The following is a 55,235-nucleotide window of genomic DNA, read 5'->3' on the forward strand; positions in this document are numbered from 1 at the left end:
CGACACCTGCGGGCAACTTAGCAGGCAAACCCGCTTTTTCAATTAAAGCAGACTGGCGGCGATCGCACTCAGCATCCCACATTGAGAGCTCCACAGCCAAGCGGCTAGAAGCAGCCATCCCAATTGCCACACCTTCGCCGTGATTGATGACCTTGTAATTAGTCAAACTTTCTACAGCATGACCGATCGTGTGACCGTAATTCAAAATCGCCCGCAAACCCGACTCCTTCTCATCCTTGCTTACCACCTCAGCCTTAGCTTGACAAGATCGGCTCAAAATTTGGGCCAACAAATCCGCCTTCACGTAGCGCATTTGATCCAAACGCTTGCAATTCTCCAACTTCCCGAACAATTCAGCATCCCAAATCACCCCATACTTGATGACTTCCGCCATCGCCGAACGAAACTCGCGCGCCGGCAGAGTTTTGAGAACATCCGGGTCAATCAAAACCAAACGCGGCTGATGAAAAGCCCCGATCAAATTCTTCCCCGAAGGATGATTTACCCCCGTTTTGCCGCCAATAGAAGCATCAACCATCGCTAGCAGCGAAGTCGGAACCTGCACCACATTAATTCCGCGCAACCAAGTCGCAGCCGCAAAACCCGTCATATCGCCAACCACCCCGCCGCCCAAAGCCACCATTGTCGAGGAACGTTCCAAACGGTTAGCCAAAGCCGCATTGTAAATCTTCTGGATCGAATTTAAAGTTTTGTATTGTTCGCCCGGTGGTAAAATGCAGGTACTGACTTCCAGGCCGGCCGATTCGAGGGCTGCGGTGGCTCTTTCGCCGTAGTGCCGAAAAATCGACTGATTTGAGACCAAAAGAACTTTTTTGCCCAAACTTAGATCGCCCATCAGGGTGCCGAGCTCATCTAAGCCGCCCGATCGCACGCAAATATTGTAAGATTGTGGGCCCAAGTCAACTTTAATTATCGATTGCATATTTATCTAATTTAGATTATGGATTTTAGATTATAGTTCTTATAGGTCTTCTTATTGATTATTTTGGAGAAATTGCAGTCAGAAACCTCAGCCTAAACGCTTGAGGCTTGTAGAGAAATCTAACAGGCCGTTCTGACCAGCCTAAGACTTTCGAGGTCTACGTTTTTTGAGTCACGACACCGGGCGGATGCGAAGCTAGTCCCCTGCACTGTCATTTGTAGTTAAAAAGTCTTAAGGTCACTGAGACAGTGCTACAAGTCTAAAAAGCTTTTAAAACATTGGCGAAGCTAACTTTACCCCGCAAGGGGGCTCGAAACCGAGCAAAACACTATGCGTAAAGGGCTGCAAGATTTTAAACGGTAATTGTCCCGTTGAAAGTGCAACACAAAAGTACACAGAGTCAAGCAGTCCCAAGGCGGTAGTGATTCAAGAACAATGTAAAGCCGTCCTCAAAAGACGGAGTTTCAACCCATTTTTCTGATGACTCTTACGGGAACAATAGCTTATTTTGGAATTTTCGGCGGCATGGTCGGCTTGGCGACAGTGCTGATGTTTGGTTTACGGGCTGTCAAATTAATCTAACGCGGGCAATTCGACGCGGTTGGCAAAGGATTAAACCTGGAAAAAAGTACCGGCTCGGCGATCGCATTTGTGTAAAAAATCTGTAAGTTTACCTGTAGATTTAGGACGCAAATGCGATCGACCACCACCAAATAATCGCAGCTCATCATTAGACAAGATTGCAGAAGTCTTCGACAGATCCAGAAACCGCAGATATCAAGCAGATAAACACAGATAAACGCAGATGATTTCAGGCTAATTTCCGATTTTTGCAATCTTGTCTAGTCTTGCACTCACCATCTGCATTTCCTATAAAAAAAATTTATACTTTGGCAAAATCCCCAATACCAATTATTTAATCTAAAATATAAAATTTCAAATCGCAGATCCTGACTCTCGCGACGAAATCCCCATTTCCCCTAAAATAACTTCTACTCCCCCCAATCTAAAATCCAAAATCCAAAATCCAAAATTGATATGTCCCATTCCACCGATATTGTCACCCTCGCCCGCTGGATGGCGGCCGACTTCAGCAACCAAGCCCAAGCCTTTGAAAACCCGCCATTTTTTGCCCACATCCGCGTCTGCATGAGACCGTTACCTGTGGAACTTCTGGGCGGAATCAGCTTGTATTTAGAGCAAGCTTATGATATAGAACTGCACGTCCCGTACCGAGTCCGAGTTTTAAAATTAGTCCCAGCGGGCGATCGCATCGATATCGAAAATTATGCCATAGAAAACGAAGCAGAATTCTACGGCGCATCCCGCCAGCCCCAACGGCTGCCAGAAATCAAAACCGAACAACTCACACTCCTCCCAGGCTGCACCTTTTTTACGCACTGGACGGGTAACAGCTTCAAAGGGTCTGTCGAACCCGGAAAAGGCTGTGCCGTCGTCAGAAAAGGTAAAAAAACCTATCTAGACAGCGAATTTGAGATTGATGGTAACAAATTTATCAGTCACGATCGCGGGCGCGACCCAGAAACCGATGCCCACGTCTGGGGAGCTCAAGCCGGCCCCTTTGAATTCACCCGCAGGGCCAGTTTCGCCGACGAAATCCAGGTTTGACACAAAAAAACTGACGGCAGATTTAGCAAACAACACCCTAGATTAAAGGTTCACAATGCACCATAACCTGGTACATTAACCCAGTATTGGCAAGCAAGATTCACCGTTGTTGATTTATGAAAGTCCTGGTTATTGGTGGCGATGGCTATTGCGGTTGGGCAACCGCACTCTACCTTTCTAACAAAGGTCACGAAGTTGGCATCCTCGACAGCTTCGTGCGGCGGCACTGGGATCTGGAACTGTGCAGCGACACCCTCACTCCCATTGCACCGATTCAGCAACGACTCCAGCGATGGCAAGATTTAACGGGTAAGTCGATCGACTTGTTCGTCGGTGACATCACCAACTACGATTTTCTCAGCAAAAGCATGAGAAAATTTGCACCAGAGGCGATCGTCCATTTCGGCGAACAGCGTTCGGCACCCTTCTCGATGATCGATCGCGAACACGCAGTCCTTACCCAAGTCAATAACGTCGTCGGGACACTCAACCTGCTGTACGCCATCCGCGAAGACTTCCCCGACTGTCACCTAGTGAAACTCGGGACAATGGGCGAATACGGCACACCGAATATTGACATTGAAGAAGGCTATCTGACGATCGAACACAACGGCCGCAAAGATACACTACCCTATCCCAAACAACCGGGCAGTTTCTACCACCTGTCAAAAGTCCACGACTCCCACAACATCCATTTTGCTTGCAAAATCTGGGGTTTAAGGGCCACCGACTTAAATCAGGGCGTCGTCTACGGCGTACTCACAGAAGAAACCGGCATGGACGAACTGTTAATCAACCGTTTGGACTACGACGGAGTATTCGGTACAGCATTAAACAGATTTTGCATCCAAGCTGCGATCGGTCATCCCCTGACAGTTTACGGCACAGGCGGACAAACCCGCACCTTCCTTGACATTCGGGACACCGTGCGCTGCGTGGAATTAGCGATCGCCAACCCCGCCGCCGCCGGAGAATTCCGCGTCTTCAACCAATTCACCGAACAATTCAGCGTCGGCGACTTAGCCTCATTGGTGCAAAAAGCAGGCACGGCAATGGGATTAAAAGTAGAAATCAACCACCTGGAAAATCCCAGAGTCGAGAAAGAAGAACATTATTTCAATGCCAAAAATACGAGTTTGCTAGACCTCGGTTTGCAGCCGCATTATCTCTCAGATTCCCTGCTCGATTCCTTGTTGAATTTTGCTACAAAATATCAGCACCGCGTCGATAAAAATCAAATTTTGCCTAAGGTTTCTTGGCGTTAACAGTTGACAGTTGACAGCTTGCCCCGAGCGACTTGCCCCGAGCGAAGTCGAGGGGAGTCGAGGGGTTGACAGTTGACAGCGAAGTTTTTAGGCAGGGAATCTCAGTCCTAGCCTAAAAACAATCCACCTAAAGGTGAGAGCTTAAATCCTCTGTGTTTTGGTAAAATTAGGCAATATTTGTGGCAATCAAAGAGATTTGTATCTGCGATTTTTGGCAAACATATCCGTAGGGGCGAAGCATTGCGGTAATTAATACCTGGCGATCACGAATAAATTGTCTGCCGCAATGCTTCGCCCTTATTTGCAAAATTGAAATGCACCAAAGTCCTTACTGCAAAATAGAAAATATTCAATTGAGAAAAATCAAAACTAGAATTTTAATTCTGTTGCTTTTGGTAGTTATGCCGGGATTTTTAGCAAGTGCAGTTTGTGCTTATTATTTAATACCTGAATGGGCAACACTAACGGCGAGTTATCAAGATTACCGCCGTGTTAGCGAATCGCCTTCTGCTACGGAAAAGGAAATCTTAATCGCCAAAACTGCACAGGAAATTCACCGAATTAACTGCTTTGCTGAAGGTGTGGGATTGCTTTTAGGTGGAATAATTGTATCAATTGGCATTCAGGGAATTTGCATTTTACCCCAGAAATATATCGATAGTAATTAGTGCGGCGCAAATCAAAAAAATTGAAGTTGCCCGATTCATTTTGTGGAGTCAATCGAAAATATTCAATCCGACAATCGACTAACATTTGCCAAAGACTAGGATTATCAGTTCCCTAAGTTAACTTATTATGAAAATTGCTCTGTTCACTGAAACATTTTGGCCTAAAATAGACGGGATTGTGACGCGCCTGATTCACACTGTAGATCACTTGCAGCGATCGGGCGAACAAGTTCTGATTTTTTCTCCAGATTACGGAATTACAGAATACAAAGGTGCCCGAGTTTACGGTGTTGAGGGTTTACCTTTGCCGATGTACCCGGAATTGAAAATGGCACTGCCCAGTCCGGCGATCGGCCAACAATTACAGCAGTTTAAACCGGATATTATTCATGTTGTCAATCCCGCTATTTTGGGATTGGGCGGCATATATTACGGCAAAAAGTTCAATATTCCAATTTTGGCTTCTTACCACACGCATTTGCCGAAATACTTGCACCACTACGGTTTTGGAATGCTCGAACCTTTGCTGTGGGAATTGCTCAAAGGGGCGCACAATCAAGCCCAATTAAATCTGTGTACTTCTACAGCCATGGTGGAGGAGCTGAGAACTCACGGCATTGAGCGGGTAGACTTGTGGCAGCGGGGTGTAGATACGGAAATGTTTGTCCCCGAATTGGCGAGTCGAGAAATGCGATCGCGCCTTTCGGAAAATAACCCAGATAGCCCCTTATTGCTCTACGTCGGCCGCCTCGGTGCCGAAAAAGAAATTGAGTCGATCAAACCAGTCCTCGCCGCCATTCCCGGCGCCCGCCTCGCTCTTGTGGGAGACGGGCCGCACCGCCAAACCCTCGAACAATATTTCGCCGGCACTCCCACCAATTTTGTCGGCTACCTCAAGGGGCAAGAATTGGCTTCTGCTTACGCATCTGCTGATGCCTTCATTTTTCCCTCCCGCACCGAAACGCTAGGCTTAGTGCTCCTAGAAGCTATGGCTGCGGGGACGCCCGTAGTGGCGGCGCGCAGTGGCGGAATTCCCGATATTGTTACCGACGGCGTTAACGGCTATTTATTTGACCCAAACGACGAAGCCGGAGCTCTGACTGCCACCTTGCGCCTGTTTGCGAATCCCGAAGAACGGGAAACCCTGCGCCAAAATGCTCGCTCTGAAGCCGAACGTTGGGGGTGGGCTGCGGCCGCCTCGCAATTGCGGCGCTACTATCAATCGGTGGTTTTTGCCGAATCCATGTCTTCTGCTGCCTAAATCCTAAGCTGTCGCACCGGTGCGGGTACTGACAGGTCGATCGATTTTCCATTTTCGCTGGGAGATGGGATCGATGGTGACTGTCGCTTGCAGCCGAGATCGACAGTGGCATTTTTGGGAATGCTGGTATTGGGTTCGATCGCCCCAGCCTCAGGAAAATCCCGGGGACGGATGCCCTCAAACACCGATGAAATTTCTTGCTGCTGAGATTGTCATAGCTATCATGCTGTTGCGTTTACCATTAAACTATGAGTAGTCTTTGTCGTAATGCCTCGCGCGCAACAGCCATAGCGCCATTCACAGACCGGATACGGTCGCCTGGGAGCGCTAAAACAGTCATGCCGCGCAGCAGCCTCGGCACAGAGCGTTACATTCACCTACGGGGCGATCGATCGAAAGCCTGCGAGCTAATGTTCAGGCTGGCAGTTTTCCCAAATCAAGATCAGCTTTAACCGGTGAACCCTCATCAGTATCGAGGTTGTAAAAAATTGATCGAGCATATGTAATCAGAAAACTCAAGTAGCGCGCATCAAACAAAGAACTCGCGATTGACGATCATCGCGACTACCGAGTGCCGACACGCTAGCAAACAACAAACAAGAGTTTGCACCGCCGCAGCATCTAGCACCGATCGACCTGCGGGTCAGTCTAACCCTCTGAGAAAGCAGTTAATCATGACATTCTCCAATACTGGTAGCGTTCTGGCTACACTGACTCAAGTCAATTTTATGGGGGCATTGACCTCCCGTGTTAAGAGCCTGCCAGTTCCTGAATTAGTGTGCCTGCTCGACTTTATCACGGCTGAATTTCAGCAATTTATCCGGGCGATCGACCTGATTAACAATGAAGCACTCGAAACTCTTTTACAGCAACTGTTAGATGCCTTCACTGTCAAAATTGGTCAAATTCTACAAGCAGACCGGACAACAATTTTTTTGGTTGACTCCAGCAAAAATCAACTTTGGCACAAAACAGCCCACGCGCTCACGGGCGAAGATATAGAAGTTCGCTTACCGATGGATGCAGGCATTTTAGGCTACGTTGCAACTACTGGAAAATCGCTCAATATCTCCCAGGGTAGAGAACACGAGTATTTTAATTCCGAAGTAGACGAACCACCGGGCTACCAGATTGAGACCATCCTCTGTATGCCGATTTTTAGCAGCAAAAGCCAAAACGAACCCGTAGCGGTGGTGAGGCTGTTAAATAAAGCTGGCAATGTCCCCTTTACCGAGGAAGACGAACAACAGTTTCAGACTTTTGCCGATTCGATCGGGATTATCCTCGAAAGCTGTCAGTCTTTCTACGTCGTCGCCCGCAACCAGCGAGGGGTTGCCGCGCTGCTGAGAGCGACCACGACTTTGGGTCAAAGTCTTGACTTGGAAACAACTTTGCGCTCTGTCATGGATCAAGCTCGCGACTTGATGCAAGCCGATCGCAGCACGCTATTTTTATTAAATCGGGAAACCAACGAACTCTGGACAAAAGTCGCCAAGGCAGACGACAAAACGATGGTCGAAATCCGCATTCCTGCTAATAAGGGAATTGCCGGCTACGTCGCTTCGACTGGTCAACCCCTAAATATTACTGATGCTTACGACGATCCCCGCTTCGATCCCTCTACCGACAAAAAAACGGGATATCGCACTCGCACTGTCTTGTGTATGCCGGTGCATAACGCTAAAGGTGAGCTGATCGGGGTAACTCAGCTCATTAATAAGAATCAAGGCACTTTCACTGCTTCCGACGAAGAGTTTTTGCGAGCATTTAACTCCCAAGCGGGAATGGCGCTGCAAAATTCTCAACTGTTTCAAAACGTGATGGTGGAAAAGCAGTATCAAAAAGATATGCTGCAAAGTCTGTCAGATGCCGTGATTTCCACGGATTTGCAGGGGCGAATTGTCACAATTAACGAAGCGGCGCTGGAACTGTTGGGCTGTCCGGTAAATCAAGCCAAAAGCAAACACAATCCCGAGATTTGGGAAGCAAAATTGATCGATCGCTATGTTTGGGAAGTTGTGCCGATCGAAAATTTGCAATTTAGACTCGAAGACAGCCTCCACCATGCCGCCCGACATTACGTTCCCGAACAAAGTTTAACATTGGGACTGTTGGTGGAAAAAATGCCGGGTTCGCCAGCAGCAGAAACAAAACAAGAAGAAGAAGAAGAAAGTTATATTTTGGCCGTACCCGATGCCGCAGATGCGAATTTTTATTACGCTTGGGGCGAAAACCATGCCTGGACTGAAGAAGTAGCCTTGGCAGAATTAGCTAATTCTCAATCTCTATTTTCGCTGCGGAATACTGGCAGCTATCACCCTTATTGTCCGCTACCCATCCCCGCCTCTGCAATTAAAGTAATTGAACGCAGTTTGAATTTAACTGTCAACCCGCTGATCAATCCAGAAGGCGGCGTGCGCGGCGGCTTAGTCGTATTAGAAGACATCAGCCGCGAAAAGCGGATGAAAAATACCATGTACCGCTACATGACTCCCGGAGTCGTAGATAAAGTGATGGCCTTGGGCGAAGGCGCGCTGATGGTGGGCGAACGCAAAGAAGTTACTATTTTATTTTCAGATATTCGCGGCTATACCACCCTGACCGAAAATCTGGGGGCGTCGGAGGTGGTATCCCTGTTGAATGAGTATTTCGAGACGATGGTGGAAGCCGTTTTCCACTACGAAGGTATTTTAGACAAATTTATCGGCGATGCTTTAATGGCCGTCTTCGGCGCGCCGCTGCCGCTGAATCCTCCTGAAAGTCACGGTTGGATGGCGGTGCAGTCGGCTTTAGATATGCGGCGGCGCTTGAAAGAGTTTAATGACTCTCGCCCCGGAGAAGATCCGTTTCGCTTTGGCATTGGAATTAGTTCCGGAGAGGTGGTTTCGGGAAATATTGGTTCCCAAAAGCGGATGGATTACACGGTAATCGGCGATGCGGTGAATTTAAGTTCGCGGTTGGAACAGCTTACCAAAGAATATGGCTGCGATATTATTTTGAGCGAATTTACCTACAGTTTGTGCCGCGATCGCATTTGGGTGCGAGAGTTGGACAAAGTGCGAGTTAAGGGCAAAAACCAGCCGGTGGGCATTTATGAGTTGTTGCAAAATAGTTCCGAGCCCATGGACGGGGAAACAGTCAGGTTTTTGGAACTTTACAGCAACGGTCGGAATGCTTATATTGCTAAAAATTTCGAGAAAGCTATTAGTTGTTTTCAGGCGGCGATCGCGATGCGACCGGGCGATCGACCTGTAGAAGTTCACCTACAGCGCTCCCTTACCTATTTAGAAGTGCCTCCACCCGACGATTGGGACGGGGTGCATACTATGACTGCAAAGTAGTAGAATATAGCAGTTCTCAGAAAGATGAGGTATTCACAGGCTCGATCCCTCAATCCCTCAATCCCCCAATCTAAAATCTAAAATCTAAAATCTAAAATCAGAACCTGTACCTCACCTTTTTGAGACTCGGCTATATATCATATCCCTGTGCCAAAACATCAAAAATGGCATAATCTTTGATATATTCCTTATGACAGAGTTAACAAATCGAAAAATGTGAAAACATAAATCGAATGCCAATTTAAAGTTAGTATTTATTTTCAGACCCACAATTAAATGAACTATTTATCTGTTCCGAATGCCACAAAAGCCGATCGCATTCTGGTTGTAGATGACGCACCAGATAATGTTTTGTTGGTGCAGACAATCCTCGAAGAGGAAGGTTACGAAATTAGCACGGCCGAGAACGGCTTTTCGGCCCTGAGCCAAATCGACAAATCAACCCCCGATTTGGTACTGCTAGACGTAATGATGCCGGGAATGGACGGTTATGAAGTCACCCAGCGAATGCGCCAAAATAAGGAATTGCCGTTTATCCCGATTTTGCTGATCACAGCTCACGACAGCGCCAGCGTCGTCCAAGGACTAGACATGGGAGCAGACGATTTCATCCGCAAACCCGTGGAAATGGACGAACTGCTGGCGAGGGTGCGATCGCTCCTGCGCCTAAAACACAGCGTAGACGAGCGCAACTCGATCGCCCTCCAGCGCGAAGATTTTGTCTCCCGACTCGCTCACGACTTGCGGACGCCCCTCGTAGCAGCCGATCGAATGCTAACTTTAATGCAGCAGGGAGCTTTGGGAGAAATCTCGCTCCCCATGCGCGACGCTTTCGGGACGATGGTTCGCAGCAACAAAAATTTGATCGCCATGGTAAATATGCTGCTGGAAGTCTACCGCTACGAAGCAGGCCGCAAATCCCTCAGTTTCGCTCCCGTTGACTTGCGCCAGCTCATTCACGAAGTAGCTGAAGAACTCGCTCCCCTAGCCGATGCTAAACATTTGTCCATAAATTTAGACTTGACAGAAAGCGCAGAAAGTGCTCCGATTGCCAAGTATCCGGGCGATCGTCTGGAGCTGCACCGCTTACTGACAAATTTAATCGGAAATGCGATCAAATTCACCGACAGCGGCTCTATAGATGTCCGCTTAAAAGCTGCCAATTCACCCGCTTATACCAGCTTCAAAAACCAACCGCTGGCATGGGTAATTATTGAAATCCAAGACACCGGCGCCGGCATTTCTCCCACAGAACAAGCCAAGTTATTTGAAAGGTTTAGCTCGGGAACTCACAAGAAATCCAGCACAGGTTTAGGACTGCACCTCTGCCGCCAAATAGTCGAAGCTCACCGCGGCACGATCGAGGCCAAATCCGAGTTGGGTAAAGGCAGTTTGTTTACTATTCGCTTGCCTTGTTAGAATGCTGCCTCATCTCAAATCAGGTCATCAAAGTCAAAAAATAGGTTCGTAGTGAGGACTTTAGTCCTTATGAAAGAGCGGACTAAAGTTCTCACTACAAACCGGTCATCAAAGTCAAAAAATAGGTTCGTAGTGAGGACTTTAGTCCTTATGAAAGAGCGGACTAAAGTCCGCACTACAAACCTGTTTTACAGTGGTGGATAGATCACAGATGGGGATATCGGAATTAGATTTTATGTCGGTCGTCGAAATCAACTTTCCTGATGCGCCCTACCGCTGAATTTGGCTCGTAGGTCTGTAGATATGATAAATTCGTGAGTTCAAATTCGTAAAAAAGTGCTAAGCCAACCGTGTTGCATCATATAATTAGTTGGCAACCGAATTGATGGCAATATGTCAAACTGTCCAGTGTGCGGTGCCCAATACATAGAAGAAAAATTAGATTTTTGCTCGACTTGCGGCTGGGATTTGACGCCATACCCGCAGCGGGCTAAGCCTTCCAAAACTTATTTAAAACAAGAACAAGTTAGATTGCAGTGGGCAAAACAAATGTGGGAATCGGCCCGCCACCAACAAAATTTGTCAGCCAGATTTGACGAATTGCAACAGGAATTGCAGCAAGGCGCGATCGCCCGCACGTACCTGCAATCTCAGTTAGAATGGGTTCTGTACCGCCTCGAACAACTAAACCCGGAATTTATAACCACCACTCTACTGCGGTTGGACGAGAAAATCGCCGCCTTACCCGATACAACTCCGGCTATCTCGGAAGTGGGGATGGATTACCGACAACTGACAAAGCTGTTAGAAACCGGAAAATGGCGCAAAGCAGATGAACACACTTGGGAAATCATGCTGCAAATCGCCGTCAGGGAAGATGAAGGCTGGCTGAGTACCGCCGATATTGACAGCTTTCCTCCTACAGACCTTCGCACGATCGACCAACTTTGGCAACGCTACAGCAGCGGACGCTTCGGGTTGACCGTGCAGCAGCAGATTTGGGAAAGTACCGGCAGGCAATACACTGAATTGTGCGATCGAGTCGGCTGGCGAGTCAAGGAAAATTGGAAATATTACAGCGAGCTCTCATGGGGCGAAAATGCACCTCCAGGACACCTCCCCGTCACCGCATGGAGACAGCGCGCCTGTTATGGCGCCGGTAGACTCACCGCAGCCGAAAACTTTGCCCGCATCGCTGCGAAACTGGCAGGATCAGCGATCGCTGATCCTCCGAAATAAAAAATTCAAAATCGACATTAGCTGCTATAATCGAAACGGTTAAATAACTGGGGCTGTGGCTCAGATGGATAGAGCAAGCGCCTCCTGAAGAATCGGGCACCCTGCGAGGAAACTCTGGGAGTGAATGTGGTCAAACTCAAGGAAGCCTAAGTCTGATGGCAGATACGGTAATCTTGAGCCAAGCTTTATCTAAATTCTGTTTAGGTAAGGAAGGTGCAGAGACTGGCTTTAGGAAGTAAAAATCATCATACCTCCTAAACATACGGCCACCACCTAAAGGCTGCAAGCCCACGGTGAAGGAATAGTCCGGAGAGTGGGGAAACTCACACAAATCTGAAGCGCTAGGTCGCCGGTTCGAACCCGGCCAGTCCCGTTAAAAATCAAGAACAATTAAAAGCAGAAGGGTAAATCCTAAGTTTTGTCCTTCTGCTTTGCATATGCGTTAACCTGTATATTCAATCCAAAATCTAAAATCTAAAATCCGAGACCTTTCTTTAATTTTTAATTTTTAATTCCTGTTAGTGGGTTGTACGTGCGGTATTTTTTGTTATGGTTCCTGTGTCAAGTAAATAAATTTTTTATAGGTTTAGATGTGGTTAAGAATCAGTTTAAACAAGTTCCGTTACAAACGTTTGAAGGCTTCGCGCCCTTTTTGGTTCCTAGTAGGGCTTTTGATTGCCTGTTGGTTTGGCTTTGGGCAGCTTAAGAACGAATTTCAGAGACCCCAAGCTTTGTTGGTTCTGGGTGGGGCTACGGAGCGAGAGGTGTTTGCCGCCAAATTTGCTCGATCGCACCCTCAATTGCCAATTTGGGTGTCTTCTGGGAGCAATCCCGAGTTCGCAAAATGGGTATTTTCAGAAGCTGGAATTAAGTCCGATCGCCTGCACTTAGATTACAAAGCAGTGGATACGGTAACAAATTTTACCACTCTGGTAGATGAACTGAAAGAGCGAGGCATTGAGAGCGTGTATCTGATCACTTCTGACGATCATATGCGACGAGCTCAGATTATCGGTGAAATCGTGCTCGGCAGTCGAGGCATTAGTTTTAAGCCTCTGGCAGTTCCATCTGGGCGAACCCCCGAACCATTGCAAAAAGCTGTTCGCGATGGCGCTAGAGCTATTATGTGGCTGACTACCGGTTATACCGGTGCTGACTTCACCCAAGCCAGGATTGAATAGACAAGACAAAGATCAGACGACAGTTGAAACCACGGCTACAAAAACAAATTCCGCCGACGCGGAATGAAGAAAACAACGTAACCACGGAGGCGCGTGAGTGTTTGTGTAGGCGCGAATTCTATTCGCGCGGTGTTCAACTCCCGTCTTTTTCAAGCAGCAAATCAGCGGCCAAAATCGTGCATCGCATTAATCTCAGTTGCACATCTTTGAGTCAGCGCTTCCAACTCCTCGCGATTCGACGAACCGGGCGGCTCAATTAGCTTGCCGATTCGCACCGTTAGCGGCACGGGACGCGGCACAATCGAACCTTTCGATGCGATCGCATGAGTTCCCCACAAACTAACAGGTAACAGCGGCACTTTTGCCTTAGCAGCTATCAGCGCCGCACCTAATTTCGGGTCAGTAATTCGACCGTCTGGCGTCCTAGTTCCCTGCAAAAATACACCAGTCGCCCATCCATTTTCTAAAGACTGGATAGCCGAGCGAATTGCACTGCGATCGGCACTTTCTCGCTTGACTGGATAAGCGCCGTAAAGTGTAATTGCCTGTTTCAAAATAGGAACTTTAAATAGCTCTTCCTTCGCCATAAATGCCACTGGCCGCCTCATGGAACTAGATAAAATCGGCGGATCAAAATCGCTGGCGTGATTGCTGACTACCACAAATGGGTTTTCCGCTGGAACATTTTCTGCACCGTAGATGCGCCCCCGAAAGTAAAGGTGCAGCATCGGGCTGACAATTGACCACTTGAATAAATAGTAAAGAAGTAAACTTTCGACTGGTTCGCGACTTTTGCTCACGGAAAAACCTTTCATTCAGTTGACAGTTGACAGTTGACAGATGCGCGGGTGCGCGGGTGCGTCGCGATCGCATAACTTCAAATAGTCGCGAAAATTCCCCCACCGACGCACCCGAGTTTAGGGCTAACTCAGTATTGTTAATTTGCGGCCAACATCGCTTTTTTTCCTTCATCAGAAGTCGCGTAGCCCAAGAAATCCTTAACCGCTTGGCTGGGAGGATTTTTGTAGGCGTAGTACAACTGCCGCTGATAGCGATAATTGGGGGCATCCGGCGTCGCACCGTCTACGGGGACAACCCGCACCGTTTTCTGATTGACAACTTGAGCAAAAGTGGCATAGCCGATGCCGTTGTTGGCTAAAGCTTGCAGCAGGGGAGTTGTGGCATCTCGATCGAGCGTGGTAACATTCGGCCCGCTGCCAAAACTACCGCCTCCGAGCACTTGTTCTTTAAACGTTTGGTGAGTACCGCTAATTTCCGGTCTGTTAATGACTTTAATCAAGCCTGCTGGGCCGCCGACTTTCGACCAATCTTGAGCAGTTCCCTTGAAGATATCTTGAACTTGAGCCGAAGTTAAACCTCCTTGAAACGGGTTGCTAGTCCCAACTACGATCGCAATTCTATCTAAAGCAACTGGCACTGCTGCCAAACCCTTAGCTTGGTCTTCAGGCTTCAAAGGTGAGGATATCCCAGCAATATCGGCTGTTCCCGCCACCAAATCCTGAATTCCCTTTGCAGAACCATTTGCTTTTGCCTCGACTGTAGTGGCGGGAAACTTGGCTTGAAAGCCGTTCTTAAGGTTGAGATTGATTGTTACCATGCTGGTAGAACCGTCAATTCTCACCAACGTTCCCGCAGGTACCGAAGCGGGAAGAGCAAAGGAACTAGCAGCAACAGGCGATGCTGAGCCACCTGCGGGCGCGACGGGAAGCGGGCTGGAACTGCCACCTGCTGAGGGTGTTGGGGAAGTCGGAGAATTATTAGCATCCTGTTCCTGTGTAGCTGGTTTGTTCATAAAAAAGAACCAGCCACCACCCGCGAGCAAGAGAAATAACAGAATAAAAACTATGGGGGGAGGCCCGCTACTCTTAGCCATAAAATTCTCCTTACTTGGGAAGTTCTTTGTTGTTGGAATCGTCTAACATTTGTAGCCTGCGATTAACTTCATCGTCTATGGTCATGTTTTCTAACTCGGCTTGAAGTCTTTCTTGGGGGTTTTCCGAGATTTCTGCTAAGGCTTGCTGTTCGAGGTTGCGGCGCCCGACGGCGTTTTTGGCTTGCTCGAACTGCGATCTGGCTGAATCGATGCTAAGGTCGTTGTTGACTTTGGCTATGGCTCCGAGGGCGTCGTTAATCTCTGCCATATCTTTCATGTTTTGCATATCCGTTTTGTAGGCTTCGAGCTTTGTGCGCTCTCGATTTAGCTTATCTTTGGAAGCGTTGACGTAAAGTTCGGCTTGTTTTACTTGGGCTTCTAACTGCGGCAGAATTTGTTCTGTCTGAATTACCTTAGACATTGCCAAGCGGGCTGCTTCTTCGTTACCGTTGCGCTGGGCTGTGATGGCTTGACGCTCTACGGTTTGCATTTCCCGAACTTTTTCTTCATATTTTGTTTTGGCGCGCTGGTAGGCTGCAACTTGGGTGGAGACTGCTGCGGCCAGTTTTTGCACGGATTCTTGCATCGCTCGCAATGACTCTTCCGCGACGGCGACTGACACTTTGCCTCCCGATTCTACAGGCATTCCCCACAGCCAGTTCCACCCGCCTACAATGGTTCTGCCCGCTTTTTCGCCCATCAGCCAGTAAAGGACTTTTTTCATACAAAATATCTAGATAAGCTTGGTTTTTACGCCTAGTGTACATCAAAAGTTTCGCGATCGACCTTGAGAGCGATCGACACATATAGCGGTTCTCAAAAACATGAGGTATGCCCTATGCCCTATGCCCTATGCCCTATGCCCTATGCCCTATGCCCTATGCCCTATGCCCTATGCCCTATGCCCTATGCCCGACATACCTCACCTTTTTGAGAAAGGCTATACATTATATTTAATCGAGATTTTCTAGCTGTCTGGATTGTCGATCGCCAATTTGCACAACAGGCCGCAGTCAAATTTTCCTGTTGTGCTATTTATTTTTAGGCAATTTTCTGGCAAATTAACTCAATTTTACAGGCTGTGGCTCAATCGCCAGTTAACAATAGATTAAGCAGGCAAATCTGCCAAACTGCTGACATTTACCAGCGCTAAATTTGGACAAGTCCGTTTGATCAAACCTGTGAGAACTTTGCCGGGGCCAATTTCCACTACGCGATCGATTCCTTGTTGCGGCAGTTGCAGCGAAATTTCTCGCCAGCGCACCCCTTTGGTCATCTGTTGGCTCAAACGCTGCTTTAAAGTAGCTGCGCTGGTAGTGGCTGTTGGTTCTGAGTTCGAGAGTACCAACATTTTGGCATCGGAAAATCTTGCCGCTTTTAGGACTTGTTGAAATTCTGACGCCACTGATGCCATCAGCGGAGAGTGAAACGCACCGGAAACATTCAATTTAACGGCGCGTTTGACTTTAATTTTTGCCAGCAAATCTTCCACAGCAGCAGGCGTTCCAGAAATCACGACTTGTGCTTCGCTGTTATCGTTTGCTAGCACCACGTCTCGGCTGTATTGAATTTGCAGTTCTAATTCCTGCCTGTCGAACCCGATCAAAGCGACCATTTGCCCGCCGGAGGAAGTATCCATGAGTTCGGCGCGCCGTTTGACTAAGCGCAATCCCGTTTCAAAGTCAAAGACTCCTGCTGCGTAGAGAGCAACGTATTCTCCTAGACTATGACCGGCAACCACTGCTGGTCGATCGCTCTTTTCTCGCATTAAGTCTGCCAAAATGCTTTCTACTACGAACAAGCAAGGCTGAGTGTAGAGAGTGCGAGATAGTTTTGCTTCTTCTTTTTGGCAAACTTCAGGGACAGACCAACCTAAAATTTCTTTAGCTAGCTCAAATTTGGCTTTGGCTGTTGGCAAGTTTAATAAGTCTGCACCCATCCCGATCGCCTGGGAACCTTGTCCGGGAAATACCCATGCTGTTTTAGTCATTTTTCCGGTAATCTGCTAATTGGTGGTTGCTAAGAAAGTGATTGCAAAAATTATTTGTTTCCCGCTATCTTTGTTCGCTGGCTGGTATCCGCTATCTTTCGGTTAACGAACTATCTACTCGCGACTCACAATCGTAACATATGACTGCGTTTTTTACTAGGTTTATATTTTTTGTTGCTACTTTAATTCAGATGAATAGCAGCAGTACGATTTTCAACCTTCTAGCTGCCGAAAGTCGAGCCAAAAATAGATAATTTTCAATTTGCAAGCCCGCGCTCGTCCAGAATTACTGTCGGAGGATACACGCATTTCTCGACACCTTAGGCTATGTAGCAATCGCCACAGCGGTGAGGACATAAATAACCTCATGAATAGAGCCGATAGCCCATAGCAGAAACGGTTTGATTTCCTTGACGAAGCAACTCTTCGACTTCGCTCAGCGCAAGCTGTCCACTGTCCACTGTCCACTGTCCACTGCTATATATGGCGTGTTAAAGGATGTTTATTTTTCAATGGTGGCAGTCAGGAAAATTACGCTTGGCAAGTTTCAAACCGCCAAATAGTACACCTGTCTCCCGAAATAATCAAACGGCTAGCCCGCAATCTCGATCGCCAGCTTCATCAGTGATTCTCCATCAAAAATCCCCCATCCACAATCAAAAATAATCTTACCTTCCCCATTGAAAAATTGCGGCCCCCCAACTCAAACCTGCACCGAAACCAGCAGCAGCAATAGTTTCGCCCGGTTTAACTTTACCCTGACGCACGGCTTCGTCTAGGGCGAGGGGAATTGAAGCTGCTGAGGTATTGCCGTAATTTGCCAAATTGCTGATTACTTTTTCTGGAGGAATCTTGAGCCTTTGAGCAACTGCATCGAGAATCCGCTGATTGGCTTGGTGCAACAGCAGCCAGTCAATTTCTGAGGCGTTGATATTTGCCCGAAACATTGCTTTTTCAATGACTTCTGGCACTTTTTTCACCGCAAAGCGATAGATTTCTTGACCATTCATGGCGATCGGCTCAAATCCACCTTGTCCGATATTGACGCCCTCAATTATTTGTTTTGGTTGAGGTTTGTAAGCCAAACTCAGAGAAGAATTTTGGGTGCCGTCGCTGCGAATTTCAAATCCCAAAAATCGATCGACTTCTGAGGCTTGCAATACCACCGCACCTGCACCGTCTCCAAATAAAATGCAAGTACCCCGATCTGACCAGTTCACCCAGCGAGATAAAATGTCTGCTCCGATCAGCAACACATTTTGATAAACCCCTGTCCGAATGAACTGCGAGGCTGTAACTAAACCAAACACAAAGCCAGAACAAGCTGCTGTCAGATCGAAAGCCACTGCTTTGGTAGCGCCCAACTGATATTGAATTTTGCCGGCAGTGCCGAACAAATCGTCAGGGCTTGATGTGGCCAAAATAATCAAATCGATATCTACGGGCGAAATTTCTGCCATTTCCATCGCCTTTTGCGATGCCGAGCAGGCTAAATCGCACAAAGAAGTGCGATCGTCCGCCAGCCGGCGTTCGCGAATGCCCGTCCGTGCGCTAATCCACTCGTCAGACGTGTCTACTATCTGACTCAAACCGTTATTATCAAGCGAAACCTGCGGTGTACAAGAGCCGCTACCCGTAACGGCAATGCCGAACCCTGATTGCTGCAACATTCCTCTCCATTTACTCGCTGTTCGGTCGAGAAATTAAAAATTAAAAACTTCAAATCTAAATTATTTTTTAAACTGCTGAAGTTACTCTTTTTTCAAGCAAAACAGTTAGTTTAAACTGACATTTTTCATTTGATTTTTTTAATTTTTAATTCCTACTTACTGCCTTTAATTGACAGCTTCTTGTTCCAGAGCGCTTTCACGATTGGACGATCGAATTCGCTCCAGCACTTGGTTGTCTATAGCCCCTTTTGCCAAACGAATAGCATTAAAAATCGAGGCTGCTTGAGACGAACCGTGGCTGATGATGCAAACTCCTGCAACGCCCAAGAGCAAACCCCCGCCGTGTTCAACGTGGTCTACCCGCTGCTTGAACCCTTTGAGGCTTTCTTGCAGCAGGGGAGCGCTAATTTGATTTTTGAGTCCGGCGGCCAATTCTTCCTTGAGCACTTGCACCACGACTTCGCCCACCGCTTCGGCAAACTTCAACAACACGTTACCGACAAACCCGTCGCAGACAATCACGTCGAAGTTTCCCGACAGCACGTCGCGGCCTTCGGCATTGCCCACAAAAGGAATGTTTGGGTTGTCCACCAATAACTGGTGGGTACGCACCGCTGCGTCGTTGCCTTTAGAAGGTTCTTCGCCAATGTTGAGCAGACCGATTTTTGGTTCGGCGACGCCCAGCACGCACTGGCTGTAAATAGTTCCCATCAGAGCGAACTGCTCCAAAAATTTGGGGCGGCAGTCCACATTAGCGCCGACATCGAGAATGAGCACAGAGGTTCCCGGTACCATTGTCGGCAAAACTGCACCGATCGCGGGGCGATCGATTCCGGGGAGCCGTCCCAACCTCAACAAAGCCGCAGCCATCGCCGCACCGGAGTGACCGGCGGACACCACAGCATCAGCTTGCTGCTGCTTGACCAAGTTCATGGCTACGTTAATCGAAGCCTTGGGTTTGCGTTTGAGGGCACTGAGAGGTTCTTCGTGCATTTCCACCGTTCCTTCAGAAGGAACGATTTCTAGCTGACCTGTAGAGACGCGGCCGATCGCGTCTTGAACACGTAGCGAGTCTTCTATTTGCTGCGGGTCGCCCACCAGCAAAATCTCTACGCCTAATTCTTCTTGTGCCTTAAGCGCTCCAGCTACAACTTCGGCGGGGGCGTGATCCCCACCCATAGCGTCTATTGCAATTCTTGCGCGTGTCGATCCCATTGACCAATGTTTGAGAAACACTAAAAATTCTACCAGGAAGCCAGCCCATTTGAGATTTTAGATTTGAGATTTTAGATTGACTTGCAGCCTTGAATCAGAGAGCAGGAACTAGGCTCTAAAATTTTGGGCTCGTCCACAAATGACCTCCGAGCCTTGTAGCCGTTTGTTGCGGATCAGGAGTCTGAATCCAGAAGTGCGAATAAATAACTAAAATATGCTCGCGCTCGATCGGACGATCGCTATTTCGGACTACTCTGATAGAGTTTGTCCCCACTCTACTATTTTTGACTGCAAATTCAAAAACTCAACGGAATAGTTTACATGACCCACCCAACAACGGGTACTTGCTTTCCGACACTTGTCGGGAGCCTCAAAATTTTAGATCCTAGTTCCTACTGCCAGATTCACGGCGCTGCAAGTTAAATCTAAAATCTAAAATCTAAAATCTAAAATCTAAAATCTAAAATCTAAAATCTAAAATCTAAAATCGACTGACTGACATAGGAGTAAAAAATGCTGGATTTATTGAGCTCAGGAATCATGTCTCTGTGGCTGGACATCGCTGGGGTACGCAGTGCGGCCCCCAATGCCGTGTCGCTACTGGCTTGGCGGGGAGGGATACCCGGGCTAGTGGTGGCCGAAGAGCTGGCTTTTGGGAAAGTAGATGCGGCAAATTCCGACTTACCGACATCCGCGGCGGTGGAGGAATATTTAAAAGATTTGAAGGCGAAGCACCTGATCGAGGGGAATCAGGGAGTTTGGGTGCAAGCCGGAATGGTGCCGCTGGTAAGTCAGCAAGGGACGGTTTTGATGCCGGGGGCTTCGCTGACTAAGATTGCGACTTCCCTAGCGTCGCTGGAAACTTGGGGCGCGGATTATCAGTTTGAAACTCGGTTCCGGGGAACGGGCCCGATTAGGAATGGGGTATTGCAGGGGGATTTGGTGGTCAGCGGCGGCGGCGATCCGCTGTTTGTTTGGGAGGAGGCGATCGCCGTGGGTAATGCTCTCAATCAAATGGGTATCGATCGCGTGGCGGGCAATTTGGTCGTAACCGGCAATTTCCGCATGAATTACCTGTCAGATCCGGCGGCCGCGGGGGAGAGTCTGCGGCAGGCTCTCGATGGTCGCAGTTGGCCGCAAGACGTGCTCTCAATGTATTCTAAGATGGCTCCGGGCACCAAAAAGCCGCAAGTAACGGTGTCCGGGAGCGTGATTGCTGAAAAATTTGTGAATGCAGGGCATTTGCTACTGAAGCGCCGATCGCTCCCTTTACCCGAAATTCTCAAGTACATGAATGTCCATAGCGATAATGACATTGCCCAAATACTGGCGGACAATTTGGGCGGGCATAAAATAGTTCAGCAGCAAGCGACTTGGGCGGCGGGGGTGCCGGCGGCGGAACTTCAATTAACTAACGGTTCGGGATTGGGAGTGTCCAATCGAATGTCTCCGAGGGCTGCTTGCGGGATGATGCAGGCGATCGCGCGCAACCTTCAAACTACGGGGCTGACGGTTGCTGACTTGTTTCCAGTGTCCGGGCGCGATAAAGGAACTGTGGAACACCGGCACATTCCCCCGTCGGCTGTGGTGAAAACTGGTACTTTGGACACGGTGATTGCTTTGGCTGGAGCGATACCGACGCGCGATCGGGGTTTAGTTTGGTTTGCAATTATTAATCGCGGCACCGATTGGGATTCCTTGAGAGCCCAGCAAGATATATTTCTGCAAAAATTGGTACAGCAGTGGGGAACTGCACCGGCCGTGCCCTTAGCAATTACACCGCACATTGATGGCACTAAACCTGCTTTGGGGGCAGCAAATCGCAGCGATATTTTGCTGGGAGGTTAAGAAATAGGGGTTGAGTTGGAGTTGGTATCGAGACGACCGACATAATAGCTTACAATTGATACAGGACTATTCTGCAAGAAGATGATCAAACTGCGATTAAAGAGATACGGGAAAAAACGTGAGACCAGCTACCGGATTGTAGCGATGAACAGCTCCACCCGCCGCGACGGCCGTCCCCTAGAAGAGCTCGGCTTCTACAACCCCAGAAATAACGAAACCAGGCTGGATGTTCCAGCGATTGTCAAGCGCCTCCAAGAAGGCGCTCAGCCAACTGACACCGTGCGTGACATCCTGAGAAAAGCCAATGTATTTGAACAAGTCAGAGCCGGAGCCAACGTTGAATCCAGCACAGCAGCAGTCAGCTAGTCCCAATTACGCTGGACTGGTTAAGTTTTTAATTGGGCCTTTTTTAGAGACCCCAGGCTCTTTGCGGGTCGATTGCGAACTGCACCCGCGCCAATCCCGGGTCTGGGTTCGGCTCGCTTTTGAAGATCCCGACAAAGGGCGGGTTTACGGTAGGGGCGGACGCAATATTCAGGCAATTAGAACTACCCTCGAAGCGGTGGCGCAAACGGCGGGTCAGTCGCTTTACTTAGATATATACGATGGTGAAGCGGGCGATCGCGGCTCCGGTCAACCAAGGGGCGATCGCGATCGCGGTCTCGATCGAGACCGCCAAGACCGCGGTACGCGCGAGCCGCGAGGCGATTTCCGACCCCGGACGCCGCCTCCGTCGCCGAGTCCCTTAGCTAGCAGAACTCCCAGAGAACAACCTCGCCGTACTAACACACCTACGTTTAGAACGAGCAGAAATACTCCTGGTTATTAACTGCTGAACTCAGCAACAATTTTAGATTTTAGATTGCCTGTTGTATACTTTGTATTACAAACCACGTTTGATTTGAGAAAAGTTGATTTTGCGATCGGACACAAATGTAAAATTAAAAAGCTCAAATCTCAGCGGAATGAGGTAAATCTAAAATCTAAAATCTCAAACCTAAAATCTAAAATCTAAAGTTGCCTGACTGCATCAAAGGGAGATTTAATTTGTGCCCCAAGCACCAAATTCATTTGCGATTTAAACATAAAAGACGCCTGAGATACTAGGTAAAAGCTAGTACGAGGCGTCTTTTTGTTCGGAAAACAAAGCTAATTTAAAGAGATTTCTTGCATAAATCTTTGATTAGTATCTAAACCGCAGATTTGAGGCAAATACAACCGACGGTGCAACCCAGATAATTTCCAGAAGGGCGAAGTTGGGAATGCAATGCAAGTCTAGGGTTAAGTGTTAACTTTTAATTGCTTACTTGGAGGAGCTCATGCTGGCATGACTGAAAAACTAACAATAGAGTTACCGAACACTCAAAGCGCCATGTCGCTGGCAGGTAATCAAGAAGAAAACCTGAAAATTATTTCTAAGCAAACCGGCGCTAACCTGGTAATGCGAGGTCAAGAACTGCTAATTTCTGGCACAAAAACTCAAGTAGAATTGTGTCATAAATTAGTGCGATCGCTCTCCGACTATTGGAAATCCGGCAAAACCATCACCGGAGTAGAAATCCAGACAGCGCGCTACGCACTGGATACAAACCGCCAAGGCGATTTGCAAGACTTGCAGCGAGACGTACTCGCCAAAACCCGCCGCGGCGAAGAAATTAGAGCTAAAACCTTCAAACAGCGCCAGTACGTCCAAGCAGTACGCACCCACGACTTGACATTTTGCATCGGCCCCGCTGGTACTGGCAAAACATTTCTAGCAGCTATTTTAGCCGTGCAAGCGCTGCTAAGCAAACAGTACGAACGGCTAATTTTAACCAGGCCAGCCGTAGAAGCTGGTGAAAAATTAGGATTTTTGCCAGGAGATTTGCAGCAAAAAGTCGATCCATATTTGCGCCCGCTTTACGACGCCCTCCAAGAAATCATCGACCCCGAAAAAATGGCTGATTTAATGGAAAGAGGCTTAATCGAAGTAGCTCCTTTAGCTTATATGCGAGGGCGCACTCTCAGCAATGCTTTCGTAATTTTGGACGAAGCTCAAAATACAACGCCTGCTCAGATGAAAATGGTGTTGACTCGTCTGGGCTTTCGATCGAAAATGGTAGTGACGGGCGATATTACTCAAACAGATTTAGCACCAAACCAACAGTCGGGATTGTCAGTCGCCCAAAAAATTCTCGGCAACGTTGAGGGCATTGCTTTCTGCGAATTCAATCAGTCGGATGTTGTCAGACACCCGTTAGTACAGCGGATTGTTGCGGCTTACGAACTACACGAAAAATAGTCATCAGTCAGTTGACAGTTGACAGTTGACATTTGTCATTAGAAGCAATGCCCTGTTTCGCCTGTTTGGCCAATCCGATGCCCGATGCCCGATGCCCGATGCCCGATGCCCGATGCCCGATTCCCAATTACCGATTCCCAAATTATGCCTAATCTGAAAGAATTCTTAGAAGCTTGCGAAAAATTGGGGACGCTGCGTTTAATCGTGACTAGCAGCGCCGCTGTGCTCGAAGTGCGCGGTTCAATTCACAAGCTGTTTTATGCAGAGTTACCCAAGGGGAAATATGCAAATATGCACGCCGAAATATTTGAATTTCACCTGAACATGGACAAAATCAAACAGGTGAAATTCGAGACTGGCGAGGCAAAAAGAGGCAATTTTACTACCTATGCAATTCGTTTTCTGGACGAACAAAACGATCCTGCTTTGAGCGCATTTTTGCAGTGGGGGAAACCGGGAGAATACGAACCGGGACAGGTGGAAAATTGGCACGAATTAAAGGAAAAATACGGGGAGGTTTGGCAACCTGAACCCGTGGAGACGATTTAAAGCTAACCAACAATAAACAAGGTTTGTAGTGAGGACTTTAGTCCGCAAAAAGAAGGAATGGCATTCCTCACTTTCAAGCTAACCAACAATAAAAAAGGTTCGTAGTGAGGACTTCAGTCCGCAAAAAGAAGGAATGGCATTCCTCACTTTCAAGCTAACCAACAATAAAAAAGGTTCGTAGTGAGGACTTTAGTCCGCATCAAGAAGGAATGGCATTCCTCACTTTAAAGCTAACCAACAATAAAAAAGGTTTGTAGTGAGGACTTCAGTCCGCAAAAAGAAGGAATGGCATTCCTCACTTTAAAGCTAACCAACAATAAAAAAGGTTTGTAGTGAGGACTTTAGTCCGCATCAAGAAGGACTAAAGTCCTCACTACGAACCAATTGGAGATAAAGAGCAAGTTAGCTGTTTAAATGTAATTTGATATGAAGGGAATTTGGGGTTTTTGTCTGGTTTTGCTGGTATTGCTGTGGGGTGGCGGTGCGAGAGCCGGGGTTTTGGCCGATCGCATTTCGAGTTTTCCCAATTGGGATAGCAAGCCTGCTATCGCTGTAGCTAAGGGAGATTTGGTGTATCCAGACTGGATGGGCGGCAATTGGAATGTTGCGAGCACTTTGGTGGATTTAGCCGCGCCTTTAGCCCCAAAAATTGTCACGCCTGGGTTTGAAAAAAATCGCCAGTATTTGCAGCAGCCCGTATTATTTCAAGTCAGATTTCAACCGGAAATCAATACTGGTCTTTTTTCTAATTATAGATCTCAGCTAGCTCAGAAGATTGTGGGCGATCGCGCTTTTAACGGTTTGAACATCGCCAAAGCTTATTTGGGCGAGGGTGGCGTACTTTCGGTGAAAGTCGATCCCAGCAATCCCAACCGCCAGATTACCATACTCAAAGGCGATCGGCAACTAATCTCGATTGTTACCAGTCGCGGCACTGAAACCCCGAATCCTCTGGAGTTTATATCTACAGAGATTTCACAGCAGGTGTTTCGGGGAGAGACTGATATTTATTTAAACGAAGTGGAAACAACCACAGCTTATCGAGTCGTTGGAAGCGGGGAAAAGGGATCTTCTGCGAGTAAAAAAATTGAGGCGGATCAGGTGACAGCGATTTATTTGTCGCCGCAAGACCCGGATTATTTTGCTGCGGCGGGGCATCCTGTGGCTTTGTACCGATATCGCTTGGAGTTGTTGCCTGCAGAATAAGCTAATTGGTGGTATGACAATACCCCTGATTTGCAGTATTTGCTCAGCAGTAATCTCATTCATCTCCCGGCAATTATGGCAAATTTATCACTTGCGTGCGGGTGTCCTGAAACCGGGTTTTTGCACGAAAATTATTGGCTGTAGCCCGCAATTCTGGTAAAAAACCCGGTTTCTTCGTCGCAGTGCGGCTTATCCCACATTCACCTAAAAAAAAATAGAAGGTGAAAAATTAATTTTTCACCTCCTAACTTGCTATTTTCAGATTTGCCGTTACCGAACAAACTTCTTGAATGCCAGTGTGACGTTGTGGCCGCCAAATCCAAAGGAATTCGACAGCGCCACATCAACTTTTAGATCGCGACTGGTATGCGGTACATAGTCTAAATCGCACTCAGGATCGGGATTTTCTAGATTGATTGTCGGCGGGACTTTATCGTTGGCGATCGCCATTACCGTCGCCACCGCCTCAATTCCCCCAGAACCACCCAACAGGTGGCCAGTCATTGATTTGGTAGAACTAATTGCTACTTTGTAAGCGCGATCGCCCAAAACCTTTTTAATCGCCTTCGTTTCCGTAGAATCGTTGGGAAGCGTACTCGTGCCGTGAGCGTTGATATAACTCACCATATCCGGCGTTAAACCGCCATCCTTGAGCGCTAAAGCGATCGCCCGTGAGGCACCTTCGCCGCCCGGTACTGGGGATGTCATGTGATACGCATCGCAGGTTAAACCGTAGCCGACGATTTCTGCGTAAATTCTGGCGCCTCGCGCTAAAGCGTGTTCCATTTCTTCTAAAAGCAGAATCCCAGCACCTTCGCCGACGACAAAACCATCGCGATCGCGATCGAACGGACGGCAAGCATGAGTCGGGTCATCGTTGCGAGTCGAAAGCGCCCTCGCCGCAGCAAAACCCGCCACGCACAAAGGAGTTACCGCCGCTTCCGTACCACCGCAAATCATGGCTTGCGCGTAACCGCCCTGAATCATGCGAAACGCATCGCCCACTGCATTCGAGCCAGCCGCGCAGGCCGTGACGGTGCAAGAGTTTGGCCCTTTAGCGCCCGTTTGAATCGCCGTCAGGCCCGCGGCCATATTCGCAATCATCATGGGAATCATAAACGGGGTGCATCGATCGGGGCCGCGAGTCAGATAAATTTCTTGCTGGTCTTCCAAAACCTTCAGGCCGCCAATGCCGGTGCCAAGAATGACACCCACCTGTTCTGCGTTCAGGTCGTTAATCTCAAACTTCGCATCAGCCAGAGCTTGTTTGCTCGCTGATACCCCAAATTGAGCAAAGCGATCCATCCGCTTTGCTTCCTTGCGCTCTAAATACTCGTGAGGGTCGTAACCCTTCACCTCTCCAGCAATCCGGCAGTCGTGCCGCGACGCATCGAACAAGGTGATCGGGCCGATGCCATTCTTCCCGGCCAGCAAACCGTCCCAATATTCAGACAAGGTATTGCCGATCGGTGTAATCGCGCCGAGACCCGTGATAACAACGCGCTTACGCTCTAAATTTGTCATGATTTCAGTTTCAAAAAATTAAACACCCAGAACGCAGAACAAAAGAGGAGTTGTTAGTTTTTTAACTTCTCTCCTCTTAGGGGAAAAGACAGGTATTTTATGCTTTTGGAGCTGCAAGTTTGCTGCTGATGAAATCTACAGAAGCTTGAACCGTGGTAATTGCTTCGGCTGCTTCGTCGGGAATTTCAATATCAAACTCTTCTTCCAAGGCCATGACCAGCTCTACTGTATCTAAGGAGTCTGCTCCTAAATCGCTAGCAAAGTTGGCTTCGGGCTTGACTTCGCTCGGATCGACTTCGAGTTGATCTGCCACGATTTTCTTGACTCTAGTAAAAATGTCGTCTTGACTCATAACATCCTGTCCTCATTGGTTGCTGCGTATCTAATCTTATCCGAAAGGGGGATCTTCGGGAGAAAGGCTTGCCGCTTTTCTGACTGACCCTCTGTGTAGCGAGTGGGCCGTCGGCATTGGTGGCAAATTCAGGACTGTTACGACTCCTCGAAACCGGGTTTTTCACCGAATCTGCGGTCTACAACGAAGTATTTTTCTCCGTCAAACCCGGTTTATGGGCCCAAAATCGTTTTTTTGGTCTTAGGTTCATCCGTCGCAAACAGCCCCTGGAACTCATCCAACCAGTTCTATATGATCGGTGTGCATGGGCCTTATGCCAGCCATGTCAAGGTGCTACCGACATATTTACGCGATCCTAGCTGTTGGCGATCGATAATAAACAAGATTTATTGTTGATCGGGATTGAAAACAATCAGATTGAACGATCGTCTGAAACGAAATTTCAACCGTTTGAAGGCTTTCTTCACCACCTTGACAGGGCTAGCCTTGTTATGAATTCGCTGATTAATGAGTTGCCATTGCAGCATCCAAGCGAAGTGCGATCGTCTCATCTTTTTCTAATCTCATCTTCCAACGCTTGCTTCTTTTTTTCTTTGCTAGCATGGGCTGAAGGTCTTGCCTTTTGGGAACCGACTGATTCTAATTCCTCTTTCTTTACACCAAGCTCGGTTTTCCGTTGTATGCACCAATATCTTTTGTCCATCTGTTCGAGGGCGTTGTTAGATATCGCCGCTATTCACGTGATGTTGATCTACACGCTGGGATTCTAATTTCCCAACCAGTTTCTATGGAATCTGGATTATTGGTCAGAGAAGGATACTTATCACTGTTTACTGACGCAATTTCTTGTGCTGAAGTATTGAAACGAGCAGCAATTTTACTTAGAGTATCACCTCGCTGAATTTTATACAAAGTATCTAGTTTACTAAGTGATTGTCTTACCTTCCAGGCATTGACTAGATCGCCTTGTGAACGATAAATTTTCTCTGCCATATTATAATCTTTGACAGCCTCTACCTGATTGCCAAATAAGTAGCATTGAAGGTCTCCTCGACTATAGTAAGTAGGAGCATACTGCTGATTTAATTCATATGCTTTTTGATATTCTGCCAGCGCAGCTTCTTTATCATTTTTTATTCGATAAACATCACCACGTCCTACATAAGCAGGTGCATATTTAGGCTCTTTCTGACGTGCATTGTTGAATTCCATGAAAGCTTTATCAATATCTCCAATTACAAGATATACCCTACCTTTACCAACATATGCAGGTGTATAAGAACTGTTAAAATCTAAAGCTCTCTTAAAATCTTCAAATGCTAAATTATATTCTTCAATATTAAAAAAAGCATTAGCTCGATTTATCAGGAACTCTACATCTCCTGGTTTTTGATTAATTTTTTCTGTGAGATCAGAGATTATTTGCTTGTTTTGATATTCAATAAACTTAAAACTGTTATCCCAGTGCGATGCTCGATTTGGGTAAGTGCAAGTTAAAGCAGAAGGTTGCCACTGACCAGTCATACTCCAATGTTCAAAGGAACACCAAGTCTCAATACTTTTATCAACTAGAGAGGCTACTCCCGGTGAAAAATCCAGCCAAGGGCGGATAAACCAAAATGGTAAAGTAATTAATGGTGTCAAATATAGGCTTTTTTTACCTAAGATCCATTTCCGTTGAAAGGCAATTTTTTCAAGACTTTGACAGGCTTCTTTTGTTTGCTCAATAACTCTTAGTAGTCCTTGAAGAATTTTCTCTATTTCCTGTAAAGAATCAGCAATACCATCACCAGAATTGTGTAAAAAAGGTTCAATCTTGTAGGAGAACCAAAATAGTCCAGCAACAATTCCATATGCTAGTAAGAATATAAGCTGTAAAGCTCTGGCAATTAGCCAAGGAACCAAGCGTAATAATAAAAGTGGCAAGAAAAACATGAGAAGGGTTATAGTGACAAGTGCTTGCCACGGCATAGGCAAGTAGATTAGCCCCCCCCAAATGCTCCGCAAGATTAGGTGTAACAAGCTCATTACTCTAAAACCTAACTTTCTCTACATTTACAATTCATAGAAACTTATAACAGGTGTTCTAACTCGTCGGCACATCGTCAAAATCATCATCGTCATCGTCATCAGCTCGTGGTTGTGGGTCTTCGTTTGCTGCATGACCTTCCAAAGCAGCTTTTGGCGATTCGGTTAAACCCATTACTCGCCGTAAAACTCTCATGCTAGCTTCACCCAGTTCAGATCCTTCAAGCGCATCTTCTTGCAGCATAATTTTTAATAGTTCCATATTGCTACCAGAAGAAAGCTGCTTTTGCTGATCAAAACGACTGATCAGCTCAGCAATATTTCCAGGATTTTGTGCTAGATAGGCAGCAAGTAGACTGGGTTCACCACCTAGTAGAAGTTTCTCATAATGCTCTTGACTAGCTGAAGCACGCATACGTTTCAATTCATCAAGCTTGAGTTGTGCAATTTCTTCAGCTTGGGCAAGTCTAAATTGAGCCGCTTTGTCAGCTAATAATGCAGCTTCATTCAGTTCGGTTAAGGTTACTTGTTTGATACTTCCGATCGCTGACGAGTCAATTTGCAATGAAGCTACCAGTTGAGGAACTCGCAATCCTAAGTCATCAAAGCAGCGTTCATCAACCACTCTTCGCCTCACACTTCTATTAATATCTTTTTCTGCCATCGCATTTTCTCGCAAATCATAATCACGAGAAATTTGTTTCATCTCATTAATGAGGCGTGCTTTTAAAACTGAAGCGACATCATGTGTCCCTGCCTTTACGATGATTTGTGCATCAGAAACAGAGCAGGTAATTTCTACTGTGGTTGGAAAGTCGAACCCAGAAGTTTTTGAAGGTAAGGAACAATCAATTTTTAGTACATATTCACCAACATCTATTTTGTATAAGAAATTATACCCCCCAAATTTAAATTTACTAAAAGAGATCGGTTTATCTGTGTGACTAATGACTAACAATTCACCGCCACTACGAGACAAGACGAGAACTGTATTGGGCGCAGGCACAGGAATCTCTTTAGTCAAAGACCAGCCTCGAACATCTTCTTGGCTTAAAATTGGATTGAATGTTTCTTGCATAGTTTCTCTCCTTTACTGTGTTAATCCTTTTTGTTGTAAAAATGCCAGCATTGTTAGTGCATATGAATTTCCTCGATCTGCCCACCTCTTGAGATAACCCTTAAGGCGAAGCCGTTCTTTTGAATCTCCATGTTTCATAATCCTGGTGATAATTTTTCCAAGAGGTTGCCTCAGTTGAGGATTTTTTTCTACAAACATAAACCAGGACTCTAGCTCTTTTATCACCAAAGAACGAGTCTGTTTAAGATTTAGAGAAGATCTGATAAGTGACGAAACAGTTTGTGAAATTTTTTCATCTGTCTTGGCTAACCAAAATAGCGTTGGCAATTTTTTGCAAGTGAAATTATTTACTGAAGTCTCTGATGTTTTCATAATACCCCAAGTAACAAAAGCAGCCATTTCATGAGACGATTTTTTTCTGTCATACCTTAGCCATGTCTCAAGATGTTTTAAGATAATCAATCGATTATCAGGAATAGATTCACTCATTTCAAAAAGCATAACTATGCCTTCTAAAATATCTGAAAAAAGACTAACATCATTTGATTTGATAATCTTCTGAAACTTCTCAAAAGCATCATCTGGAAATTTCAAACCAACGTAAAGACTATAAGCTTCTATGGATGTTCGTCTTAAGTTGGGCGAGTTCTTTAATGTACTCCAATGGGATAGTATATTTCGTGCTTGTTGAGGGGAGTTTTCATCATCGCCTAAGGCAGTAACACTCAAAGATAATACTGCTAACGAACGCTGTGAAGGATTATCAGCTTTTGCCCAGGGAATCAAAACCATTTCACGCACTAGGTCAAAGCGATATTTACAAGACTCACTGAGCGCACCAGCAAGATGAACTTTCGTCAGAGAACCCTGTGTTGTACCAAGTTCTACCAAACAATCAAGAATTATCTGCCAGTAATAGTCTTCTTCCTGCCAAATATACCTTAATAAAGCACCTTGAAAATTTGGGTCATTGAACAGGGAAATCTCAAATGAGTTGCGCCCAAATTCTGTATTTTCATGGCTATTTTCAGTATAAGCAAGGACTATCCTCAGTCGTTTTTTAAACCCTAGGATTTTAAATTTGAGGGTTTCATCGTCTAGTTCCTGAGTATCTTTGCCTAATTTTGAACGTATTTTAGACTCTAGTTTCTCGCTCAAAGCGATAATAGATTTGCAATCACTTCCGTTCAAAAACGCCATCGCTATCATTAGAGAACGATGATGAATCGCTGGGTAATTCTCAAACCAACGCTCTACCCTCTCGGGCAAAGGTATTGCAGCATAATCAAAATTATCTAAAGTTGCAGAATCGCTATCGGAAGATCCCTCTGAATTACTCTGACTATGATTATATTGGCTACCACCTACAAACTGCCCACTACTGTTGTAAAAACTTCCACCGATATGTGTACCACCACTTTGGAAGTTAATAGTGCCTACTGAACCACCTTGTTTTATGAACTCGCTGACAAATCTGTTTGCAAAGTTTTGAAACTGCTTTTGAGATTCATCAACTTTATTCTCACCAGATGACTCCTTATTTACAAATGATTGAAAGATTTTTTCACGCTCATCATCAGAAGGTTTTTCTTTTTTCTCAACATTTACAGGTTCCTGTTTGGGCTGCTCAGGGGATAGATTTTCCTTATTGGCATCGCCTGGAGGTGTGGCAATAGACATGGCACTTTAAAGAAATCCTGCAGGTATGAACATAGCAGTTAACTTAGCAGAGTTAGAAATTCTACTTATTACCTGAATTGTGTTGATCGCGACCAACAAAAGTTCCAGTATTGTGTAAATCTCCTCGAATAGAAACTCCACCACTCTGGAGATTAACTGATTGATCTACTGCGCGATCATGTTCTGAATCTTTCTCTTGCATTAGCTTCAGCAACTCTTGAGTCAGTTCTGGATTTCCTTCGAGAATATCTCTGATTTGACTAATTAACGCAAACTGCGAAATCTCATCTGGACGCTGTATTACATTAGTGACTGCCTCCTGGGCGGCTCCTTTCTGCTGAACTTGAGGGCTGAGTTTTGCCCAAACATTCTTAGCTTTGTCCCAACTGGATTTTCCTAGAGCTTTTACAGCGTCGGTACTAACCCCCTCAGCAACTTTCTCACCAATTTTCATGAGGAAGGGTAATGCAGGACATAGTAAGCTAACAAGGAGCTTTGCAAGTTCTGTAGCATCTGGCATATTAAGTTATCCTGGGTAGTTTAATGATTAGCCTTCTGATTAGGCTGGTATATCTACGTAATTTCCGGAAAATTTGACATAAATTCGTGACGAGATCGTCAAGATAGGATATCTTACCCAACCTTGTCAAGCTGTTTGCTGAGCTTGGTTAAAAGTGCCTCAAACCCTTGAAATCTCCAAGGCTGCGATCGTTAAATCTGCTTTTTTTAACAGGTGATTACCGAAGCGGACCACTAGGATGATGTAAATAAATTGATCGCACTAATCATCGTTCGGGCAATACACATCTACAAACTACGGAATTTCAAGCATTTTACATACTAAAAACCAAGCTCGACAGACACCTTGACAGGGCTGCATATCCTACCTAACGATCTAAATAAAATGCAGATGGTATGAGACAGCACAGAAGGTCATGAAAACTTAACTTTGGATGCAAACAAAGAGTTTCCAACTACTGCCCCATTGATAACCCTGAAGTATAACTATGTATGATTCATGGGTAGGGTGTAATTTGTGCCTATGGAAATATTATGCACCTATTTTTATTTTTGTGTCAACAATACTCCGGACAATTTTTGAGACAGAGGCCCAAACCCTCATTCTACCGTTAGCACTTGACCTCACTGAGAAGGTCCAAACCCGCATTCTGCCGTTAGTGATTGAAAACTGTCCGGACTATTGGTCAAGCACTACTTAGTCTTATTGTCCTTCTGAATTTCCATGCAATACTCCGGACAGTTTTTTGAACTATTCTATAAGGCTTTCAGAGCTTGCAGTTTAAGGCTTGAGCCTCAAAACCTGCCCAAATTCTGTCCGGAGTATTGTCAACACGCTCTGGGGTAGATAATGTTGGTCAATAGCTAGCCGCCTCAACGATTGACTCATAATTGTCTAAAACTAGGTAAGGATATGGAGAACGGAAACAAAGCAGGAAGCATCCCAACTTCGTTAGCGCAGCCCTCGAAGAGGATCGCTCTCCTTCTCTTGTCCCTTGCCTTATGTCCCCAGCAGAAACAATTATGCCATCCCCAAATCTCAAATATGCTTACTTTCCCGGTTGCGTTGCCCAAGGGGCTGCCCGCGAACTTTACCTGTCTACCCAGGCGCTGACTCAAGCGTTGGGCATTGAACTGGTGGAACTCAAGAAAGCTTCCTGCTGCGGTTCTGGTACTTTCAAGGAAGATTCGCAGTTGCTCGAAGATACTGTTAACGCCCGCAATATTGCTTTGGCTGAGCAACTAAATCTGCCTCTGCTGACCCATTGCAGCACTTGTCAAGGGGTAATTGGTCATGTGGACGATCGCCTCAAGGAATCCCAAAAGACCGATCGACCTTACTTAGAAAAAGTCAACGGTTTGCTGGAAAAACAAGGTTGTTCACCTTATCAAGGTAGTACCGAGGTGAAACATCTGTTGTGGGCGATAGTCGCAGATTACGGTCTGGAGGAAGTGCAGAAGCGAGTTACCCGCAAGCTTTCGGGTTTGAAGTGCGCGTCTTTTTACGGGTGTTACTTGCTGCGTGCTCAGGATAACTTGGTTTACGATGACCCGCACCAACCGGAATCGATGGAAAATGTGTTTCGGGCGATCGGCGCAACGCCAGTTTACTATCGAGGGCGGACGCAGTGCTGCGGCTGGCCGTTGGCGAGTTATGCCACTAACCAATCTTTTCAGATGGCGGGCAAACATATTCAAGATGCTCTTGACAATGGCGCTGATTGTATGGTAACTCCTTGTCCGCTTTGTCATTTAAATTTGGATTCGCGGCAGCCGGAGGTGGAAAAAGCGATCGGGCGAAAATTGGGTTTGCCAGTGCTGCATCTGCCTCAATTGGTGGCTTTGGCTTTGGGTGTGGAGCCGAAAAAACTAGGACTCGATCGGCATATTGTTTCAACTAAGCCCCTGTTAGAAAAATTAGGGTTTTAGAAGACCGGGCGGTTGAAACCGCGTCTATACAAACACTCACGCGACGGGAGCGGGTTGAAGATCGAGCTGTTGAAATTATGTTATTTTTGCAGTCCGCGGAGGTGGTCGCTGAGCTTGTCGAAGTGCGGACTTCGTATGTGTAGGCGCGGTTTCAACCGCCGTCTGATCTCCGAGAATGAATATCTGATCTGTGAAGTTTTGTCGCTTTTTGGCGAAGTGCTTCCAGGCACTGCGGTAGACTAGCCTTTGATTCTCTGTGCAGGCTATAGCGGTGGCACCTCGCCGTCAAATCTGTTAATTCGCAGAGCCAGCAAATTTTTAGTGACTCGTTGGGAGCCTTTATTCAATGTCTCATTCAGTCAAAATTTACGATACCTGCATCGGCTGCACTCAATGCGTCCGCGCTTGTCCGACTGACGTTTTGGAGATGGTGCCCTGGGATGGCTGCAAAGCAGCTCAGATTGCCTCTTCCCCTCGCACCGAAGACTGCGTAGGTTGCAAACGTTGCGAAACAGCTTGCCCTACCGATTTTCTGAGCATCCGGGTTTACCTGGGAGCAGAAACCACTCGCAGTATGGGTCTAGCCTACTAAATATCGATCGAATTGTCGATCGAATTACAGGCACAGGAGAGGGGGCGATTAAATTGCCCCCTCTCTTTTTGTCGCGGAATCTGCATTTTGCCACCGGAATAAGGTAATACAATTTTAGATTTTGGATTTTGGATTTTGGATTTTGGATGACCGGCAAGAAACGGACACAACATTCCGACACGATCGTCAGAGTCGGGAGTAAAATTTTAGATTCTAGTTCAATCTCCCAGATTCAATGCGAAAATCAAATCTAAAATCGTTCGATGCTCGCGCTAGCCGAAGCATCTAAAATCTAAAATCTAAAATCTAAAATCGACTGAGTATCATGGTTGGGAGCTTCCCTAAAGTTGCATTCTTTTTTGCAACTGGTGTAAAAATGATAAAACTTGGGTTTTATTTCGATCGCTAAGCAGGAGCAGTACCTTAAATGTGCGGAATCGTTGGTTATATCGGCACGCAAGCAGCAAGCGAAATTTTGCTAGCAGGATTGGAGAAACTGGAATACCGGGGTTACGATTCAGCAGGCCTCGCCACCATCTCCGAAGGAGAAATTACCTGCATCCGAGCAAAGGGCAAATTGCACAACCTCCGGGAAAAGCTAGCAGAGATAGACTCTCAGGCTCCCATCGGCATCGGACACACCCGCTGGGCAACTCACGGCAAACCAGAAGAATATAACGCTCACCCTCACCGAGATAATAGCGGGCGAATTGCCGTAGTTCAAAATGGAATTGTCGAAAATTATCGCGAGTTGCGCGAAGAATTGAAAGGGAAGGGACATAAATTTGTCTCTGACACTGATACAGAAGTTATTCCTCATTTAATAGCTGAATTTTTCCAAGAAGGAAGAAGGAAGAAGGAAGAAGGAAGAAGGAAGAAGGAAAAAGGAAAAGATCCAACAGCAGAGGAAATTGCTGATTTGTCGTTTTTGGACGTGGTTTCAAAGGCGGTAAATAGGTTAGAAGGAGCTTTTGCGATCGCAGTTATTTGTGCAGATTTTCCAGACGAACTAATTGTCGCCAGACAGCAAGCTCCTTTGGTAATTGGCTTTGGTGCAGGCGAATTCTTCTGTGCTTCCGACACCCCAGCCTTAATATCTCACACGCGCGCTGTTTTATCCCTCGAAAATGGCGAATTGGCAAGACTAACTCCGATGGGAGTAGAAGTTTACAGCTTTACAGGACAAAGGCTGAAAAAAACTCCGCGCATCCTCGGGTGGAATCCGGTTTCTGTCGAGAAACAGGGCTTTAAGCACTTCATGCACAAGGAAATTTACGAACAGCCCGCCGTAGTCCGAGCTTGTTTGGAGACTTATTTAGACAGCGATTGGCAGCCGGGAAATCCGCACTCTCCTATCAATCTAAACTTACCGAAAGAACTTTGCGCCGATGTCGAACAAATTTCCATTCTCGCCTGCGGAACGAGCTGGCACGCCTCGCTAATTGGCAAATATTTGTTGGAACAGTTAGCAAATATTCCTACTGCGGTGCAGTATGCTTCTGAGTACCGTTACGCGCCCGCACCGCTGACAGCAAATACTTTAATTATTGGGGTAACTCAATCGGGAGAAACGGCGGACACGCTGGCAGCTTTGGGGATGGAACAGCAGCGCCGCGCGGCTTTTACGGATAAATTTCGATCGCGAATGTTGGGTATTACTAACAGGAGTGAAAGTTCGATCGCCCACATGATGCCGCACATTATTCACACCCACGCTGGCATAGAAGTTGGGGTGGCCGCTACTAAAACTTTTGTCACTCAGTTGATGGCTTTCTATTTCTTAGCTTTGGATTTGGCCCACCAGCGACAAACCATCAGCACGGAGAGATTAGCTGAAATTATTGCTGGTTTGCGCCAGTTACCAACCCAAATTGAGAAGTTTTTGGAGATTCAAGAACAGTATGTGGAGGAATTGTCCCACCAGTTTACTGAAACTCAAGACTTTATCTTTTTGGGGCGGGGAATTAACTTTCCGATTGCTTTGGAAGGGGCGCTGAAACTAAAGGAAATTAGCTATATTCACGCTGAAGGATATCCCGCCGGAGAGATGAAACACGGCCCGATCGCCCTTTTGGACGCTAAAGTGCCTGTAGTGGCGATCGCGATGCCGGGAAGCGTCTACGAAAAAGTGCTTTCCAACGCCCAGGAAGCCAAGGCCCGCGACGCCCGTTTAATTGGCGTGACGCCGAAGCAGGGCGCAGCGGAAGCCGATATTTTTGACCATGTTTTGCCGGTACCTTTGGTGGATGAATTGTTGTCACCGATTGTGACAGTGATTCCGCTGCAATTGTTGGCTTATCACATTGCGGCGCGCCGAGGTTTGGATGTGGATCAGCCGCGCAATTTGGCGAAGTCGGTGACGGTGGAATAATGTCAGTTGACAGTTGACAGAAGAGCCCGCCCGCGGAGTCGAGGGGTTGACAGCTTGCGCGCTCGCGACTTGCCCGCCCGCGAAGTCGAGGGGAGTCGAAGAGTTGACAGAAGAGCCCCCCGAGCGACTTGCCCGCCCGCGAAGTCGAGGGGAGTCGAAGAGTTGACAGTTGACGCAAGGAGTGCGAAGTTTTTAGGCAGGGGATTTAAGCCCCAGCCTACAAACAATCCACCTAAAGGTGGGGTATTAAATCCCCTGTGCTTTAGTTATTAGTCATTAGTTATTCGTTGGTTGTTGGGTTCGTAGTGCGGACTTTAGTCCGCAGCTTTTTACGGACTGAAGTCCGCACTACGAACCATTTGTGTTATGGTAATCGACTGGACATGATATCAGTTAATACAATCTTTTTTGTGTGCGATTCTATTCACCGCAATCAGTAAGGTTCGTAGTGCGGACTTTAGTCCGCAGCTTTTTACGGACTGAAGTCCGCACTACGAACCATTTGTGTTATGGTAATCGACTGGACATGATATCAGTTAAGATAATCTTTTTTGCGTGCGATCGCACACGCCCCAAATCGCCGCCAACAACACCCAACTTGTCGTATTGACTCGGAAATCAAACAGAGTCACGTCTACAGTGTTAAATAGCGTACAGGCGGCGAAGCTCAATAAATAGCTGAAGAAAATTAGGCGATCGGCATTTCCGACATCTTGACAAACCACCTGATTTGTGGTAGCAAGTATTGAACTTTGATTGAGCGATAAAGTATTTTCCGCTACTTCATCTCTGGCTATTTCCTCCTCACTGAAATCCGCAGAAAAAACAGGCCAATTCACTAGCAGCAAAACACCCTTAGCCAAGATCCAACCGACTAAACCAAACAAAAAAAGCGTTGTCGGAAATCCCGTTTCCGCAGTCAACATCAACATCAAACTGTGAGGATGACCGAGCCATTGTTGCATCTGAGCTTCATACAGAGGCGTAAAATTTCGCAGTCCCCAACCTGTGAAAGGACGCTGTTGAGCCATTGACCAAGCAAATTCCCATTGAGTAGTTCTCAAAGTAGCAGTCGGTCGATTTGGAAACATTTCATCGGTAAGTCTCGCCCAAAAGAAAGCCGGGATAATTCTCCGTAAAAGTTGCCGCAGCGGTTCCGGCCCAAACGCGGACAAAAACACTACACCAACAGCACTAAAAACCGCAGCTAATATTTTTTTATAACCTGCATAAAATGCAAAAGCTAAGATTGCCAAAACTGTCAATCCCCAGGCATTCCGAGAATTAGTAAAAATCAAACAAACAGCATTTCCCAGCACAGCCAAACTTAGAAATAGGAATTGGGCATTGGGCATCTCGCCCTGAGCGAAGTCGAAGGGTGGGCATTGGGCATCTCGCCCTGAGCGAAGTCGAAGGGTGGGCATTGGTAAGTGGTGACGACTGCCAACTGCCAACTGACAACTGACAACTGACAACTGACAACTGACTTCTTCGATCCACAATCCGAGTGTTAAAATAAAAGCGATTGTTAAATAGCAGGCTAAAATATTAGCGTACATAAATACAGAAGCCATGCGGCCGGGGGGATTGCCTTTTGGTTCTAGCACCCAGCCAAAAATAGGCTGCAATTGATCGATGCCACTCCAACCTAAAAATTGCTGTCCCAAACCCAAAATTATGACGGGAATTGCACTAATTGCTATTATCCAAGACAACTGTCGCAACTGAGCCGGAGTTTGTATTAAACTGCTGAAAGCTGCAAACAATATGAAAAATGGTAAGAAATTAAACAAGCCTAAAGCAGCTTCGATGCGGTTGTTAGCAAAAATCGTCGTGATGACTACCAGCGCGCTGAGAATTGCGAATCCTAGATTCAGCGGGCGACGGCTAATTTGCCGAAACTTTTGCTGACAAGTGCCGGCCAATGCTAGGAATATTCCTAAAGCTCCTAAAATCGGAATTATTGGAAATATCAGCATCCCAATTTGAGCGAAATTCCAAGGAATTTGCAGGCGGTGATCGGGATGTTTTTGCAGGCGAGACTTAAGATTTTTGGCTGTCTGTTTTACAGCTAATTTCCACTGATTTTTGATATTCACCCAAACTCCCAATTCTTCAATCCTTCAATTCTTCAATACAAAATCGCTCAATTCTTCAATGCAAAATCTAAAATCCAAAATCTAAAATCCCTAGGCTAGTTCCCAAGCGCATTCCGATCGCGTTAATCGAATTTGAGCTAAGGCAAAAATGGTCGGGATAATGCGCCCGTAATTCGTAGAAATCGATCGCCAACCCAGATCCGCTAAAAACCAAGTCCACATCACCGGGCCGAGCAATGAAAACACGCTCCGCGTCGCACCGTAACGAGCAGCAGTCACGGCCATACCGCGCCGCGCCGTCTGAATTGCCACATAATTTTGAAACTGAGTTGCTGCGGTTGCAGTCCCTGCGATCGCTACTTGTTTTGCCATTTCATAGGTAGCAAAATGCAGCGCAAATTGATGAGCCATCAATTTGAGCAACATGGGTTTTAAGATGGAACTAACGGCTAAAGCGCTGCCGCCTTTAAACAGCAAACCAAGCGGGTCTTTTTCAGCAGAAATTGGCAGGGGTTCAGAAAGTTTCGCATCGACAATTGCTCGCTGTACGCGCACTGTCAGGGCTTGCTGTTCGTCTTTCGGTAAACGCTTCCACGTGCGGCCCATTAAGTGCAGAAATACTTCTGCTTCTAAGTCGGTGGTTGACAACTTTTTGGCATAAGGGATTTTGAGATAGCCGCAAACTTGAATTAGCGCTTGTCTGTAAGTTACTTGTTCGGTTCGTCCCCTGAGCACGGTCAACCCGTCGGCGGCCAGGTAGCGAAACCGCTGTTCTACGGCGTCTAGCCATGCTTCGCGATCGCGGCTTTGTATGTCTATGGGTGCGGGGGTTTGCACGTAATCTAAAGGGTTAAACTTGCGGCTGAACAGAAGTTCGGTTAGTTGCTGCAATTCTTCTTCTGTTGTCAATTCGAGCGCTGCTCTGAGTTCGTCCAAGATTTTGCCCTCCCCTATACCATTTTAGATTTTAGATTTTAGATTTTAGATTGTCCCTGAGTAGCGCGCTTTAAAACGAGACGCTACATTTTTTAACAGGTCTTACCTGTCGATTCATGCTGTCCCCTATTCTACTACCTGGCGGAGGTCTATGGCTTACGCTCGGCTACGCTAGGGCTTTGGGCTTTTATACTCGTGGCGCAGACACTATCCGATAGGGTGTGCTGGGGATCGGATACGCCGGGCCCATCTATTGTGTCAAAGGATTTTTACGCTGGCATCTCGTGCCTTGTGGATAAAATTTTGGCTCATTCTGGTTGACATAATTGGTTCAGGCTGCTAAGCTACCTTAATTAAGGACATAAAATTAAACAAAAATTTAAGTTTCTTGTGAAGACGACATATTAATATCGGATTCTGTAAGACAAAACGGTTATAGAACAAACCATTTAAATTGTCCCGACATAGGAAATTTTAATGGTATTGATGCAGTGCTATGGAAAGGGAATGACCTGGCAATATCGGAAGGAAATAAATTACTGTCCGTCAAGCCACTACGAAAAAATCAAGCAAAGTTATATCAAATCTGATAGCGTCAGTATTATTTAACTTATTAAGCTGAATGGAATGAAGTCGAACGCCAAAAATAACTCCTGTTAGGTTTCATTATGCTCCTCCATCCAATCTACTAATTCTTTATGTATGCCGATGCCAACAGAATCAATATAAGTTAAGTACAAGGTGAACAGTTATTATGGAAATATTCAAAGCTGATATTTATCAAGGCTTTCAAACAACCAAGGATTTTTTAACTCACACAGTTGAAAAAAATGTTAACTCTGCATCCGAAACAACAGCTCAAGCTCACTCTTCTCTGGCTGAAACTAGCCAAAGAGTTAAAGAGACTCTGACTCAATCTACAAACCATGCTGTCAACACTCTCAATCAATCTGTAAATCAAAGTTTGGGGACAGTAGCAGAGACAAGTGAGAGAGCGAAAAGTTCTCTGTCTGAAGTTGCTACCAAAGCAGCTACGAGCCTAACTGAAACGAAAAATAAAGCAGTTGAAGTGATTTCCCACACTACGGAAACTTTGTCTGAAACGGCGAGCCAAGCTGTTAATACCCTCAATCAAACCACTAGCCAAGCAGTGGGAATTGTGGCTCAAACGGCTGAGAAGGCAAAGGATAGTCTCACTGAAAAAACTAGCCAAGCTGTTAATACTCTCAATCAAGCAACTATGCAAGGGGTAGATAGTGTGAGTCAAGCAACTGCACAAGCTAAGGCATCTTTAGAAACTACGATTCATCAGGCTGAAAAACTCAGCGGTGCTGCAACCGAAACAATGCAAAATGCTATCAGTGGCATAATCGAAGACTGGATTAATGCTCATCCAGTAGTTTTTTGGTTGCTGAGCAACCCGCTGATTGCTTTCGTCTGTGCGCTCGTCTCAATTTTTCTCATGTTTAGCTTGTTCAAAGCTATCAGTACATTATTTGAATCTGCCTGGTTATCTCTACTGAAAAGTCCTTCAGAGTTGATTAAAACAAGTTTTAAGTTAAGCTCTAAATCTATGAATGCAGTGAGTAAATTTTCTGTTTCTAAATACAGTGAAGGAACTCAGAAAAACAATAAACAATTGTCTTTGGGAATGAGCAGCCGTGAATCAATCACTGTAGAGAGTCAGGAGAGACTAGCTGTAATTTTGACGAAACTCGAAGAAATGAGGCAAGAGCAGAGAGAACTTCTGCAAGAGGCGTCTACCATTTTAGGAAAAGAATTGTATGTAGAGTAAGATCACGTAGCTAATAATTTAATCAAAAATACTTGACAATTTATACCTATGTTCGATGTTGTGGCGATCGGTGCGGGGATGGCGGGGCTGATTTGTGCTCGACAGTTGCGTCTGGCTGGCTATTCTGTGGCGGTTGTGGAGAAATCTCGCGGCCCGGGGGGACGAGTCGCTACTCGCCGCGTACAGGGCACGAGGGCCGATCATGGGGCACGCTATCTGGAGCCGCAGGGAGATGCGGTGCAGGCGTTAATTGATGTTTTGGTCGATCGCCAGATCCTGAAACTTTGGACAGATAGCGTGTCCGAATTCCGACAAGGAGAAATATCATCTATTCCTAGTGCTTGTTATGTCGCACCTGCTGGGATGAATGCTGTCGGTAAGTATATCGCAGAGGGTTTAGACATTTGGTACGGCCGCCGCGTCACAGCGATTTCTCGTACCGACAGTCAAATGTGGCGTCTTGCTCTGGAAGTTACCGACGACAATTTAGAGCTACCTCAAGAATTATTTGCTAAGGCTGTGGTGGTGGCAATTCCTGCTCCTCAAGCTTTAATGTTTTTGGATTCAGAAATAGGTTTTTCCTCTGATTTTATTGACAAATTGCGTTCGGTAGAATACGACCCTTGCATTACAGTTATGGCTGGCTATCCTGCGGAACGGAATTCGGATTTGAGCGCTCTCAATCCGCAGTGGAAATCTCTTTCTTTTCCCGATGATTCTGATTTAGCTTGGATTGGCATCGACAGCAGCAAGCGGCTCGATCCGCCACAGCCCCTGTTTGTGGTTCACAGCAGTGCTAATTTTGCCGATCGCTATTTAGAAGCTACCGATCTAAATATTGTCGGTCAAGAATTGCTCGATCGCGCTTCTGAACATTTAATGCCTTGGCTCAAGCAGCCGGAATGGTTGCAAGTTCACCGCTGGCGCTATGCTTTTTGTCGAAATCCTTTGCCTGTTTCTTGTTTGGTGGCGGAAGGAACTCTCCCGTTGGTTTGTGCGGGGGATTTGTGCGGCGAAGGTCAAATTGAAGCTGCTTTGCGATCGGGAGTTGCGGCGGCTGGTTGGGTTAATTCTCAACTGGAGGACTCGCCCCTGTCTCTAGGTTTGTAGTGAGGACTTCAGTCCTTCTTAAGAGCGGACTGAAGTCCTCATTACGAACCCAATTATTAAAAAAAATGGAAAAACTTCGCCCTTCTCAATAGGTTTGTAGTGAGGACTTCAGTCCTTCTATAGATGCGGACTGAAGTCCGAACGATCGAACCCAATTATTAAAAAAAATGGGAAAATTTCGCCCTTCTCAATAGGTTTGTAGTGAGGACTTCAGTCCTTCTATAGATGCGGACTGAAGTCCTCACTACAAACCGAATTATCAAAAAAAATGGGAAAATGACGATTGATTCCATTTTCCCATTTTTTTATTTTTGTGCTGTTTCCTGGTGTTTTAACTCTTGTTCTTGCCTCTGCAATAACTCAGGAACTGTTACGAACTGGTAGCCTTCTTTTTTGAATCGAGCAATTATATCGGGCAAAGCTTGTACGGTTCTCGATCGATTGCCGCCGCCGTCGTGCATCAGCACTATGCCTCCGGAATTTGCCTGCCGCATCACGTTGTCCATCAACGATTGCGTCGCCGCCCGCCAATCTAAAGAATCAGCAGACCACATGATAACTGCATAATTTTTCTTCTGGGCGTAAGCTGCCAATCCATTGTTTAAAATTCCTCCCGGCGGCCGGAACATTGACGTTTTGACTCCGGTCAATTCCTCAATTAAGGCTGAGGTGCGATCGATCTCGCGAGCGGCACCTTCTTCGTTATACTTAATATATTGGTGGTTCCAAGTGTGGTTGCCGAGCGCGTGACCGGCTGACGCAACTTGTTTGCCAAGTTCGGGATAAGTTTGCAGGTATCTTCCTACCCAGAAGAATGTAGCCTTAATATTGTTTTTCTTGAGAATATCTAGGATTTGTGTAGTTGTTGTCGGCCAGGGGCCGTCATCAAATGTCAGGGCGATCGCCTTGTGCTGCTCATCCAGTTTTGCCTGACGCAGCATGGTACCTTTAAACTGGGATGGCAGCCCAGATTGAAAGCGGGTTTCCTGCTGTTGAGCTAGGGCCTTTTGCGAAACTTCAACTCGATGGGCGATCGCCCCTTGGATTCCACTAACATTAGATATCAGTTTTGGTTCTGGCGACGATACGGCCAAGACTTGCGGCTGGATGGGTGCCGCTGGTTGAGTTGCGCGCAAGTTCATCGGCAACATCACACCCAGTAAAAAACTGCCTGCGGCGGCCAGAAAAGCAACGATTAAATTTTTTCGCCGCCTCAAGAGCCGTTTCATTTTGATCACGTCATTCTCTCCGATACTTTTTTGCTAACGTTTGCTAACAGACACATAAATTGAGGTGTTTTTTCAACCAAGGCGTATCAACCAATGCCTCGCCCGTGAAAATCCCGCGAGCACCATTTAGATCCCTGTTCATAGACTGTCCATCCGCGCTTTTGATTACACGGGAGCCACCAATCTGCTTAATTTCTCCAGTCCAGGAAACCGTCTTCGATGTGTAAGCTTCATTAATGTCGGTTAGGGCTACCTTGCCCGATTCCCAAGCTTTCCACTCCAGGTGTTTCTTGAACTGATAATGAGACAAGGTGAGCATTTGACGCACAGTTTTAGACCGAATCTTACGGCGTGATTTACTGACCATTTCCGAAGATTCAAATGATGGTAATAGAATTACATCAAAGTTCTCAACCAAGAATTTGGCGGTCTTATGATGAAGCTCTTTTACCATGTGCTGAATCCGAGATTTCAATCTGTCGCTCGCTTTTTTAAATCTCTTTTTCTGTGCGCTAGGAGCTTTGCTCATCTTTGAGATCAGCTTGTCTAGCTTAAAACACAGTTTTTGGATTTGCAGATTGGAATCATTGCCGAGATATCCATAAGAATCCTCGGAAATAAAAGTCATGAACGTGCGAACACCGGGATCTAAGGCAACCAAGCGACCTTGGTTGTCGGTCTGACGTGGCTGCACTTCTTCAGAAACGATCAGGTAATACTCACCATAGGCAAGTGTTAACCGTCCATCGCTGAAATCTTTGGGTAATGCCTCTTTCAGCTTTGATTGACCCAGGATTGTGTGGTAGATTCCGCAGTCTTTGATAGCAGTTTTGGGGATAAAAACAGATTGCTTTGTATCTTTGCGGCTGCGGAATTTACAATGACGGATTTGCCCATCTTTTTTGAAATCTGCTTTGGCTTTTTTGACAGCTTGACAAGCATCCTTGATGGCAATTGATTTAATTTGAAATGGGATTGATGCAGCCCAGTCGGGTAACGAGTTGAGAATCCCTGTCTTAATCGCCAGCCAATTAGCCTTGGTTCCCGGTTCCTGTAGGTATTTGATTGTTGTATTGAATACAAACCGGGAAACACCAAACCATCTTTTCAAGAGAGCTTTTTGGTCAGCATTTAGGAATATTCGGATCTTCCTTGATTTTTTGGCTGTAGCTTCGCCGTCCGTGCATTCTGCAACGGTCGATATGAAGGATGGCAAGAAGATCGGCTGTGAGTTCGGTTTCTTGACTCTGTACAGGGCTTGAAAAAACCAGGATTTCTCCACCGTTTTGTTTGACCATAAACTCGAATAATTCAAATCCGAATCGGCACAACCTGTCTCTAGAGGTAACAACAATTTAGAGCTGATCTGGGCGCATAAGTCTGACCAATAGGGCTTGCAGTCCTTTCCTTTTGAAATTGAGTCCAGAACCGATATCTTGGACGATTTCGGCTGTTTGATGTTGTTTTCGCATGAATTCAATTTGCCTAGCAAGGTGGTCTCGTTGCTTGGTTGAACTGACCCGACATTAGCAAATAGTGGTAGCTCCAATTGCACCGCGCCCGTAGGACTCGACATCGTAGAGTCTTTGTCCAGAGCCGTTTTTGATGCTTTTGATTTTCCCTTCATCTGCGTATTTTTGTCTCTGTGTTTGGGTGCAAGCCCAGAAACTAGACTCATGAGTCTGAGTGGTATATATGCCATTCACTCTATGGCATAAGTGAACAATTGTAAACGTTTGTTAGAAAATGTCATACTGTTGATCAACCTTCACACCTTGCACAATTAATTCTAAATTTTATGTTGATATTAAGTTAATTCACTCAGGACGATCGCGTTTAAATCGGATTGTCCCTAGAAATGTTAGTCCAACTAATTGATCGCGGGGAAGTCCGGCAGGATTAACAAGTTTAAGTATTGTACGCCAGAGTTCCCCTAACCCATCAAGACGGGGAATAGTGACAATTTTCCGGAAGACGCTGAAATTCCGTTAATTGCACGTTCTATTCTATATAGCTAGGGACTCAGACTCAGAAGCTGGGCCCCTAGCTTACTGTTCAGGGCGATCGCCCGCCCCAGCGTCCTCAAATTAAGTTTGAGGGCGGATTCTCTCTTGATACAAGCCGAGAATCCGATCGATCACCTCGTCAACAGTCAGATTATCTGTTTGAATTTCCACAGCGTCGTCAGCTTTGCGTAAAGGTGCCACCAAGCGGGTGCTGTCCTTGGAGTCCCGCAGAGCGATGTCTTGTTCTAACTGGGCCAAGCTAATATTAGCCCGATCGGTGTCTTTAAGTTGTAACAGTCGCCGGCGCGCTCGCTCTTGTACCGAAGCCGTCAAAAAAATCTTCAATTCTGCATCCGGAAACACGTTAGTCCCAATATCGCGGCCTTCTGCTACAATCCCACCTTTGATACCGCAGCGCCGCTGTTCATCTACTAGAAACTGGCGCACAGCGGGGATTGCCGCCATTTCCGAGACGCGAGATGTCACTTCCAAACTGCGAATTGCCTCGGTTATGTCTTCGCCGTTAATCTTCAGCATGAAAGATGCGGGATCGAGATTGTATTCCAAATAGCTGTAACTGATTAATTCGGCGATCGCACATTCGTCGGAAATCGGCGTGTTTGTCTTCAAAGCTAGCCAAGTCAGCGCCCGATACATCGCGCCTGTATCCAAATAAAATAAGCCCAGAACCCTTGCTGCTTCGCGAGTTACGGTAGATTTTCCAGCACCCGCCGGGCCGTCGATCGCCACAATTGGCCTGCGGTTCCTCAGAATTATATTATCAATCAACCGAGTGGAGCCGACTCTGGCTGCTACGGCTAAAAGTCCCGCTGTTTCCACCACCTGCAACTGCGTCAAAGTGTCGGGATCGACGAGTTCGGCGTATTCGAGCTTAACTTCGGGTTCTGTAGCGACTTCGGCGCGGGCGGCAGCGAGTGCAGCGGCTGCGCTACGGTGGCCTGAGGCAAAAGTTTTTGAGGCTTGTTGCAGCGCGCGGTAGAGGGCGCAGGCTTGCTGTTTTTGCTCTGTTGTTAAATACTGATTTCGAGAACTCATTGCTAGTCCTGACTCTTCGCGGACGATCGGGCAAGCAACAATCTCTACAGGCAAGTTAAAATCAACAGCCAGCTTGCGGATAATTGCTAGCTGCTGTGCGTCTTTCTGACCGAAATAAGCTTTTGTGGGCTGCACCAAACTCAAAAGTTTGGTAACAATTGTCGCGACTCCCTGAAAATGACCCGGCCTGGATTTGCCGCACAACACCGATGTCATGGCGGGTGGCGGTACTACTTGAGTTAAGGATGAAAGTTCAATTGCTGTTTGGGCCGTTTTGTCGGTTGCTGTACGCGCGGCGAAGCTATCCCGTAGGGAATCGCCCGCTGGATTCCCAAACATTTCTGTTGCTGCGGGAGCAAAAATGGCATCAACGCCAGCTTGTTCGCACAGCAGCCGGTCTCGATCCAAATTTCGGGGATAATCTTGAAAATCTTCTGTTGGCCCAAATTGCAGCGGGTTGACAAAAATGCTAACCAGGACGATCGCATTATCTTGTCTTGCTCGCTGGATCAAGCTCAGATGTCCGGCGTGCAAAGCTCCCATCGTCGGCACCAAACCGACTGTCACATGAGGTGCAGCAGACTTTTGTGAATTTAAGTAGCAGCGAAGTGCTGCAATGCTAGTAAACAGTTGCACCGATCCAATCTCCTGAAGGCATTCGGCAGAATGCAGAATTTTTGAGTGAGAATTTATTTAATCTGACATCTTGCAGCAATGTTAGCAACAAACTTATGTGCAAGACAGCGCGTACCTTACGTGCAAAAGAGCGCGACTTTGGCCGCGAGTGCCAGATGTCACTCTCACTTATATCTTGCACAGTTTTTCAAGGGCGGGCGGGACGCCCACCCCACAAGAAACTTCATGTCTTGTGGAACAGGCATCTTGCCTGTTCTTGAGATGGTGTGAGTGCCAGATGTCAGTCTCACTTATATCTTGCACAGTTTTTCAAGGGCGGGCGGGACGCCCACCCCACAAGAAACTTCATGTCTTGTGGAACAGGCATCTTGCCTGTTCTTGAGATGGTGCCAGATGTCACTTTGGTTCTACTTTCTGCCTTCTACAATTCGGATAACTTTTGTATTGTGCCTTACAGAAGGGTTCACCGTCCTACACTTGTTTATTGTTTCGGTTCGATTACTTGGATTTCCACTCTCGCAACACCGCTGCTCATCATGCCCAGCACATTGGCTGCGCCGGCGGACAAGTCAATCAGTCGATCGCCCACGTAAGGGCCGCGATCGTTAATCCGAACTACTACCGAGCGCCCGTTGTCAAGATTTTTCACCATGACTAGAGTACCAAAGGGCAAGTGACGGTGTGCAGCAGTCAAGGCATTTTGGTTAAAACGCTCGCCACTGGCGCTGAGGTTGCCATCAAATCCGGGGCCGTACCAGGAAGCCCAGCCGCTGAGGCGCACTTGAACTGGGCCCAGAGACAGCACGGGGGCTTCTGGTTGGGGTTCGCCTGCGACTGCTTCCAGGGGTGGGGCGTTGCCCAAGAGGCGGCGGAGGCGATTGGTTACTTGCAGGGCGTCTCGGCTGAAGTCGCTCGTGGTGTCCGGGAGGATGTTTTGGGCGTTGATGTTTACCAAGTCCTCGCCGTTTGCCTGGATAATGTAGCGCTCGCCTGTTTCCCACTTAACGGTAATGCTGTTGGGATCGATGTTGTTGCGAGCTAGCTGGTTGAGTCTTGCTGCTAAGCTGGATGCCCGCCACACTGGATCTGGTTCTTGGTTGGTGGAATTGCTGGCAATGTTTCCGGCTGGGGAATTTTCTTTGCTGCCGGCTACTTTTGACTGATTGCTAGGATCTGCTTTGGTACCGGCTGTCGATCGAATTTTAGTGTTGGTTTCCTGACTTGGGTTCAGAAAGGTGATGACTGGAATATTTCGCACGTAGACTGTCGCTGCTTGTCGCCCGTCCAACTCGTGGGGCAGAATTTTGACGATCGAGTCTTGGCCAATATCAGCTCTTGCTTGATACTGATACTGCCCGACTTTTTGTGCTTCGGCCCGAGTTGCGTTTAACTGCGGGGACGGTTGGGTGGCAATTACTTGCTGCTTGGAACCCTGAGAGTTTGGCTTCAGGGCATCTGTGGCTTGTGCGTGACAAGAAGATGCTGTTCCTACAACAGGAACTAACAGGACAGCGAGTAAACCACCAACAAATTTTTCCTTCATACGTCCATTTTTGTGAAGAGCCATTGCCAACCGAGATTGGAGGATTGGCCACTTGGCGGCAGGAGTCAAGAATTTTTCTTGATTCCTTCGCCCTTCCCCCGTGAGTCAAAGCAAAGTATCGGTGTGCATTTTTGCTTTAATGCTTCAGCCCAAAAAAATCTGGCTGAAATTTCCCCGAGCTTTGACAACTCATACTCGATCCGCAATTTGTGTTTTGGTAACGAACTGCAACAGACTACCACAAACTTTTGCGCTTGGGGATCGCTGTTTCGATACATTGCAGCAATTTTATTCAAATCTTCCCAGAACTATGTCTCACAAAATCCTTTAATTGCAATGGTTACAGCCGTTTTTGAAATTCCAGAAAAATTTACAAAACTTTACAAAAATTTCGCGTATTTTATGTTTTCCAAATGATTAACCTGAAATAATTTGTTTGTCAAGCGTTTAAAGTTGAGTCTGCTATAGTGTAAATACTTACTTTGAATGACAAATTTGATACTCCTATTCGATATACCAGATCGAGTGAAGCAAGTCAACCGATTTGAGATTTGAGATTTGAGATTTTAGATTGACCCCACGGATAAATGCGGGGGCTTGAGGATTTGAGATTTGAGACTTCGACTTCGCTCTGTCGAACGATTTTGGATTGATTCCACGGATAAATCACGTGGCGGGTACCACCTTTGAAATTCTTGGTCAATTTAAAATCGTTCAACGTTGGAGCTCACCTGAAAATCTCAAATCCCCAGCCTCAAATCCCCAGCCTCAAATCCCCAGTCTCAAATCCCCAGTCTCAAATCCTCAATCCTCAATCCCCAATCCCCAATCCAAAATCTAAAATCCAAAATCCAAAATCGTTTGACTTGCTCTTCGGCATAAACTAAAACGTACAAATGATTTGGCAGACTTATGGATTATCGAGCAGCAGGTGTAGATGTTGAGGCGGGCAGAGCTTTTGTCGATCGCATCAAGAATACAGTCAAAAGCACCCACCGATCGGGTGTTTTGGGCGGATTCGGCGGATTTAGCGGGTTTTTCAGCGTCCCGCAGGGTTTAAAAGAGCCGGTGATGGTTTCGGGTACTGATGGCGTCGGGACTAAGTTGAAATTAGCCCACGATCTCGATCGCCACGATACAGTAGGAATCGACTTGGTAGCGATGTGCGTCAACGACGTGCTGACATCCGGCGCCGAGCCCCTCTTTTTTCTCGATTATTTAGCCACGGGAAAGTTAAATCCCGAACAATTAGCTGCGGTAGTGACAGGAATTGCTGACGGCTGCAAACAAGCGGGCTGTGCTTTGCTGGGAGGAGAAACCGCAGAAATGCCCGGTTTTTACCAAGCCGGCGAGTACGATTTGGCTGGTTTTTGTGTGGGAATTGTCGAAAAGAGCAAGTTGTTGGACTCTTCGCAGGTGCGAGTGGGAGATGTCGCTGTCGGGCTGGCTAGTTCCGGCGTACACAGCAACGGCTTTAGTTTGGTAAGGAAAATTGCCGGCGATTTAGGTTTTGATTGGCATTCGCAACCGGAAAAATTAGGCGGTCAAAGTTTAGGAGAAGTGCTGCTGACTCCGACTACAATTTATGTAAAACCAGTCCTCGAAGCCCTTAAGAGCGGTTTGGAAATTCACGGTATGGCGCACATTACCGGTGGCGGTTTGCCGGAAAATTTGCCGCGCTGTTTGGGAGTGAATCAATCTGTGAAAATTGACTGTAATAGCTGGCCGAGTTTGCCAATTTTTGACTGGATTGCTGAAGCTGGCTCTGTGGCGACTATCGATATGTTCAATACTTTTAATATGGGTATTGGCTTTGTGTTGTTGGTCGATCGCCGGGAAGTTGAGCAGGCTGTGAAGTGGTTTGAGTCTCAGGGAATTGCTGCGTTTGCGATCGGCGAAGTTATTGACGGTAACGGCGAATTAGTTATGGGCACTGATTAATTTTAATTGATTGAATAAAAAAAAATCGCCTTTTTTTTTCGGGTCAATCGCTTGACTTCTACCATCCAATAAAGTATTATTAAATAATGGAAGTGGTGGCAATTTTTAAAATTGAGTCACCACTCCCATTATCTAAAATATACCATAAGAATTCGCGACAAGTCAACAGGTAATACTTCTTTTTTACGGCCGACTTTTTCACAAGACTGGCAGCAACCCCGTTGATTTCACAAAAAGCTATAGCAGTTCGAGATATCCTAGGGGTATTGACGGCTCAATCCCTCAATCCTTGCCCGAAGAGCGAAGCCGCTCCGGGCCAATTATTCAATCTAAAACCGAAAAATGGAAAATCAAAACCTGTACAGCAATCGCCACAGCGGTGAGGACATAAATAACCTCATGAATAGAACCTATAGCCCATAGCAGAAACCGTTTGATTTCCTTGACGAAGCAACTCTTCGACTCCGCTCGACTTCGCGGGCGGGCAAGTCGCTCAGCGCGCTCTTCTGTCCACTCTTCGACGAAAGCTCGGAGGGCTCTTCTGTCTACTGTCCCAGGCCCACTGCTATACCTCACCTTTTTGGGACTCGGCTATAAACGACAATCCCAGTAACTGAACTTTAGGGGACTATATCTATTGTTAGCATCGTGACTTAATTGCAGATTTTAGATTTTTTGCTAGGGGATTTGTGAGGAAAATGCTCGAGATGAAACGTTTTAAATTGCGATCGATGCTGGCGGCGGCGATCGCGATCGCCTTTAGCTTAATTGCGATCGCCAGTTACGCCCAAGCCAACAAGACTTTAACCCTGGCGACTTCCCCAGACTACCCGCCCTACGAATTTAAAGATACGGCTGTTAGCGGCAACGAAATCATCGGTTTTGACATCGATATTGCCAAATATATTACGAAAGAGTTGGGCTACGAGCTGAAAGTCATCGGCATGGATTTTAACGGCTTAATTCCGGCTTTGCAGGCAAAAAGAGCCGATTTTGTCATGGCGGGAATGACTCCCACAGCCGAAAGGAAAAAAAATGTAGATTTTTCTGAGCTTTACTACGAAGCTCAAAATACAATTGTCGCCAATAAAGGCAGCAAGTTGACCAAAGCTGAAGATTTAACCGGGAAAAAAGTAGGCGTTCAACTCGGAAGCATTCAGCAGGAAGCTGTGAAAAAAATGGCCGGGGTGCAAGTCGCTCCTCTGAACAAGATTCCTGATCTCATTCAAGAAATTAAAGCGAACCGGATCGCGGCGGGGGTAATCGAGGATACTGTCGCAAAAGGTTATGCAGCAGCCAACCCGGACTTAGAATTTAACACAATTCCGAATACTGAAGAAAGCGGTTCGGCGATCGCCTTCCCCAAAGGTTCGAGATTAGTTCCCGAATTCAACCGCGTCCTCCAGCAAATGAAAGCCAGCGGTCAAATTCAGGAACTAGCTACTAAGTGGTTTTCGCGATCGATCGCCCAAGAACCCGCTCAAGGAAATCAGCCTGCTGCTGCACCCAAGTTCGGGTTAGATTTTGGCAAAATTGTGCCGAATTTGCCTTACATTTTGTCAGGGATTTGGGTAACGCTCACCTTTACCTTGCTCTCGGCATTTCTGGGATTTCTCTGGGGAATCGTGCTGTCTCTGTTTAAGATTTCTAGCATTAAACCGCTGTTCTGGTTCGCCACTGCTTACACCTCGATTTTTCGAGGAACGCCGCTAATTTTGCAATTGACTTTAGTTTATTTTGCAACCCCGCAGCTTACGGGCTATAATATATCGGCGCTGCAAGCTGGCGTGATTACTTTTTTCCTGAATTCTGGCGCTTATATTTCCGAGACAATCCGCGCGGGAATTCAAGCTGTAGATCAAGGTCAAAAAGAAGCAGCAGAATCCCTTGGCGTTCCCTACAAACTGATGATGGGTGATATTATTTTGCCGCAAGCATTGAAAAATATTTTGCCTGCATTGGTAAATGAAAGTATTGCTTTGTTGAAGGATTCAGCTTTGGTTTCAGTGATTGGCGTAGAAGATTTGCTGCGCCGCGCTACAATTGTCGGAGCCGAAAAGTACATTTACTTTGAACCTTTGATATTTGTCGGCGCAATTTATTATTTGATGGTGCTTAGTTTAACTTGGGGGGCCAATGTACTCGAACGCAGACTCCAAAGTAGCAGTTAAAGTCGATCGCCTTTATAAGTCTTTTGGCAATCTTAAGGTTTTGCGCGAGATTACCACGGAGATTCACAAAGGAGAAGTAATTGCAATTATCGGCCCTTCGGGCTGCGGTAAGTCTACTTTTTTGCGGTGTTTGAATTTACTGGAAGTTCCGACTTCGGGACAAATCTACATTGACGGCGTGGATATCACTTTGCCGAAAGCCGATATTATGAAAATGCGGCAAAAAGTGGGGATGGTGTTTCAGCATTTCCACTTATTCCCGCACATGACGGTGCTGCAAAATGTGACCTATGCACCTATCAAAGTCAAGCACGTTGGTAAGGATGAGGCGCGTCTGAAGGGCTTAGAATTGCTGGAAAAAGTCGGTTTGTCGGATAAGGCGGAAGTTTATCCTTCTAAGCTTTCGGGGGGTCAAAAACAGCGGGTGGCGATCGCCCGCTGCTTGGCGATGGAACCGGAAATTTTGCTAATGGATGAACCGACTTCTGCACTCGATCCTGAAATGGTTAAAGAAGTGTTAGACGTGATGAAAGCTTTGACGCAGACGGGGATTACCATGGCTATTGTGACTCACGAGATGGGTTTTGCACGGGAAGTCGCCCACCGCATCTTGTTTCTGGATGGCGGAAAAGTGGCGGAAGATGTGCCGCCGCAGGAGTTTTTTAGTAACCCCAAGTGCGATCGAGCCAAGCAATTTCTAGAAAAAATGCTCTAACAGGTTCGTAGTGAGGAATGAGAGTCCTTCTTCAAGTTCGTAGTGAGGAATGAGAGTCCTTCTTCTGAGTTTTCTGAGAAAGGACTCTCATTGGGAGCATCCCGGTTTTGCAAAAGCCTCAAATGGCCCTCCGGTCGTTGAGGTAAGCACAACGAAGTTTTAGCATTTGATTGACATTTTTTTTCAACCATTGAGCCCCGGAGATTTTCAACCTTCTATCTATTTGTTTGACCGTCGATTCCACGGCTCCCGAGCCTCGGCGAACAAATCTTGTCTGATGATAATTGCTCATAGTTAACAATTCTAGAGCGATGCTTTTCTAGATA

The 55,235-nt window shown here is 46.5% G+C and carries 44 protein-coding genes and 1 pseudogene (1 of these 45 cut by a window edge); 23 read left to right on the top strand and 22 right to left on the bottom strand.

The features are described 5' to 3' along the window. Nucleotides 1–943 carry the 5' portion of a 3-dehydroquinate synthase gene (aroB, locus tag QZW47_RS11520; protein ID WP_293127231.1) on the bottom strand. It extends 152 nt beyond the left edge of the window, so only the first 943 of its 1,095 coding nucleotides appear in the window; its start codon is at nt 941–943; its stop codon lies beyond the left edge, outside the window. Nucleotides 944–1,423: 480 nt separating this feature from the next. On the opposite strand from aroB, the gene QZW47_RS11525 reads away from it, so the two are divergent. The 5 genes from QZW47_RS11525 (at nt 1,424) to QZW47_RS11545 (ending at nt 5,766) form a co-directional block, all read left to right on the top strand. Further along, nucleotides 1,424–1,525 carry a cytochrome b6-f complex subunit PetL gene (locus tag QZW47_RS11525; protein WP_293127233.1) on the top strand — a complete coding sequence of 34 codons (102 nt, stop codon included), beginning with the start codon at nt 1,424–1,426 and terminating at the stop codon, nt 1,523–1,525. Nucleotides 1,526–1,981: 456 nt separating this feature from the next. Further along, a complete protein-coding gene (locus QZW47_RS11530; RefSeq protein WP_293127235.1) occupies nt 1,982–2,572 on the top strand; it encodes a chromophore lyase CpcT/CpeT in 591 nt (196 codons plus the stop codon). A gap of 116 nt (nt 2,573–2,688) precedes the next feature. Beyond that, nucleotides 2,689–3,837, top strand: coding sequence for an NAD-dependent epimerase/dehydratase family protein (locus QZW47_RS11535; RefSeq protein WP_293127237.1), 1,149 nt, complete (start codon nt 2,689–2,691; stop codon nt 3,835–3,837). 314 nt (nt 3,838–4,151) lie between these two features. After that, nucleotides 4,152–4,505, top strand: coding sequence for a hypothetical protein (locus tag QZW47_RS11540; protein ID WP_293127239.1), 354 nt, complete (start codon nt 4,152–4,154; stop codon nt 4,503–4,505). A gap of 127 nt (nt 4,506–4,632) precedes the next feature. Then, nucleotides 4,633–5,766, top strand: coding sequence for a glycosyltransferase (locus QZW47_RS11545; protein WP_293127241.1), 1,134 nt, complete (start codon nt 4,633–4,635; stop codon nt 5,764–5,766). On the opposite strand, the gene QZW47_RS11550 is transcribed toward QZW47_RS11545, so the two are convergent. Continuing rightward, on the bottom strand, nt 5,763–5,951 hold the full coding sequence (locus QZW47_RS11550) for a hypothetical protein (protein WP_293127243.1): 189 nt from the start codon (nt 5,949–5,951) through the stop codon (nt 5,763–5,765). The two genes, QZW47_RS11545 and QZW47_RS11550, sit on opposite strands and share 4 nt — an antisense overlap. Nucleotides 5,952–6,440: 489 nt before the next feature. Here QZW47_RS11550 and QZW47_RS11555 point away from each other — a divergent pair, with 489 nt between their 5' ends. The 4 genes from QZW47_RS11555 to QZW47_RS11570 all read left to right on the top strand — a co-directional run bounded on the left by QZW47_RS11555 (nt 6,441) and on the right by QZW47_RS11570 (nt 12,946). Then, a complete protein-coding gene (locus QZW47_RS11555) occupies nt 6,441–9,107 on the top strand; it encodes a GAF domain-containing protein (RefSeq protein ID WP_293127326.1) in 2,667 nt (888 codons plus the stop codon). Between the two features lie 276 nt (nt 9,108–9,383). Then, nucleotides 9,384–10,526, top strand: a complete 1,143-nt coding sequence (locus QZW47_RS11560; protein ID WP_293127245.1) for a hybrid sensor histidine kinase/response regulator — start codon at nt 9,384–9,386, stop codon at nt 10,524–10,526. Between the two features lie 393 nt (nt 10,527–10,919). Next, nucleotides 10,920–11,765 carry a GUN4 domain-containing protein gene (locus QZW47_RS11565; RefSeq protein WP_293127247.1) on the top strand — a complete coding sequence of 282 codons (846 nt, stop codon included), beginning with the start codon at nt 10,920–10,922 and terminating at the stop codon, nt 11,763–11,765. 590 nt (nt 11,766–12,355) lie between these two features. Beyond that, the gene (locus tag QZW47_RS11570) at nt 12,356–12,946 is read left to right on the top strand and encodes a YdcF family protein (protein ID WP_293127249.1); all 591 of its coding nucleotides are present in this window, start codon (nt 12,356–12,358) and stop codon (nt 12,944–12,946) included. 161 nt (nt 12,947–13,107) lie between these two features. On the opposite strand, the gene QZW47_RS11575 is transcribed toward QZW47_RS11570, so the two are convergent. From QZW47_RS11575 to plsX, 6 genes are all read right to left on the bottom strand, one after another. Beyond that, complete coding sequence (locus QZW47_RS11575) at nt 13,108–13,746, bottom strand: 1-acyl-sn-glycerol-3-phosphate acyltransferase (protein ID WP_293127328.1); 639 nt, start codon at nt 13,744–13,746, stop codon at nt 13,108–13,110. A gap of 137 nt (nt 13,747–13,883) precedes the next feature. Next, the gene (locus QZW47_RS11580) at nt 13,884–14,840 is read right to left on the bottom strand and encodes a phosphate ABC transporter substrate-binding protein (protein ID WP_293127251.1); all 957 of its coding nucleotides are present in this window, start codon (nt 14,838–14,840) and stop codon (nt 13,884–13,886) included. 10 nt (nt 14,841–14,850) lie between these two features. Further along, a complete protein-coding gene (locus QZW47_RS11585) occupies nt 14,851–15,564 on the bottom strand; it encodes a PspA/IM30 family protein (protein ID WP_293127253.1) in 714 nt (237 codons plus the stop codon). A gap of 384 nt (nt 15,565–15,948) precedes the next feature. Then, nucleotides 15,949–16,830, bottom strand: a complete 882-nt coding sequence (gene fabD, locus QZW47_RS11590; protein ID WP_293127255.1) for an ACP S-malonyltransferase — start codon at nt 16,828–16,830, stop codon at nt 15,949–15,951. 668 nt (nt 16,831–17,498) lie between these two features. Continuing rightward, nucleotides 17,499–18,500, bottom strand: a complete 1,002-nt coding sequence (locus QZW47_RS11595; protein ID WP_293127257.1) for a beta-ketoacyl-ACP synthase III — start codon at nt 18,498–18,500, stop codon at nt 17,499–17,501. 165 nt (nt 18,501–18,665) lie between these two features. Next, the gene (gene plsX, locus QZW47_RS11600; protein ID WP_293127259.1) at nt 18,666–19,715 is read right to left on the bottom strand and encodes a phosphate acyltransferase PlsX; all 1,050 of its coding nucleotides are present in this window, start codon (nt 19,713–19,715) and stop codon (nt 18,666–18,668) included. Nucleotides 19,716–20,228: 513 nt separating this feature from the next. Here plsX and QZW47_RS11605 point away from each other — a divergent pair. The 6 genes from QZW47_RS11605 to QZW47_RS11630 all read left to right on the top strand — a co-directional run bounded on the left by QZW47_RS11605 (nt 20,229) and on the right by QZW47_RS11630 (nt 25,599). After that, nucleotides 20,229–21,563: a D-alanyl-D-alanine carboxypeptidase gene (locus QZW47_RS11605; protein ID WP_293127261.1), complete on the top strand. Its 1,335-nt coding sequence runs from the start codon at nt 20,229–20,231 to the stop codon at nt 21,561–21,563. An 81-nt stretch (nt 21,564–21,644) separates the two neighbouring features. Continuing rightward, on the top strand, nt 21,645–21,929 hold the full coding sequence (gene rpsP, locus QZW47_RS11610; protein ID WP_293127263.1) for a 30S ribosomal protein S16: 285 nt from the start codon (nt 21,645–21,647) through the stop codon (nt 21,927–21,929). Continuing rightward, the gene (locus QZW47_RS11615) at nt 21,901–22,392 is read left to right on the top strand and encodes a KH domain-containing protein (protein WP_293127265.1); all 492 of its coding nucleotides are present in this window, start codon (nt 21,901–21,903) and stop codon (nt 22,390–22,392) included. Before rpsP ends, QZW47_RS11615 begins: the two co-directional genes overlap by 29 nt. 498 nt (nt 22,393–22,890) lie before the next feature. Further along, nucleotides 22,891–23,844, top strand: a complete 954-nt coding sequence (locus tag QZW47_RS11620) for a PhoH family protein (protein WP_293127267.1) — start codon at nt 22,891–22,893, stop codon at nt 23,842–23,844. A 144-nt stretch (nt 23,845–23,988) separates the two neighbouring features. Beyond that, nucleotides 23,989–24,393, top strand: a complete 405-nt coding sequence (locus QZW47_RS11625) for a ChuX/HutX family heme-like substrate-binding protein (protein ID WP_293127330.1) — start codon at nt 23,989–23,991, stop codon at nt 24,391–24,393. A 426-nt stretch (nt 24,394–24,819) separates the two neighbouring features. Continuing rightward, nucleotides 24,820–25,599, top strand: coding sequence for a DUF6816 family protein (locus tag QZW47_RS11630; RefSeq protein WP_293127269.1), 780 nt, complete (start codon nt 24,820–24,822; stop codon nt 25,597–25,599). Between the two features lie 270 nt (nt 25,600–25,869). Here QZW47_RS11630 and fabF read toward each other — a convergent pair whose 3' ends face one another. From fabF to QZW47_RS11660, 6 genes are all read right to left on the bottom strand, one after another. Continuing rightward, complete coding sequence (gene fabF, locus QZW47_RS11635; protein WP_293127270.1) at nt 25,870–27,123, bottom strand: beta-ketoacyl-ACP synthase II; 1,254 nt, start codon at nt 27,121–27,123, stop codon at nt 25,870–25,872. 97 nt (nt 27,124–27,220) lie between these two features. After that, on the bottom strand, nt 27,221–27,475 hold the full coding sequence (acpP, locus tag QZW47_RS11640; protein WP_293127272.1) for an acyl carrier protein: 255 nt from the start codon (nt 27,473–27,475) through the stop codon (nt 27,221–27,223). A gap of 732 nt (nt 27,476–28,207) precedes the next feature. After that, a complete protein-coding gene (locus QZW47_RS11645; RefSeq protein WP_293127274.1) occupies nt 28,208–29,446 on the bottom strand; it encodes a LysM peptidoglycan-binding domain-containing protein in 1,239 nt (412 codons plus the stop codon). Nucleotides 29,447–29,561: 115 nt separating this feature from the next. Next, nucleotides 29,562–30,581, bottom strand: a complete 1,020-nt coding sequence (locus tag QZW47_RS11650; protein ID WP_293127276.1) for a hypothetical protein — start codon at nt 30,579–30,581, stop codon at nt 29,562–29,564. Nucleotides 30,582–30,593: 12 nt separating this feature from the next. After that, nucleotides 30,594–32,261: a hypothetical protein gene (locus tag QZW47_RS11655; RefSeq protein WP_293127278.1), complete on the bottom strand. Its 1,668-nt coding sequence runs from the start codon at nt 32,259–32,261 to the stop codon at nt 30,594–30,596. Between the two features lie 61 nt (nt 32,262–32,322). After that, nucleotides 32,323–32,781 carry a hypothetical protein gene (locus tag QZW47_RS11660; protein WP_293127280.1) on the bottom strand — a complete coding sequence of 153 codons (459 nt, stop codon included), beginning with the start codon at nt 32,779–32,781 and terminating at the stop codon, nt 32,323–32,325. A 1,022-nt stretch (nt 32,782–33,803) separates the two neighbouring features. On the opposite strand from QZW47_RS11660, the gene QZW47_RS11665 reads away from it, so the two are divergent. The 3 genes from QZW47_RS11665 (at nt 33,804) to glmS (ending at nt 37,672) form a co-directional block, all read left to right on the top strand. Further along, nucleotides 33,804–34,709: a CoB--CoM heterodisulfide reductase iron-sulfur subunit B family protein gene (locus tag QZW47_RS11665; RefSeq protein WP_293127282.1), complete on the top strand. Its 906-nt coding sequence runs from the start codon at nt 33,804–33,806 to the stop codon at nt 34,707–34,709. A 346-nt stretch (nt 34,710–35,055) separates the two neighbouring features. Beyond that, the gene (gene psaC, locus QZW47_RS11670; RefSeq protein ID WP_015175986.1) at nt 35,056–35,301 is read left to right on the top strand and encodes a photosystem I iron-sulfur center protein PsaC; all 246 of its coding nucleotides are present in this window, start codon (nt 35,056–35,058) and stop codon (nt 35,299–35,301) included. Between the two features lie 427 nt (nt 35,302–35,728). Then, on the top strand, nt 35,729–37,672 hold the full coding sequence (gene glmS / locus QZW47_RS11675) for a glutamine--fructose-6-phosphate transaminase (isomerizing) (protein WP_293127284.1): 1,944 nt from the start codon (nt 35,729–35,731) through the stop codon (nt 37,670–37,672). Between the two features lie 536 nt (nt 37,673–38,208). Here the strand turns inward: glmS and QZW47_RS11680 are convergent. Then, complete coding sequence (locus tag QZW47_RS11680) at nt 38,209–39,771, bottom strand: O-antigen ligase (protein WP_293127286.1); 1,563 nt, start codon at nt 39,769–39,771, stop codon at nt 38,209–38,211. Between the two features lie 90 nt (nt 39,772–39,861). Next, nucleotides 39,862–40,707, bottom strand: a complete 846-nt coding sequence (locus QZW47_RS11685) for a YaaW family protein (protein ID WP_293127288.1) — start codon at nt 40,705–40,707, stop codon at nt 39,862–39,864. 754 nt (nt 40,708–41,461) lie between these two features. Between QZW47_RS11685 and QZW47_RS11690 the strand changes: the two genes are divergently transcribed. After that, nucleotides 41,462–42,502, top strand: a complete 1,041-nt coding sequence (locus QZW47_RS11690; protein WP_293127290.1) for a hypothetical protein — start codon at nt 41,462–41,464, stop codon at nt 42,500–42,502. 48 nt (nt 42,503–42,550) lie between these two features. Continuing rightward, nucleotides 42,551–43,612 (top strand): FAD-dependent oxidoreductase, encoded by a 1,062-nt coding sequence (locus QZW47_RS11695; protein WP_293127292.1) that lies wholly within the window; start codon nt 42,551–42,553, stop codon nt 43,610–43,612. A 305-nt stretch (nt 43,613–43,917) separates the two neighbouring features. Here QZW47_RS11695 and QZW47_RS11700 read toward each other — a convergent pair whose 3' ends face one another. From QZW47_RS11700 to QZW47_RS11720, 5 genes are all read right to left on the bottom strand, one after another. After that, nucleotides 43,918–44,841, bottom strand: a complete 924-nt coding sequence (locus tag QZW47_RS11700; protein ID WP_366930859.1) for a polysaccharide deacetylase family protein — start codon at nt 44,839–44,841, stop codon at nt 43,918–43,920. 43 nt (nt 44,842–44,884) lie between these two features. Beyond that, entirely contained in the window at nt 44,885–46,123 is a 1,239-nt protein-coding gene (locus QZW47_RS11705) for a transposase (RefSeq protein WP_293127332.1), read from the bottom strand. Between the two features lie 73 nt (nt 46,124–46,196). Beyond that, complete coding sequence (locus tag QZW47_RS11710) at nt 46,197–46,313, bottom strand: hypothetical protein (protein ID WP_293127296.1); 117 nt, start codon at nt 46,311–46,313, stop codon at nt 46,197–46,199. 615 nt (nt 46,314–46,928) lie between these two features. Continuing rightward, on the bottom strand, nt 46,929–48,539 hold the full coding sequence (locus tag QZW47_RS11715; RefSeq protein WP_293127298.1) for a bifunctional pantoate--beta-alanine ligase/(d)CMP kinase: 1,611 nt from the start codon (nt 48,537–48,539) through the stop codon (nt 46,929–46,931). Nucleotides 48,540–49,020: 481 nt separating this feature from the next. Continuing rightward, nucleotides 49,021–50,082 (bottom strand): septal ring lytic transglycosylase RlpA family protein, encoded by a 1,062-nt coding sequence (locus QZW47_RS11720; RefSeq protein ID WP_293127300.1) that lies wholly within the window; start codon nt 50,080–50,082, stop codon nt 49,021–49,023. Nucleotides 50,083–50,994: 912 nt separating this feature from the next. Between QZW47_RS11720 and purM the strand changes: the two genes are divergently transcribed. The 3 genes from purM to QZW47_RS11735 all read left to right on the top strand — a co-directional run bounded on the left by purM (nt 50,995) and on the right by QZW47_RS11735 (nt 54,909). Then, nucleotides 50,995–52,023: a phosphoribosylformylglycinamidine cyclo-ligase gene (gene purM, locus QZW47_RS11725; RefSeq protein ID WP_293127302.1), complete on the top strand. Its 1,029-nt coding sequence runs from the start codon at nt 50,995–50,997 to the stop codon at nt 52,021–52,023. 707 nt (nt 52,024–52,730) lie between these two features. After that, nucleotides 52,731–54,194 carry an ABC transporter substrate-binding protein/permease gene (locus tag QZW47_RS11730; protein ID WP_293127304.1) on the top strand — a complete coding sequence of 488 codons (1,464 nt, stop codon included), beginning with the start codon at nt 52,731–52,733 and terminating at the stop codon, nt 54,192–54,194. Next, nucleotides 54,160–54,909, top strand: a complete 750-nt coding sequence (locus QZW47_RS11735; protein ID WP_293127306.1) for an amino acid ABC transporter ATP-binding protein — start codon at nt 54,160–54,162, stop codon at nt 54,907–54,909. Before QZW47_RS11730 ends, QZW47_RS11735 begins: the two co-directional genes overlap by 35 nt. Nucleotides 54,910–55,027: 118 nt before the next feature. Here the strand turns inward: QZW47_RS11735 and QZW47_RS11740 are convergent. Continuing rightward, nucleotides 55,028–55,235 (bottom strand): annotated as a pseudogene (locus QZW47_RS11740) (ISKra4 family transposase); the annotation flags it as partial.

This window comes from Microcoleus sp. bin38.metabat.b11b12b14.051 (assembly GCF_013299165.1).
GTDB lineage: Bacteria > Cyanobacteriota > Cyanobacteriia > Cyanobacteriales > Microcoleaceae > Microcoleus.

Excerpts from the sequence above, each read along its gene's own strand:
- QZW47_RS11525 (WP_293127233.1), top strand. The coding sequence starts at position 1,424 with ATGACTCTTACGGGAACAATAGCTTATTTTGGAATTTTCGGCGGCATG.
- QZW47_RS11530 (WP_293127235.1), top strand. The coding sequence starts at position 1,982 with ATGTCCCATTCCACCGATATTGTCACCCTCGCCCGCTGGATGGCGGCC.
- QZW47_RS11535 (WP_293127237.1), top strand. The coding sequence starts at position 2,689 with ATGAAAGTCCTGGTTATTGGTGGCGATGGCTATTGCGGTTGGGCAACC.
- QZW47_RS11540 (WP_293127239.1), top strand. The coding sequence starts at position 4,152 with ATGCACCAAAGTCCTTACTGCAAAATAGAAAATATTCAATTGAGAAAA.
- QZW47_RS11545 (WP_293127241.1), top strand. The coding sequence starts at position 4,633 with ATGAAAATTGCTCTGTTCACTGAAACATTTTGGCCTAAAATAGACGGG.
- QZW47_RS11555 (WP_293127326.1), top strand. The coding sequence starts at position 6,441 with ATGACATTCTCCAATACTGGTAGCGTTCTGGCTACACTGACTCAAGTC.
- QZW47_RS11560 (WP_293127245.1), top strand. The coding sequence starts at position 9,384 with ATGAACTATTTATCTGTTCCGAATGCCACAAAAGCCGATCGCATTCTG.
- QZW47_RS11565 (WP_293127247.1), top strand. The coding sequence starts at position 10,920 with ATGTCAAACTGTCCAGTGTGCGGTGCCCAATACATAGAAGAAAAATTA.
- QZW47_RS11570 (WP_293127249.1), top strand. The coding sequence starts at position 12,356 with ATGTGGTTAAGAATCAGTTTAAACAAGTTCCGTTACAAACGTTTGAAG.
- QZW47_RS11580 (WP_293127251.1), bottom strand. The coding sequence starts at position 14,840 with ATGGCTAAGAGTAGCGGGCCTCCCCCCATAGTTTTTATTCTGTTATTT.
- QZW47_RS11585 (WP_293127253.1), bottom strand. The coding sequence starts at position 15,564 with ATGAAAAAAGTCCTTTACTGGCTGATGGGCGAAAAAGCGGGCAGAACC.
- fabD (WP_293127255.1), bottom strand. The coding sequence starts at position 16,830 with ATGACTAAAACAGCATGGGTATTTCCCGGACAAGGTTCCCAGGCGATC.
- QZW47_RS11595 (WP_293127257.1), bottom strand. The coding sequence starts at position 18,500 with ATGTTGCAGCAATCAGGGTTCGGCATTGCCGTTACGGGTAGCGGCTCT.
- plsX (WP_293127259.1), bottom strand. The coding sequence starts at position 19,715 with ATGGGATCGACACGCGCAAGAATTGCAATAGACGCTATGGGTGGGGAT.
- QZW47_RS11605 (WP_293127261.1), top strand. The coding sequence starts at position 20,229 with ATGCTGGATTTATTGAGCTCAGGAATCATGTCTCTGTGGCTGGACATC.
- rpsP (WP_293127263.1), top strand. The coding sequence starts at position 21,645 with ATGATCAAACTGCGATTAAAGAGATACGGGAAAAAACGTGAGACCAGC.
- QZW47_RS11620 (WP_293127267.1), top strand. The coding sequence starts at position 22,891 with ATGACTGAAAAACTAACAATAGAGTTACCGAACACTCAAAGCGCCATG.
- QZW47_RS11625 (WP_293127330.1), top strand. The coding sequence starts at position 23,989 with ATGCCTAATCTGAAAGAATTCTTAGAAGCTTGCGAAAAATTGGGGACG.
- QZW47_RS11630 (WP_293127269.1), top strand. The coding sequence starts at position 24,820 with ATGAAGGGAATTTGGGGTTTTTGTCTGGTTTTGCTGGTATTGCTGTGG.
- fabF (WP_293127270.1), bottom strand. The coding sequence starts at position 27,123 with ATGACAAATTTAGAGCGTAAGCGCGTTGTTATCACGGGTCTCGGCGCG.
- acpP (WP_293127272.1), bottom strand. The coding sequence starts at position 27,475 with ATGAGTCAAGACGACATTTTTACTAGAGTCAAGAAAATCGTGGCAGAT.
- QZW47_RS11645 (WP_293127274.1), bottom strand. The coding sequence starts at position 29,446 with ATGCCGTGGCAAGCACTTGTCACTATAACCCTTCTCATGTTTTTCTTG.
- QZW47_RS11650 (WP_293127276.1), bottom strand. The coding sequence starts at position 30,581 with ATGCAAGAAACATTCAATCCAATTTTAAGCCAAGAAGATGTTCGAGGC.
- QZW47_RS11655 (WP_293127278.1), bottom strand. The coding sequence starts at position 32,261 with ATGTCTATTGCCACACCTCCAGGCGATGCCAATAAGGAAAATCTATCC.
- QZW47_RS11660 (WP_293127280.1), bottom strand. The coding sequence starts at position 32,781 with ATGCCAGATGCTACAGAACTTGCAAAGCTCCTTGTTAGCTTACTATGT.
- QZW47_RS11665 (WP_293127282.1), top strand. The coding sequence starts at position 33,804 with ATGCCATCCCCAAATCTCAAATATGCTTACTTTCCCGGTTGCGTTGCC.
- psaC (WP_015175986.1), top strand. The coding sequence starts at position 35,056 with ATGTCTCATTCAGTCAAAATTTACGATACCTGCATCGGCTGCACTCAA.
- glmS (WP_293127284.1), top strand. The coding sequence starts at position 35,729 with ATGTGCGGAATCGTTGGTTATATCGGCACGCAAGCAGCAAGCGAAATT.
- QZW47_RS11690 (WP_293127290.1), top strand. The coding sequence starts at position 41,462 with ATGGAAATATTCAAAGCTGATATTTATCAAGGCTTTCAAACAACCAAG.
- QZW47_RS11695 (WP_293127292.1), top strand. The coding sequence starts at position 42,551 with ATGTTCGATGTTGTGGCGATCGGTGCGGGGATGGCGGGGCTGATTTGT.
- QZW47_RS11700 (WP_366930859.1), bottom strand. The coding sequence starts at position 44,841 with ATGAAACGGCTCTTGAGGCGGCGAAAAAATTTAATCGTTGCTTTTCTG.
- QZW47_RS11710 (WP_293127296.1), bottom strand. The coding sequence starts at position 46,313 with ATGCGAAAACAACATCAAACAGCCGAAATCGTCCAAGATATCGGTTCT.
- QZW47_RS11720 (WP_293127300.1), bottom strand. The coding sequence starts at position 50,082 with ATGAAGGAAAAATTTGTTGGTGGTTTACTCGCTGTCCTGTTAGTTCCT.
- purM (WP_293127302.1), top strand. The coding sequence starts at position 50,995 with ATGGATTATCGAGCAGCAGGTGTAGATGTTGAGGCGGGCAGAGCTTTT.
- QZW47_RS11730 (WP_293127304.1), top strand. The coding sequence starts at position 52,731 with ATGAAACGTTTTAAATTGCGATCGATGCTGGCGGCGGCGATCGCGATC.
- QZW47_RS11735 (WP_293127306.1), top strand. The coding sequence starts at position 54,160 with ATGTACTCGAACGCAGACTCCAAAGTAGCAGTTAAAGTCGATCGCCTT.